Origin of the sequence: Leptospira selangorensis (assembly GCF_004769405.1) — a bacterium.
GTDB classification, from domain to species: domain Bacteria; phylum Spirochaetota; class Leptospiria; order Leptospirales; family Leptospiraceae; genus Leptospira_B; species Leptospira_B selangorensis.
Map to the genome: position 1 here is coordinate 461,372 of NZ_RQES01000018.1, position 57,671 is coordinate 519,042.

At 40.6% G+C, this 57,671-nt stretch carries 57 protein-coding genes and 2 tRNA genes (1 of these 59 cut by a window edge); 32 read left to right on the forward strand and 27 right to left on the reverse strand.

The genetic code is table 11. The annotated features are described in order from the left end of the window. The first annotated feature begins 91 nt into the window (after positions 1–91). Positions 92–2,095 (forward strand): helicase, encoded by a 2,004-nt coding sequence (locus tag EHO58_RS14600; protein WP_135626178.1) that lies wholly within the window; start codon positions 92–94, stop codon positions 2,093–2,095. Between the two features lie 145 nt (positions 2,096–2,240). Here the strand turns inward: EHO58_RS14600 and EHO58_RS14605 are convergent, their stop codons facing one another. After that, positions 2,241–2,513, reverse strand: a complete 273-nt coding sequence (locus EHO58_RS14605) for a hypothetical protein (protein ID WP_010515454.1) — start codon at positions 2,511–2,513, stop codon at positions 2,241–2,243. A gap of 84 nt (positions 2,514–2,597) precedes the next feature. After that, complete coding sequence (locus EHO58_RS14610; protein WP_135680398.1) at positions 2,598–5,144, reverse strand: methyl-accepting chemotaxis protein; 2,547 nt, start codon at positions 5,142–5,144, stop codon at positions 2,598–2,600. A gap of 98 nt (positions 5,145–5,242) precedes the next feature. Between EHO58_RS14610 and EHO58_RS14615 the strand changes: the two genes are divergently transcribed. Further along, positions 5,243–6,202 carry a metallophosphoesterase gene (locus tag EHO58_RS14615; protein WP_135680399.1) on the forward strand — a complete coding sequence of 320 codons (960 nt, stop codon included), beginning with the start codon at positions 5,243–5,245 and terminating at the stop codon, positions 6,200–6,202. Position 6,203: 1 nt separating this feature from the next. Here EHO58_RS14615 and EHO58_RS14620 read toward each other — a convergent pair whose 3' ends face one another. After that, positions 6,204–7,322, reverse strand: a complete 1,119-nt coding sequence (locus EHO58_RS14620; protein WP_135626183.1) for a tetratricopeptide repeat protein — start codon at positions 7,320–7,322, stop codon at positions 6,204–6,206. Positions 7,323–7,571: 249 nt separating this feature from the next. Between EHO58_RS14620 and ilvB the strand changes: the two genes are divergently transcribed. Next, positions 7,572–9,281, forward strand: coding sequence for a biosynthetic-type acetolactate synthase large subunit (gene ilvB, locus EHO58_RS14625; protein ID WP_208728815.1), 1,710 nt, complete (start codon positions 7,572–7,574; stop codon positions 9,279–9,281). Beyond that, the gene (gene ilvN, locus EHO58_RS14630) at positions 9,278–9,757 is read left to right on the forward strand and encodes an acetolactate synthase small subunit (RefSeq protein WP_135626185.1); all 480 of its coding nucleotides are present in this window, start codon (positions 9,278–9,280) and stop codon (positions 9,755–9,757) included. The genes ilvB and ilvN overlap by 4 nt, the downstream gene beginning before the upstream one ends. A 63-nt stretch (positions 9,758–9,820) precedes the next feature. On the opposite strand, the gene EHO58_RS19800 is transcribed toward ilvN, so the two are convergent. Next, positions 9,821–9,952 carry a hypothetical protein gene (locus EHO58_RS19800; protein ID WP_280101466.1) on the reverse strand — a complete coding sequence of 44 codons (132 nt, stop codon included), beginning with the start codon at positions 9,950–9,952 and terminating at the stop codon, positions 9,821–9,823. 31 nt (positions 9,953–9,983) lie between these two features. Here EHO58_RS19800 and EHO58_RS14635 point away from each other — a divergent pair, with 31 nt between their 5' ends. Together EHO58_RS14635 and EHO58_RS14640 are read left to right on the forward strand one after the other, a co-directional pair. After that, entirely contained in the window at positions 9,984–12,059 is a 2,076-nt protein-coding gene (locus EHO58_RS14635; protein ID WP_135680401.1) for a methyl-accepting chemotaxis protein, read from the forward strand. A 50-nt stretch (positions 12,060–12,109) separates the two neighbouring features. Next, the gene (locus EHO58_RS14640) at positions 12,110–14,185 is read left to right on the forward strand and encodes a methyl-accepting chemotaxis protein (RefSeq protein WP_135680402.1); all 2,076 of its coding nucleotides are present in this window, start codon (positions 12,110–12,112) and stop codon (positions 14,183–14,185) included. A gap of 1 nt (position 14,186) precedes the next feature. Here EHO58_RS14640 and hemW read toward each other — a convergent pair whose 3' ends face one another. Next, positions 14,187–15,353 carry a radical SAM family heme chaperone HemW gene (gene hemW / locus EHO58_RS14645; RefSeq protein ID WP_135680403.1) on the reverse strand — a complete coding sequence of 389 codons (1,167 nt, stop codon included), beginning with the start codon at positions 15,351–15,353 and terminating at the stop codon, positions 14,187–14,189. A gap of 1 nt (position 15,354) precedes the next feature. Then, positions 15,355–17,139 (reverse strand): glycoside hydrolase family 3 protein, encoded by a 1,785-nt coding sequence (locus EHO58_RS14650; protein WP_135680404.1) that lies wholly within the window; start codon positions 17,137–17,139, stop codon positions 15,355–15,357. A gap of 107 nt (positions 17,140–17,246) precedes the next feature. Between EHO58_RS14650 and EHO58_RS14655 the strand changes: the two genes are divergently transcribed. Beyond that, positions 17,247–17,927, forward strand: coding sequence for an arylesterase (locus EHO58_RS14655; protein ID WP_135680405.1), 681 nt, complete (start codon positions 17,247–17,249; stop codon positions 17,925–17,927). Between the two features lie 139 nt (positions 17,928–18,066). Continuing rightward, entirely contained in the window at positions 18,067–20,181 is a 2,115-nt protein-coding gene (locus tag EHO58_RS14660) for a molybdopterin oxidoreductase family protein (protein ID WP_425269458.1), read from the forward strand. 43 nt (positions 20,182–20,224) lie between these two features. On the opposite strand, the gene EHO58_RS14665 is transcribed toward EHO58_RS14660, so the two are convergent. The 4 genes from EHO58_RS14665 to EHO58_RS14680 are packed head-to-tail and all read right to left on the reverse strand — an operon-like array spanning position 20,225 to position 21,968. Continuing rightward, on the reverse strand, positions 20,225–20,677 hold the full coding sequence (locus EHO58_RS14665) for a VOC family protein (protein WP_135680407.1): 453 nt from the start codon (positions 20,675–20,677) through the stop codon (positions 20,225–20,227). Positions 20,678–20,681: 4 nt separating this feature from the next. Next, the gene (locus tag EHO58_RS14670; protein ID WP_135680408.1) at positions 20,682–21,077 is read right to left on the reverse strand and encodes a hypothetical protein; all 396 of its coding nucleotides are present in this window, start codon (positions 21,075–21,077) and stop codon (positions 20,682–20,684) included. A gap of 2 nt (positions 21,078–21,079) precedes the next feature. Next, positions 21,080–21,586 carry an SRPBCC family protein gene (locus EHO58_RS14675; RefSeq protein WP_135626193.1) on the reverse strand — a complete coding sequence of 169 codons (507 nt, stop codon included), beginning with the start codon at positions 21,584–21,586 and terminating at the stop codon, positions 21,080–21,082. A 1-nt stretch (position 21,587) separates the two neighbouring features. Then, positions 21,588–21,968, reverse strand: a complete 381-nt coding sequence (locus tag EHO58_RS14680; protein WP_135680409.1) for an ArsR/SmtB family transcription factor — start codon at positions 21,966–21,968, stop codon at positions 21,588–21,590. Between the two features lie 101 nt (positions 21,969–22,069). On the opposite strand from EHO58_RS14680, the gene EHO58_RS14685 reads away from it, so the two are divergent. Continuing rightward, a complete protein-coding gene (locus tag EHO58_RS14685; protein WP_135680410.1) occupies positions 22,070–22,660 on the forward strand; it encodes a DJ-1/PfpI family protein in 591 nt (196 codons plus the stop codon). 10 nt (positions 22,661–22,670) lie between these two features. Further along, on the forward strand, positions 22,671–23,117 hold the full coding sequence (locus EHO58_RS14690) for a hypothetical protein (protein WP_135680411.1): 447 nt from the start codon (positions 22,671–22,673) through the stop codon (positions 23,115–23,117). Positions 23,118–23,256: 139 nt separating this feature from the next. Here the strand turns inward: EHO58_RS14690 and EHO58_RS14695 are convergent, their stop codons facing one another. Further along, the gene (locus EHO58_RS14695; protein ID WP_135680412.1) at positions 23,257–24,303 is read right to left on the reverse strand and encodes a HesA/MoeB/ThiF family protein; all 1,047 of its coding nucleotides are present in this window, start codon (positions 24,301–24,303) and stop codon (positions 23,257–23,259) included. 79 nt (positions 24,304–24,382) lie between these two features. Here EHO58_RS14695 and EHO58_RS14700 point away from each other — a divergent pair, with 79 nt between their 5' ends. From EHO58_RS14700 to clpX, 8 genes are all read left to right on the forward strand, one after another. Next, on the forward strand, positions 24,383–25,327 hold the full coding sequence (locus EHO58_RS14700; RefSeq protein ID WP_135680491.1) for a radical SAM protein: 945 nt from the start codon (positions 24,383–24,385) through the stop codon (positions 25,325–25,327). Then, complete coding sequence (locus EHO58_RS14705; RefSeq protein WP_135680413.1) at positions 25,328–25,570, forward strand: MoaD/ThiS family protein; 243 nt, start codon at positions 25,328–25,330, stop codon at positions 25,568–25,570. It abuts the gene before it with no gap. 1 nt (position 25,571) lies between these two features. Continuing rightward, the gene (locus EHO58_RS14710) at positions 25,572–26,009 is read left to right on the forward strand and encodes a molybdenum cofactor biosynthesis protein MoaE (protein WP_135680414.1); all 438 of its coding nucleotides are present in this window, start codon (positions 25,572–25,574) and stop codon (positions 26,007–26,009) included. Continuing rightward, entirely contained in the window at positions 25,996–26,607 is a 612-nt protein-coding gene (locus EHO58_RS14715; protein WP_135680415.1) for a molybdenum cofactor guanylyltransferase, read from the forward strand. The genes EHO58_RS14710 and EHO58_RS14715 overlap by 14 nt, the downstream gene beginning before the upstream one ends. A gap of 114 nt (positions 26,608–26,721) precedes the next feature. After that, positions 26,722–26,793: transfer RNA gene (locus tag EHO58_RS14720), tRNA-Gly, on the forward strand. A 37-nt stretch (positions 26,794–26,830) separates the two neighbouring features. Next, on the forward strand, positions 26,831–28,219 hold the full coding sequence (gene tig, locus EHO58_RS14725) for a trigger factor (RefSeq protein ID WP_135680416.1): 1,389 nt from the start codon (positions 26,831–26,833) through the stop codon (positions 28,217–28,219). Continuing rightward, the gene (gene clpP, locus EHO58_RS14730; protein ID WP_008592146.1) at positions 28,210–28,803 is read left to right on the forward strand and encodes an ATP-dependent Clp endopeptidase proteolytic subunit ClpP; all 594 of its coding nucleotides are present in this window, start codon (positions 28,210–28,212) and stop codon (positions 28,801–28,803) included. Before tig ends, clpP begins: the two co-directional genes overlap by 10 nt. A gap of 12 nt (positions 28,804–28,815) precedes the next feature. Further along, the gene (clpX, locus tag EHO58_RS14735; RefSeq protein ID WP_135626202.1) at positions 28,816–30,087 is read left to right on the forward strand and encodes an ATP-dependent Clp protease ATP-binding subunit ClpX; all 1,272 of its coding nucleotides are present in this window, start codon (positions 28,816–28,818) and stop codon (positions 30,085–30,087) included. Between the two features lie 104 nt (positions 30,088–30,191). Here the strand turns inward: clpX and EHO58_RS14740 are convergent, their stop codons facing one another. From EHO58_RS14740 to EHO58_RS14755, 4 genes are all read right to left on the reverse strand, one after another. Further along, positions 30,192–31,238 (reverse strand): NAD(P)-dependent alcohol dehydrogenase, encoded by a 1,047-nt coding sequence (locus tag EHO58_RS14740; RefSeq protein ID WP_135680417.1) that lies wholly within the window; start codon positions 31,236–31,238, stop codon positions 30,192–30,194. 139 nt (positions 31,239–31,377) lie between these two features. Then, positions 31,378–32,478, reverse strand: a complete 1,101-nt coding sequence (rktP, locus tag EHO58_RS14745; protein WP_135626204.1) for an Arg-Lys translocation region protein phosphatase RktP — start codon at positions 32,476–32,478, stop codon at positions 31,378–31,380. A gap of 1 nt (position 32,479) precedes the next feature. Continuing rightward, complete coding sequence (gene tatC / locus EHO58_RS14750; protein ID WP_135626205.1) at positions 32,480–33,277, reverse strand: twin-arginine translocase subunit TatC; 798 nt, start codon at positions 33,275–33,277, stop codon at positions 32,480–32,482. Between the two features lie 56 nt (positions 33,278–33,333). After that, positions 33,334–33,579, reverse strand: coding sequence for a twin-arginine translocase TatA/TatE family subunit (locus EHO58_RS14755; RefSeq protein ID WP_135626206.1), 246 nt, complete (start codon positions 33,577–33,579; stop codon positions 33,334–33,336). Positions 33,580–33,696: 117 nt separating this feature from the next. Here EHO58_RS14755 and EHO58_RS19570 point away from each other — a divergent pair, with 117 nt between their 5' ends. The 7 genes from EHO58_RS19570 (at position 33,697) to EHO58_RS14785 (ending at position 40,400) form a co-directional block, all read left to right on the forward strand. Then, positions 33,697–33,864 (forward strand): hypothetical protein, encoded by a 168-nt coding sequence (locus tag EHO58_RS19570; RefSeq protein ID WP_165780493.1) that lies wholly within the window; start codon positions 33,697–33,699, stop codon positions 33,862–33,864. 5 nt (positions 33,865–33,869) lie between these two features. Then, the gene (locus EHO58_RS14760) at positions 33,870–34,679 is read left to right on the forward strand and encodes a hypothetical protein (RefSeq protein ID WP_135626207.1); all 810 of its coding nucleotides are present in this window, start codon (positions 33,870–33,872) and stop codon (positions 34,677–34,679) included. Positions 34,680–34,732: 53 nt separating this feature from the next. Then, positions 34,733–35,047, forward strand: coding sequence for a thioredoxin (gene trxA, locus EHO58_RS14765; RefSeq protein ID WP_086446488.1), 315 nt, complete (start codon positions 34,733–34,735; stop codon positions 35,045–35,047). Positions 35,048–35,079: 32 nt separating this feature from the next. After that, positions 35,080–37,230 carry a cAMP/cGMP-dependent 3',5'-cyclic-AMP/GMP phosphodiesterase gene (locus EHO58_RS14770; protein WP_135680418.1) on the forward strand — a complete coding sequence of 717 codons (2,151 nt, stop codon included), beginning with the start codon at positions 35,080–35,082 and terminating at the stop codon, positions 37,228–37,230. A 14-nt stretch (positions 37,231–37,244) separates the two neighbouring features. Further along, positions 37,245–38,375, forward strand: a complete 1,131-nt coding sequence (locus tag EHO58_RS14775; RefSeq protein ID WP_135626209.1) for an acyl-CoA dehydrogenase family protein — start codon at positions 37,245–37,247, stop codon at positions 38,373–38,375. 34 nt (positions 38,376–38,409) lie between these two features. After that, positions 38,410–39,624, forward strand: a complete 1,215-nt coding sequence (locus EHO58_RS14780) for an Lsa36 family surface (lipo)protein (RefSeq protein WP_135680419.1) — start codon at positions 38,410–38,412, stop codon at positions 39,622–39,624. Positions 39,625–39,791: 167 nt separating this feature from the next. Next, entirely contained in the window at positions 39,792–40,400 is a 609-nt protein-coding gene (locus EHO58_RS14785; protein WP_135626211.1) for a hypothetical protein, read from the forward strand. Between the two features lie 31 nt (positions 40,401–40,431). On the opposite strand, the gene EHO58_RS14790 is transcribed toward EHO58_RS14785, so the two are convergent. From EHO58_RS14790 to EHO58_RS14810, 5 genes are all read right to left on the reverse strand, one after another. Then, on the reverse strand, positions 40,432–41,748 hold the full coding sequence (locus EHO58_RS14790; protein ID WP_135626346.1) for an MFS transporter: 1,317 nt from the start codon (positions 41,746–41,748) through the stop codon (positions 40,432–40,434). Positions 41,749–41,845: 97 nt separating this feature from the next. Beyond that, entirely contained in the window at positions 41,846–42,199 is a 354-nt protein-coding gene (locus EHO58_RS14795; protein ID WP_135626212.1) for a phasin-related domain-containing protein, read from the reverse strand. Positions 42,200–42,296: 97 nt separating this feature from the next. Beyond that, positions 42,297–42,872 (reverse strand): bifunctional nuclease domain-containing protein, encoded by a 576-nt coding sequence (locus EHO58_RS14800; RefSeq protein ID WP_008592198.1) that lies wholly within the window; start codon positions 42,870–42,872, stop codon positions 42,297–42,299. A gap of 60 nt (positions 42,873–42,932) precedes the next feature. Further along, on the reverse strand, positions 42,933–44,810 hold the full coding sequence (locus EHO58_RS14805; RefSeq protein WP_135626213.1) for an alpha/beta fold hydrolase: 1,878 nt from the start codon (positions 44,808–44,810) through the stop codon (positions 42,933–42,935). A gap of 89 nt (positions 44,811–44,899) precedes the next feature. After that, a complete protein-coding gene (locus EHO58_RS14810; RefSeq protein ID WP_135680420.1) occupies positions 44,900–46,783 on the reverse strand; it encodes a PAS domain S-box protein in 1,884 nt (627 codons plus the stop codon). A 256-nt stretch (positions 46,784–47,039) separates the two neighbouring features. Between EHO58_RS14810 and EHO58_RS14815 the strand changes: the two genes are divergently transcribed. The 3 genes from EHO58_RS14815 to vapC all read left to right on the forward strand — a co-directional run bounded on the left by EHO58_RS14815 (position 47,040) and on the right by vapC (position 48,171). Then, the gene (locus EHO58_RS14815; RefSeq protein ID WP_135680421.1) at positions 47,040–47,369 is read left to right on the forward strand and encodes a hypothetical protein; all 330 of its coding nucleotides are present in this window, start codon (positions 47,040–47,042) and stop codon (positions 47,367–47,369) included. A 172-nt stretch (positions 47,370–47,541) separates the two neighbouring features. After that, positions 47,542–47,772 (forward strand): type II toxin-antitoxin system antitoxin VapB, encoded by a 231-nt coding sequence (gene vapB / locus EHO58_RS14820; protein ID WP_135626216.1) that lies wholly within the window; start codon positions 47,542–47,544, stop codon positions 47,770–47,772. Further along, positions 47,773–48,171 carry a type II toxin-antitoxin system tRNA(fMet)-specific endonuclease VapC gene (vapC, locus tag EHO58_RS14825; RefSeq protein WP_135680422.1) on the forward strand — a complete coding sequence of 133 codons (399 nt, stop codon included), beginning with the start codon at positions 47,773–47,775 and terminating at the stop codon, positions 48,169–48,171. Between the two features lie 237 nt (positions 48,172–48,408). Here vapC and EHO58_RS14830 read toward each other — a convergent pair. From EHO58_RS14830 to EHO58_RS19575, 7 genes are all read right to left on the reverse strand, one after another. Continuing rightward, positions 48,409–48,482 (reverse strand) — tRNA-Ile (locus EHO58_RS14830). Between the two features lie 44 nt (positions 48,483–48,526). Further along, a complete protein-coding gene (locus EHO58_RS14835; RefSeq protein WP_135680423.1) occupies positions 48,527–49,027 on the reverse strand; it encodes a hypothetical protein in 501 nt (166 codons plus the stop codon). Continuing rightward, positions 49,024–49,515, reverse strand: a complete 492-nt coding sequence (locus tag EHO58_RS14840; protein ID WP_135626219.1) for an LIC_11959 family protein — start codon at positions 49,513–49,515, stop codon at positions 49,024–49,026. The genes EHO58_RS14835 and EHO58_RS14840 overlap by 4 nt, the downstream gene beginning before the upstream one ends. Continuing rightward, a complete protein-coding gene (locus EHO58_RS14845; protein ID WP_135680424.1) occupies positions 49,515–50,894 on the reverse strand; it encodes a HEAT repeat domain-containing protein in 1,380 nt (459 codons plus the stop codon). The genes EHO58_RS14840 and EHO58_RS14845 overlap by 1 nt, the downstream gene beginning before the upstream one ends. Next, positions 50,827–51,318, reverse strand: a complete 492-nt coding sequence (locus EHO58_RS14850) for a response regulator (protein ID WP_135626220.1) — start codon at positions 51,316–51,318, stop codon at positions 50,827–50,829. Before EHO58_RS14850 ends, EHO58_RS14845 begins: the two co-directional genes overlap by 68 nt. Before the next feature lie 108 nt (positions 51,319–51,426). Further along, complete coding sequence (locus EHO58_RS14855; protein WP_135680425.1) at positions 51,427–52,758, reverse strand: 6-hydroxymethylpterin diphosphokinase MptE-like protein; 1,332 nt, start codon at positions 52,756–52,758, stop codon at positions 51,427–51,429. Positions 52,759–52,800: 42 nt separating this feature from the next. Next, entirely contained in the window at positions 52,801–53,343 is a 543-nt protein-coding gene (locus EHO58_RS19575; RefSeq protein ID WP_135664598.1) for a DNA primase, read from the reverse strand. 86 nt (positions 53,344–53,429) lie between these two features. On the opposite strand from EHO58_RS19575, the gene EHO58_RS14865 reads away from it, so the two are divergent. The 4 genes from EHO58_RS14865 to EHO58_RS14880 form a co-directional block, all read left to right on the forward strand. After that, complete coding sequence (locus EHO58_RS14865) at positions 53,430–54,059, forward strand: TlpA family protein disulfide reductase (protein ID WP_135680426.1); 630 nt, start codon at positions 53,430–53,432, stop codon at positions 54,057–54,059. Then, the gene (locus EHO58_RS14870) at positions 54,056–54,751 is read left to right on the forward strand and encodes a type 1 glutamine amidotransferase (protein ID WP_135680427.1); all 696 of its coding nucleotides are present in this window, start codon (positions 54,056–54,058) and stop codon (positions 54,749–54,751) included. The genes EHO58_RS14865 and EHO58_RS14870 overlap by 4 nt, the downstream gene beginning before the upstream one ends. A 67-nt stretch (positions 54,752–54,818) precedes the next feature. Then, the gene (gene secA, locus EHO58_RS14875; RefSeq protein ID WP_135680428.1) at positions 54,819–57,539 is read left to right on the forward strand and encodes a preprotein translocase subunit SecA; all 2,721 of its coding nucleotides are present in this window, start codon (positions 54,819–54,821) and stop codon (positions 57,537–57,539) included. Continuing rightward, positions 57,536–57,671: the 5' end (the start) of a hypothetical protein gene (locus EHO58_RS14880; RefSeq protein WP_135680429.1), read on the forward strand. The gene runs 353 nt beyond the window's last position; only the first 136 of its 489 coding nucleotides appear in the window; it begins with the start codon at positions 57,536–57,538; its stop codon lies off the right edge, out of view. The genes secA and EHO58_RS14880 overlap by 4 nt, the downstream gene beginning before the upstream one ends.

Consider the following 57,671-nt stretch of genomic DNA (forward strand, 5'->3'; position numbering starts at 1 on the left):
TTTGTATGTTCGGCCGAGAAAACCGTATTTTGGTTTACGGGAGCGGCGAGAATTAGAGTATGGCTCTCGAACGAGAATTTCGGTCAGTGGTATGAGCGGCGAATCGGTTTTATTGCAAGAATTAGAAAAACTCGAACTGAACGACCTAAAGAAGACAGCTGCTCTTTGGAACATTCCCAAGCTACCGTTCAAAGAAAAGAATAAGAACGTTAAGTTCCTTTTCGACAGTTTTCTGGATGAGTTTTACCTCAAAGGTGTACTGGAAAAACTCACCGTACTCCAAGTTAATATCTATACTTCTATCTTAAAAAATAAGAATGTTCTTACTTTGGGGGAGATCTCTCGTAAAGTAAATATTCCACCAATAAACGTGGAGATGGAACTTAACCTTCTCCGCAAATACCAACTCGTATACCAAAGAAAAAACAGAGAAAGACTTACCAATAACCTGGATAAGTATCATGCCTTTGACGAGCTGGCTGCATTAGTTTCTTTAGACCAAAATCTGAAAGGGGACAAATACAAGGTCTCCGTCGAAAAACTTCTAGATCGTAAGAAGCTGACTGATATTTCCAATGAATGGAAAAAAGCAGTCAAGGCTCCTGCAAAGATCGACAGTATCCGCAAGTTTATCACTCACGCGACTTCTGACGAGGCGTATGAGGCGGCTATTCTCTCCTTATCCGAATTGGAAAGGGATACAGTAGTCAGGATCTATCTAAGCGGTGGTGCTGCTGACGCAGACGATATCAGAAGTTTTATCGTAATGAGCAGAGGCAAATACGAGACGATCATTCCTGCATTAGTTGAAAAAGGAATGATTGCGGACGTTTGTTTCGTAGAGGAGAAGTTCGTAAGAATTTTTGCTCTACCGGAAGAACTTTTAAAATATATCCAAAATAATCCGATCCTTCCTTCCGTTAAAAAAGGAACTCGTCAAAGACAGGAAAAACTCGCAACCAACGAGTTGGACTTCTTCTTAAATACCAAAAAACTTCTTTCTTATATTAGTAGAAAGGGCTTGGTTTTGGCGAAATCCGGCAAGGTAAAACAGGCGGATCATAAAAGAACAGAGCAGGAATTATTAAATCCGGATATCAGCATTTTCCCTGAAAAAAGCCAGATCTATCAGATGGAACTTATCCTTCCTATACTGAAACTTCTGAACCTGGCAGATATCAAAGGGGAGAATATTATTCTGAGAGGTGACCTGGACGGTTTTCTTGCAAAGGATATATTCGAGATCATGAAACTCGTCATCCATGAGGTGAACGAGGCTAGAATGAAGAGGGTAAATCCTCCAGAGGTTTTCCAACCTACGGAAATGCCTTTTTACGATAAGATGATCTTGGACAAATGTGTGAACTTGATCATCAAGTCCAAACGTATCCATCTTTCCGTTATTTTCTCTAATATTATCAGAGAACATCTGATCTTCAGCCCAGGTTTCCGTACTAAAAATTTCCAAACCGATTTGGCGGATCTTCGTAAGGAGATCATGAGTGCGATCTTCTATCTGCATTTATTCGGATTATTAGAAGTAGAATACCCGAACCGATTCCTGACTCTTTCCAAGCTGGGAGAATATTTCTTCCAAACGGGAGAGCTTGCTGGGGTTACAGAGAAGGGTGGAATCACGATCAACCCGGACTTCTCCGTGATCGCGTTCCCGGAAAAAGTTTCTATTTACGGAATTCATCTTTTAAAAGCGTTCACAGAACTCAAAGACTACGACAGAGTTTATACTTTCGTTTTAACCAAAGAAGCATACCAATTGGGAATACTCTTAGGGTACAAAACGAACGAGTTCGTAGACTTCTTGAAAGCGTCTAGCAGAGCGGAGCTTGCCCAAAACCTTCTATTCTTATTAGAAGATTGGGGTGGCAACCTTCCTGTGGTTGAAGTCGCAGAAGATTGTGTACTTGTTCGCACCAAAGACCAGAACGTGATGGAACTTCTACTTGGTCAGATCAAAGGGAAGAAGATCGTTCTGGACGAGATTGGACCAACCGCAGTGCTTGTGGATAAAACTCGAGTCCAAGACGTGATCACAGTTGCTGAAAAACTGAACCTGATAATTAACCTGACTAGATAAGAAATAGCAAGCTCTTCTCACGCGAAGCCGCGAAGAATAAAAGATTCCTTTTTAATTGTTATAAATATATAGAGGCCCGCGATCTCGAGCTTTACCTTCTTTTCTTTGCGTCTTGGCGTGAACGAGGTATTGGAGGGTTTTTATTTCAGTCCGGAGTGACTTTGATTTTGGTTTTGAATTCCCATTTGCGGAATGGAGCCAGGGCTTGGAGCCTTTCTTCGCTCACGAAAAAAAGACCTTCCCCGAATTTGACTAATCCGCCCTTATAATGGGCGTATTTGGTTTTGTGATCGATCAGACCTATTTCCTTTACCTTATTCCAGTCATCGCAGGTTTTCAGGGTGGGAACTCTCCTGAGATACAATTCCTTGATTGAACCGTCCCGTACAGAGTCCCTTAAGATCTTTTCCCATTCCATATAAGCGCAAATTAGAATAAATTCTCTAAAATGCAACTAAGTTTCGAAATCTTCTTTTTCTCCCGAAATTTCGGGAGAGCAGTTTCAAAAATGAAAGTACTCCGCTTGGTTTTTCAGATCCTCGGACAGATGGGCGAGCCCCACAGAACCTGAACTCAATTCTTCAGTGGAGGATGCGTTAGATTGGGTCAGGTCGTTGATACTCGAAATTGTTTTCGAAATTTCTTCGACAGCCAGTTTTTGCTCCTGGATCGCAGTTTGGATACCTTCCGATCTTTCCTTCACTTCCTGGCCTTTTTTGTTCACTACCTTATTTCGGACCAGTTGTTCTCCCATCACGGAAGATACCTCGTTCATCCGGATATAGATAGTTTCTATCCTCTGGATAATTCCTCCGATCACATTTACTGTGTCTCGGATATTGCTGACTCCTATCCCGATCTCGGTTTCGTTAGCTTGGATAATATTTTCTATCTCCTTCATGCTATTAGAAGTTTTGTCAGCAAGTTTGGAAATTTCATCCGCGACTACCGCAAATCCTTTTCCTGCGGCACCTGCTCTTGCGGCCTCGATAGCTGCGTTCAACGCAAGAAGATGGATCTGTTCGGAAATTGTCGTGATAATTTCGATCACACCTGTGATCTGGTCGGAACTCTGGGAAATTTTACGGATACTTTGGTCAGTCAGTTCCAAAGATTTTCCGCCTCTTCTTGCCTCGTCCGTAATCTCTTTAACATGAGAAAGAGTGTTTTCCAGATTCTCGGAAGTGTTTTTGATGGAAGAAGAAAATTCTACCATCTCAGAGTCCAAAGAATTCAAAAGAGTGACCTGCTCCTTTGTTCTATAAGAGATTGCATCCATTCCAGCTGAAATTTCTTCTATTGAAGCTGAAATTTCCTCTGATGCTGCCGCTTGGTCTTGTGCATTATCAGAAATAGTCTTTAAAGTACTAGACATTTCGTCGGAAGAATTCGCAAGACTATGAGAGGCATCGAAAATTTTGTGAAGGACCGCTTTTACCTTACGATTGAATTCATTGATACTGATCGCCATTTCTCCGATCTCATCTCTGGAAAGAACCGTGAGTTTATGGGTAAGATCTCCTTCCGACATTTTTTCGATCAGGTTTTGGCTATCTCTTAAAGGTTTCAAACTTTTAGATAGAATGAAATAGATGATAAACCCGATTACAAACAATCCGCTAAATGAGATCGCTAACATATAGAAGATAGTAGAGATCGCTTCTTTGGAAACTTCTTCGTTTACTATAGTCACGAAAGATCTAAATCCGTACTTTTTGTTGGTATGAACTACCATAGATTTATAAGCACCGTCCATCACGTACTTAATCGGGACTCGGTCCGGTGCGTTTACGAATGATTTTGCAAATGGAAGATCTTCCATCTTTTTCAATCTCATATTTTCGCTGACATGATTTAAGAAGGTCATTTTAGGAGTGAGAAGTCCTGGATAACCTGTTTTTCCGATCTTGATCGATTGTACGATATTATTGGTTAGATCACCGATGCGGACCGAGAATACCAAAAACGCCTTGGAGCCGTCGTTTAATTCAAATTCTCTAATATATAAAATAACGGGAGATCCGTTCTGGGTAGAATTAGAAGGTTCACTAAAAAAGAATGCCTTCTCTTTATTTGTATTTCTGATCTCATCCGCTCCAGGAAGTTGAAATGCGGAAGTTAAAGGAACAATTTGGCTACTTGCCAAGGTCCCGGTTCCGACAGAATGAGAGAACCAATCTCCTGCTTCTTTCCAAACCGCTATCCCTTCGAATCTTTGGCTGGATCCTAAAAAATTATTTAGAAAATTTTCAGCTTCCTTCCAATTTTTCTGAGATACCAAAAATCCTAAGGTTTTGTTCCGGATGATGAGTTCGGCTTCTTCTTCCGTGTCCTCATAAATTCCTTGGGTGAGAAGGTCCAAGGTTTGAGAAACATTCAACATTTGGTTGGTATAAGCATTCTTTAAAGATTCATAATTGAGTTTGTAAACCACTAGAGAAACACCTATCGCCAAAACTAGAACGATGGAAAAAAAGATCAATGCTAGGGTTTTAGTCAGATTCAGTTTGACCAAGGACTCTAAAGAAATGGAGCCGAATAGGTCGGTTCTAGTTAGATTGTCCTTTAGCCAATCCGTGATCAGATAAAAATAAACGGCACTCCAAAGACCCCCGAATACGATCAGCCCCAATAGAATAGAATAATCCGTTTTGCTGATAGGCAGAAAGATCCCTAAAGATACTACGAAGATCCCGCCTCCTATCCAGATCCTTACCAGTATGTCTGCCGCATGTAAAACAGGAAGTCGGAAGACTGCTTTTTGGGCTCCAATGACTGTTTCTCTAGTTACTGCGCCTTCTGCAAATTGTTTGGAATATTTTCGTAACGGTTTTAATTTATAAAAAGAGGAAAGTGAACTGGTTACGAGTCCTAGGACAAAGATCACTCCCATGACGAACCAAAGAGAGTCCGCTCCTGTCAGATCCAAGTCCATAAAATGGATCAGAAATACGATCGCAAATGGGGTTCCGATCAGATAACCTAATCCTTCCGTTAGGAATAGAAATCTTGCGGAGAATACGGAAATTTCTTTGTTTATGTTTTTCATGCGCGATCCTGGTTGATTTTTTTTTCGACCTAGTATGATCTAAAAAAGTTTCTTTTTAAACGCCAAGAGAACGAAACCTAAAATTTAGGAACACAAAATTGATATTTGATTCTTCTGATAAGCGGATCGCTGTAGTAGGTGATATACACGGATTCTGGACCTGGGTCGACACCGAATACTTTTCTAAAAGTAATTATGATTCTGTGATATTTACCGGCGATCTCGGAAACAATCGACCGGGGAATACAAACAAGATCGCCCAATTGATCTCTAAAGTTCGGAAACCAAAGTATATCATTTTAGGAAATCATGATACTACTTCTATCCCTCAATTACTAATGGAGATTGCGAACGCTTCACCTAACATTGGTTACTTAAGTCATACATTTCATCTTCTTAGATACAAAAAGTTACTTAAAGACCTGGGCGATTCTCATATTTGCCAGTATAATCTTTCTCAGGTCGGGCCAAGGATTTCACTGTTAGGGGCTAGAACTCTTTCTATGGGAGCCAGATTTAATTTTCAGTTATTTATTAAATCAGTGTTTGGAATTTCTTCTTACGAAGAATCGGAGAAAAAATTCCATGAATTGATCCAGAACATTGACTTCCAAAAACAAGATCTCATTATTCTTGCTCATAACGGTCCTTCCGGTCTAGGAGACAAGGCTCATGATATTTGGGGTTGCGATTTCAAGAGTGAAGAAGGGGACTTCGGAGATAAGGATCTAGGCAATTTTATCCGAACGATCGCTAACCATGGCAAAAAGCCCAAGGTAGTGATTGCAGGGCATATGCACCATTCTTCCAGAAAATTAAGAGTAAAGACTAGGATTTGGAAAAAGAAAGAAGAAGGTACACTGTATCTAAATCCTGCCAGAGTCCCTCGTATCTTCTCGGACAAGCAAGGAAATATCTGGCACCATCATGTGGAACTGATTAGAAAGAATGGAGATTGGACTGCTGAGGCGAAATATTTGAAGAATGGAGTGGAGGAAATTTTTCCCCTCCCTGAGTTTATAGAGAGGGAGAAAAATCGAATCGAAATGAAAGACTGAATTATTCCGAGAAAGAATCCAGCTTTTGTTTTACTTCCTCGTTTAAAGGCTGCTTTCTGTGGAAGTCGTTCAATAACTTGAGAGCCTCGTCTCTTTTTCCCATATCGGAATAGAGTTCCGAAAGTTCTACCACAGGACGAGGGTCCATCGGGAACTTTTTGTGTAGATCCACATAAATTTCCTCTGCCTTGTCTCTTGCACCTTTCATCTTCAATGAAGAAGCTTTTCCAAGAAGTGCGAAATAATCCTCACCTTCTGAAAGAATTCTATTAAAACATTCTAATGCTTTATCGAATTCTCCCATACCTCTTAAACTATCCGCATATCTGTTGATGATAAGTTTATTGTCAGGATCGAATTCCAAAATTCTTTCCCAGAATTCATTTGCTTTGCGGAAATCTTTTTTACCACGATAAGATTCTGCCAATCCGTATAATGCGAAGAAGTTCCTTGGGTCTAGATCCGCAGCTCTGCGATAATAACGAATTGCTTCATCAAAGTCTTTGATCTTACGATAGCTGTTTCCTATCTCGGTAAGGATCTTGATATTATCCGGTTGGATAACTAACAGTTTTTCCCACCAGCTGATCGCATCCTTATATCTTTGGCAGGCAAAGAATAAATGCCCCAAACCTACGATCACATACTGATCCTTAGGATTGATCTGCAATGCCTGCATATAATATACTTCTGACTCTTTGAAGTTTTTGAGTTTTCTATGAGCGTCCGCAACTCTACTTAAAATAGATGCGTCGGTGATAGTAATATGCCTGTATTCTTCCGCTACTTCGATGACCCGATTGAGTAGGTTCATTTCTCGATAGCAGTTCATAAGTCCCATCAGGGAAAACTTATTGGATGAATCTTCTTTGATACATCTGTTATAAAAATCCAGAGCCTGTCTGAATTCCTTTCGTTTAAAATGAAGGTCTCCCATCCCGACTAAACCGTAGGTATTACTCGGTTCTTTAGCCAGAAGTTCCTTCAATTTAGATTCGGCCTTGTCCCATTGTCTGCTATCCAGAAAACGGTAGGCTTCTTTTGCTAAACTTTTGATTTGAGCAAAATGTGAATCTTCTTCTTCCTTTCCTGCTTGGGGTTTTTCAATAGGCTCGTTCATAGGACCGAAGTTCCTTTTTAAATTTAGAAAGAAGATCTGGGAGATTCTTCATTCAATTTTTTATTTAATATTACTTTGACGGATGAGTAAAGGTTTTCCTTGGTACTAAATCCGTAAAGAAAATTTGAAATTGGAAAAAAAGAGAGAAATGGCGGTTTGCAGTGCATAAAATAATACGAAAGTTATAGTCCATTCTTCCTTCTTGACAGGGCCCTTACTTCGCATGGAATGGATTCTAACGAGGGAAAGATGCCGAAAACCGAAGCAAAAATCTCCGGTGCCCGCTTGATGGTCGAACTCCTGGAAGAATACGGAGTGGATATCGTCTTCGGATATCCTGGCGGAGCAATTCTGCCATTTTACGACGAATTATATAAAAGTACTAAAATTAAACATATCCTAGTCCGCCACGAACAAGGTGCTATCCATATGGCAGAAGGGTATGCTCGTTCTACAGGTAAGCTTGGGGTATGTATCGCTACTTCCGGTCCTGGAGCTACGAACCTTGTGACCGGACTTACAGATGCAAAACTAGACTCGGTTCCTATTCTTGCAATCACCGGACAGGTCGCAACCAACGCAATCGGGACGGATGCTTTCCAAGAAGCTGATATTTATGGGATCACTATCCCGATTACAAAATACAATGCACTTATAAAGTCGGCAGATGATATCGCTAGACATTTTCAAGAGGCGACCTTAGTCGCTTTAGGCGGAAGACCTGGTCCAGTTCTTTTGGATTTTCCGAAGGATGTTCAGACTGAACTCACTTCCGTTCGTAAAGTAGATAAACTTAAAATAGATTCTAGGCATTATCAAAAACCACCGATCGGTGGAGATCTAGATTCTTTCGCGGCTGCATTGAATAAGGCAAAACGTCCTCTTCTCTATGTGGGAGGAGGAGCGATCAATGCAAATGCTTCCAAGGAGATCCGAGAGCTTGCGGAGAAGGGGAATATTCCTGTTACCACAACTCTTATGGGGATAGGAGCATTTCCCGGAACTCACCAACTTTCGGTCGGGATGCTCGGGATGCACGGAACAGCTTACGCAAACAAGGCTGTATTAGAATGTGATTATATTCTAAACTTGGGAGCTAGGTTTGACGACCGTGTCGCTAAGCCGGGTGAATTTGCGGAGAATGCTATACGCGCTCATATCGATATAGACACTGCGGAATTTAATAAAAGGGTCTCCGTAGATTATCTTTTACACGGAGATCTGAAAGAAGTCCTAAAGGCGCTTATTCCAAAAGTAAATAAGGTAGATCGCCCGGAATGGGTCGGATTCTTAGATACATTAAAGAAAAACCATCCATTAGAATTTGATGATTCGACAGATACCATCAAACCTCAGGGGTTCTTGCAGAAATTATACGAAAAGAGTAAGGGGAAGGCAATTGTTTCCACAGATGTGGGACAACACCAGATGTGGGCCGCTCAGTATTATCTTTTTGAAGAGGCGAATCGTTGGCTTACTTCCGGTGGGCTCGGAACCATGGGATACGGATTACCTGCAGCCATCGGAGCTAAATTCGGAAATCCTAAAAACACCGTAATCTGTGTTTCAGGTGATGGTTCCATCCAAATGAATATCCAGGAATTGGCAACCATCGCGATGTACAAGAAAGGGGTCAAGATCCTGATCTTTAATAATAACTTCTTAGGAATGGTCCGTCAATGGCAGGAACTATTCTATGAGGAAAGATTTTCCGAGTCTGAGTGGAATTATAATCCTGATTTCGTAAAATTGGGAGAGGCTTATTCCATAAAAGGATTAAGAATTTCTAATAAATCCGAAATAGATAAGGCGTTGGAATTTTTCTTAGAAGATGATGATGCAAGGATCCTAGAAGTAATGATCCCAGCAGAAGAAAAAGTATTCCCTATGATCCCTGCGGGCAAATCCCAGAAAGACATGATCGAATTTTCCGACACAGTTCGGGCCGGTAAAAAATGAAACATATACTGAAAATTTTGGTAAACAATCATCCGGGTGTGATGAGCCATGTGTCCGGTCTATTTACCAGAAGAAGTTATAATATAGATTCCATAGCGGTAGGGGTTACCCAGGATTCCGAAATTTCGAATATGGTAATCGTAGTTAAGGGAGATGATTCGGTAGTAGAGCAGGTAAAACGCCAACTTCTGAAACTTCCTGATGTGATCGAGGTAGAGGATCTTGCTTATCATGATTGTATAAGCAGAGAACTAGTACTTGTTGTGGTTAAGGTAGAAGATTCAAATCGTACCGAGATCATTTCTATCTGTGAAGTATTCCAGGCAAAGATCGCGGATCTGACTAAGACTACAATGACCATTGAGTTTTCCGGAAATACCAGACAGGTGGAACATTTCCTAGAAATGATGCAGAAGTATGGGATCCAAGAAATCGCTCGTACTGGCCAGATTGCTTTAAAATATAGATCTACCTAATTCTGCTTGGATTTGGCAAATTTTCATAATTAAATCTATTGTTACAAAATTATTACAATTTAATTACAGATAAAATGGACCTTGGAAATTAATTTCCAAGGAAAAACTAACGATCATTCGAAATAAAGTGATCTTATCCGCAGATCGTTTTTCTTTTTTACAATTTCGTATCGGAAAGAATTTTTTTTGTTCCATATTTACGGTTTCCCTATTCTAATTCCCTCCTATGAGTATCAGGGCCCGAATTTCATTATATCTCTCCTTAGTTTTATTTTTAGGTTTCGCAGTGCTCACTGCGATCAATTCGGTGATCTCTTATCGCAGTTTGCATACAGAAATCGAGTCTGGCTCTGCATTAAGCGCAGAAAGATACACTTTTGAAGTGAAAGATTATCTGGATAACGCGATGGGGATGGCCAGAGGTTTCAGAATGCTTCTTATTTTCTCCAATCCTAAGAGAGAAGAAGTAACCAATACAATGTTGGAGATCCTACATCGAAATCCTAAATGGTTCGGAATGTGGGCAGTGTATGAGCCGAACGCGTTTGACGGTTTGGATACTCAATTCAAAAATAAGAGGGGCCATGATTCTACGGGAAGATTTATCAGTTATGTTCATTCTGTGAAATCAGTCACGGATGCTGTGATAGAACCTTCTATCAATTATGAAGCTACGGATGGCACTGGAGATTTTTATCAGATCCCTAAAAAGACAATGGAACCATTCGTAACGGATCCTTATACTTATACTGCCGGCGGAAAACAAGTGCAGATGATCTCTCTTTGTGTTCCTGTAAGTAATGCAGGAAAATTCTGGGGTGTACTTGGAATGGACATCACGACTGCTCAACTGCAAGAGGCAATGGGAAGTATAAAACCGTTTCGTGGTTTAGGATATCTTGCTCTTATATCTCCTAAAGGGATTTATGCTGCGAATGGTGGTGATCCTAGTTTAGTAGGAAAAGTTATTCCTGATGCAGAAGAATTAAAATTAGTCCAGACTAAATCCGAAGAGCATGAACGTTTTACTTATGAATCTGACGGAAATACCCATCACTTCTTTCCATTCAAGATAGGTAAAGGACAGAAACAATGGGTGATGCAGATCAGCATCCCTAATTCCATTTTTGCAAAAGAACTATTTAGCGTACTTCTACAAAATGCTGTTTCTTCTTTGCTCATCGTAAGTATGATAGTAGTCGTTCTTCATTTTATATTCCAAAAATTAATTTCCGCAGGATTATTAAAGGCGATCGGATTTTCGGAAGAGATCGCAAAAGGAAATTTACTCGCTTCCTCGGATTATCACCGTCAGGACGAGATAGGTGCATTATTAGCTGCGATGAATACGATGAGAGAACATCTATTCGGTGTAGTAAAAGAGATCGGATCTTCTACAAATAAGTTAGCCGGAACGGCGGAGAAGATGGCTGTTTCTTCTAGGAATTTCTCGGACGTAGCACAAACCCAAGCTTCTGCAGCGGAAGAATGTTCGGCTGCAGTTGAGGAATTAGCTGCTTCTGCCCAAAACGTTGGTAAGTCCATGCAAAGGGCTGTCTCTAGTATGAGGGAAATTGACGGGAACGTGATTTTACTAAAAGAGCAGATTGCAAGTATCAACGCGGAAATGCAAGGCTTGGTAAGCTTGGCTGCTTCTTCTAAAGACGAGGCCGTTACTGGGGAATCTGCGATGAGTACTTCAAACCGTGCCATGGGTGCGATCGGAGATAGCGCTTCCCGGATTAATGAAATACTTTCTTTGATCACTGAGATTTCCGAAAAAACGAACCTTCTCGCATTAAACGCAGCGATAGAAGCAGCCAGGGCGGGAGAAGCAGGAAAAGGATTTGCGGTAGTCGCAGAAGAGATCGGTAAACTTGCCTCCCAAACTTCCAGTTCTGTACAAGAAATCGGCGGACTTGTAAATTCCACAAATACTGCAGTTTTAGACGGAAACAAAAAAATGGGAGAAGCGTCCCAGATACTACAAAGGATCAAGGAAAGGGTGGATGAATTCGACAAATCCGCTAAGGCTGTTTTGAGTTCCGTTAAAACCCAAGAATCGAATACTAAAGAGATCGCAGAAAGTGCGAATTCTTTGATGACTTTTAGCCTTCAGATTGAAGAGGCAGTGAGTGAGCAAAGAAGAGCAACGGAGGAAATCACCAAAACTATCGTAAATATCTCCGAAGGGACACAGGATATTGCGACAGGTGCGGATGATCTTACTACATTCTCCGGAGATATGCATGGCCAGTCGGAACAATTGTCCAATCTGATCGGAAAATTCAAAGTTAGTTAGAAAGAAAAAAGCGTTCCAAAATTTCTTTCCAATTTCAGAATGGAGCCCTTATGAGTATTCGGCTCCGAATTTCTTTATATATTTCCATCGTTCTATTCACCGCATTCTCTCTGCTTGCGGCTTATAATTCCTATTCTTCTTACCAGAACCTGAGAGAGGAAGTGGAGCAGAGTTCCGATGTCACCGCGGAAAGATGGACCTACGAAATTATGGAAGAGTTGAATACTCTTATGGGTCTGATCCGCGGTTTTCGTTTTCCTTTGATCTATGCTTCTCCTCAGAGAGAGCAGGTGATCCAAACCTTGCAGGAAATTATGAAACGTAACCAAGATTATTTTGGTATGTGGCTTTGTTATGAACCAAACGCGTATGATGGAAAGGATGTATTATACAAGAATAGACCGGGTCACGATGGATCCGGTCGTTTTATTCCTTATTTAAACAGAGCTCGCGCTAAGGATATCGTAGATCTAGAAGCTTTAAGAGATTATAATAATACGGATGGTACAGGGGATTTTTATCAGGTCACTAAGAAGACGGATAAACCTACAGTAGTCGGACCTTATCATTATACGGTTAGTGGTAAAAGTATTCTGATGATCTCTCTTGTTGTCCCGATCAGCGTGCCCGGTCATTTTTATGGCGCGGCAGGTATGGATATAGAGCTGAAAAATTTACAAGAAAGGATCGGGAATAAAAAACCTTTTCGTGGAAAAGGACATATCGCTCTTATCTCTCCTACAGGTTTATATGCGATCAACGGAGAGAATCCTGAATTATTAGGTAAGAAGATCCCGGATGAGAACGAATTAAAACAATACCTGGAAAATGCAAAAGAGGGAAAAAGATTCGTGTATGAGTCGGGTGGAGACACCTCTTATTATTTTCCGTTCCATATAGGAAAGGATCCTAAATTTTGGACCTTGATGGTAAGTATTCCAAATTCAGTATATTATGAAAGTATTGGAGATATTATTCTAAAAGCCGTTCTTTCATCTTTTTTGATCTTAGTCGTTGTATTACTTTCTTTAAATTTAATTTTCGATCGTTTAGTGAGCTCCGGACTTCTGAAAGCGATCGGTTTCTCGGATGAGATCGCTAAGGGAAATTTAACGGTTAAGAATGATTACCCGGTAAAAGATGAGATCGGTACTTTATTCATCTCAATGGACCAGATGAGGGAGAATCTTTTGAATGTAGTCAAAGAGATGAGATCCTCTTCTGAAAAACTGGGAGCTAAATCGGAAGAGATGGCTGTTTCTTCTAGGAACTTTGCGGATATTGCACAGACCCAAGCTTCCGCTGCAGAAGAATCTTCCGCTGCGGTAGAGGAACTTGCTGCTTCTGCGCAAAACGTTGGTAAGTCCATGGAAAAAGCAGTGGAGAATACTAAAGAGATAGACGGAAACTCAATGCGATTGAAAGAACAGATCGTAAGTATTAACCAAGAGATGCAAGGTCTTGTTAATCTCGCAGTAGAATCTAAAAGGCAGGCTGTGACAGGTGAGAACGCGATGTTTGCCTCCACGAATGCAATGGGTGAGATAGGGGAAAGCGCCTCTAGAATTACTGAAATTTTATCAATCATCACTGAAATTTCCGAAAAAACGAACCTTCTCGCATTAAACGCAGCGATTGAAGCAGCTAGGGCCGGAGAAGCAGGAAAAGGATTTGCAGTAGTCGCCGAAGAGATAGGTAAGTTAGCCTCCCAAACTTCCAGTTCCGTACAGGAGATAGGTGAACTTGTAGAATCTACAAATGACGCCGTGATGAACGGTAACTCCAAAGTAGAAGAAGCTTCTCAAATATTAAAAAAATTGAAACAAAGTGTGAATGAGTTCGAAATTTCTGCGAATAAGGTTTTAGTCTCCGTAAAAGATCAGGAGGCCAATACTGGTAGGATCCAATCTAGCTCCAATACCTTAACTTCTTTCAGTATGCAGATAGAAGAGGCAGTTATCGAACAGAAAAATGCTACAAATGAGATCACTAAAACGATTATCAGTATTTCGGAAGGAACCCAGGAGATTGCGGGTGGCGCGGATGATCTTACTACATTCTCGGGTGAAACCCAAATGTTGGCAGAACAACTTTCCAAATTGATAGAAAAGTTTAAAGTGGACTAAGTTATTTATCTGCCAGATCTAAAATTTCAGAATCTAAAAATAGTACCGAGCGGGGATTCCATTGGAAAATGGTTCCATCAAGTGTACATTTTCCTTCTGAGGCTTTTTGTTTTAGTTTAGAAAGGACACTTTCTTTTTTATCGGGAAAATAATCCAAAAAGTATTTTAGATCTATCGGAAGGAATATTCTGAAAAGGGATATTAGAATTTCTTCAAATGGATCTGAAGTTTCATAAGAAGCCGGATCCTTTCCTGTCCCGTTGATATAAGCAGAAGTATTTCTTGGGTTGGAATACCTACCTGAAGGTAAAAATCCATGTGCTCCAGGTCCGATCCCTAAATAATATTCGTAAGTCCAATACTTCATATTATGGCGGGAAAAAAGTCCAGGTTTGGAATAATTGGAGACCTCATACTGTTCAAATCCCTTGGATCTCAAAAAATCCGGCAGATCTTCTAGGATTTTTTCCTGCATATCTTCGGAAGGTGGAAGGGCATTTCCCGCAGAAACTTTTCTGCTATATTCAGTTCCTTTTTCTACAGTGAGTGCGTAAATACTGATATGAGAAACTCCTGAGGCTAAAACAGAATTTGCATCTTCATAAAATTCTTTTTCCGTTTGTCCTGGAACTCCGAACATCAGATCCGCACCATAATTTTTTATTTTAGAAGTTTGTAATGCTTCTAAGGTTCTGGTATAAGTTTCCGGGTCGAAATATCTATCTAGAAATTTTAGATTTTTTGGAAGAAAGGACTGAATGCCTACATGAACTCTATTTATTCCCGCTTCATATAATCCCTGTAAATATTCCGGGGTTACATCTTCCGGGTTACATTCTAATGTGATCTCTGAATTCGGAGAAAGATCTAAATTATCTTTTAGAAATTTTATAAAATCCGCATATCGTGAATAGGATGCTTTAGAAGGAGTTCCTCCGCCGAAAAACAGACTATCAAAAACAAGGTCGCGATAGTTGGAAAAATTTTTGAGTCTGAGTAAAGCTTCTTCTTTATATTTGGAGAATAAACTTTCTTCCAAAGGAGAAGGTTCTAGTCCTATCCCTTCCGAATAAAAATCACAATAGCTACATTTGTGAACGCAGAATGGATAATGTACATAAATTCCCGGTCTGTTTGTTTTTTGTATGACCGGGAGTTTTGTTTCCAAATTATTTTGTATTTTTAGTTACCGAATCTTCTTCCGTTTCTGTGGACGCAGAAGATTTTTTGGGATTCGGTTTTAAGATCAGATCTACGAGTGGGATTTCGTTCTTTCTGTCCAATACTGAATACAATAATGCCTTTTTGGATTCCGGGGTAGGGGAAAAAGAAAATAATATTTTCAGATTCGATGCATCCGGTAGATCCAAGAATGGAGTTCCATAATGAAGGCAAACGATCTCTGCTTCCGGGAATTTTTGAGCAAGAGACGCCGCTAAATCCAATTCAGTTTGGGTGAATGAATTCAAAACTGCTCGTTTTACTTCTTTCTTTTCTAATTTTTTGCGAAGGTTAGCAAGATCCGAATTTGGAATATCGCGGGATCTTAGATCGGAAAGAAATTCCTCTCCCTTTAAATAGAAAACTGTATTTTCGATAGATACATATTCAGGAAGGAATGTTTTAGGAAAGGAAACAATCGCCTTTCTGCTAACATCTCTGTTTAGAGTTTCTTGGTAATATTGGGAGAATAAATTTTCCCTATTTTTATCTTGTTCTGCAAAATGATTTTTTAATACTTCAGGAAGTTCTTTCGGAAATATAGAACTCGCTCTTCCGTTTTTAGGACCATCTGCAAACTCGGTAATAATTCCGTATTTTAGTTTATAATAAATTTGTCTTTTGACTGCTTCTTTTAGAAGATCTTTTCCTTCTCTTACTAAGGTTCCTTTTTTATAAGCCTTCAAGATCTGGTCTCTCATGGATTGAGTAGTTGGACCCCAGCTAGTCATTAATATAATATCTGCACCAGCAATTAATGCCAAAACACCCGGATCTTCTTTTTGGTAATGTTCATCTATCGCGTCCATTTCCATTGCGTCTGTGATGATAAGTCCTTGGTATTGGAATTCTTTGCGAAGTAAATCTCCCAAAATTTTAGAAGAAAGTGTAGCGGGGAAGTTCGGATCAATCTTTGGATACACTATATGCGCGCTCATGATTGCATCCGCTCCGTTTTGGATAGCAGTTTGGAATGGAATCAGTTCGAAACTTTTCAGTTCTTCCAATGTTTTTTCTATTTTAGGAAGTCCTAAATGGCTATCCACATTGGTGTCCCCATGTCCCGGGAAATGTTTGATTACAGGAATAGAACCGCCTAGTCTTGCTCCTTCTTCATAAGAAACTCCTGCGTTTAATACGGTTTCTAAATTACTTCCTAATGATCTTGTATTGATGACCGGGTTGAATGGATTATTATTGATATCCATATCAGGAGCGAATAAAAAGTTCAGTCCCAGTTTTCTCAATTGGTAAGAAGTGACAAAGCCTACTTTTTTGGCCATGTCCTTGTCTTTGGTTTGGCCAAGTGCCATTGCTCCAGGAAATTGGGTCACTCCGTCTTTCACTCGGATCACTCTTCCGCCTTCTTGGTCTACGGAGATGAGTAATGGTAATCCAGTATTTTCTAATGCACTTGTTTGTAGATCCTTGTTCAAAGATTTGATCTCTGATTTGGAACCTAAGTTTCTTCCGAATAGGATGACTCCACCAGGTTTGATGGTCTCGATTTCTTTTTTAGCGATCGGATCCAGAACGGTTCCAGGGATCGCAACATGGATTACCTGTCCTACTAATTCTTCCGGGCTAAGTTTGGAAGTAATCTCCTCAGCTTGACGAAGCATTCCTTCTTGGATTTCCTGGGCTTGGAGTTCACTTCTGAATTGGCCCAACCAAAAGAATAAGAAGAGTAAGAACGCGGCAGTAATGCCAACAACTAGTAACCGTTTGAACATACTTACTAGATCCCAATCGGTTGCGTATTCGTAAAGCAGAACTTGAAGCGCCCAGTTTTTGGGACCTTGGTTGGATGAAATGGGTCAGATTGTAGATAGGAGAAAAAATGAGCCGTTTATCATATTATGGATTTTTCAGTATTTTAGTAATCTTTTCTTTCGTTGTTTCTTGCAATAAAGAAGGGACCGAACAAGAACCAAAGGTCTCTCCTAAGATGGAAACAAAAACGAACGGCAAAAAAATCCTATTCTTCGGAGACAGTTTGACTGCAGGTTACGGCTTGGATGGACCGGAAGAATCTTTTGTTCACTTAGCTTATTTGGAGCTCCAGAAAAAGTATCCGGATCTGGAATATGTAAATGCAGGCGTGAGCGGGGACACAACTTCCGGAGGACTTGCAAGATTAGATTGGGTTTTAAACACAAAATATGATGTGTTCGTTTTGGAACTCGGGGCAAACGATTCTTTAAGAGGACTTCCTACAAAGATGACGGAGGAGAATCTTACTCGGATTATTCGGGAGGCCAGGATCAAATATCCTTCTATTAAAATTCTGTTAATCGGCATGAGAACACTTCCGAATATGGGGCCTCAATACGCAAAAGAATTTGCGGCTCTATTTCCTAAGGTTGCGAAAAAGGAAAAAACAGAGTTTATGCCATTCTTACTGGAAGGAGTTGCCGGAGACAGAAGGTTAAACCAAAACGATGGGATCCATCCCACAGCAGAAGGCCATAAGATACTCTCCAAACATCTGGTTCCTTATTTGAACAAACTATTGAAATAGTTCGACCTTCCAATCATATAAACTGCTTCTAATATCGTAAATGCTTGCTTTCTGATTTCGGATAGGAGATAACTCCTTCCTGGGACAGGGGCAGGAAATGGTACGCCAACATTATAGATCATGTACTTTATGCGAAGCTATGTGCGGACTCAGACTAGAGATAGAGGACGATATAGTAGTCGCAGTTAGAGGTGACAAAGAAGATAAGTTTAGCAGAGGTCATCTCTGCGCCAAAGGACCTGAACTTAAAAATTTATATGAGGATCCTGATAGACTTAAATTTCCTTTAAAACGTACAGAGAAAGGATGGGAGAAGGTAGACTGGGTCACGGCCCTCACTGATATCGCTACAAAACTTGTAGAGATCCAAAATAAGTACGGAAACGATTCAATCGCAGTATATAGCGGAAACCCAAGTGTTCATAATTATGGTTCCATGTTATTCGGCCAAAGGTTTATAGGACGTTTAAGAACTAAAAATAATTATTCTGCAACTTCTGTAGATCAACTTCCTCACCAATTACTTTCTTATTGGATGTTCGGTCACCAATTACTTGTCCCAATCCCTGATATAGATAGAACCAATTTCTTTTTAATCTTAGGCGGAAATCCATTTGCATCCAACGGAAGTTTAATGACTGTTCCGGACGTAAAAAAGAGATTAAAAGAGATCCAGGAAAGAGGTGGGAAATACGTAGTTATAGACCCGAGAAAAACCGAAACAGCAGTTCATGCAGACGAACATCATTTTATTCTGCCAGGAACGGACGCATTCTTCCTTCTTTCCATTATAGATGTATTATTTACGAAAAACTTAACTAAGAAAAATTCTCTGATCAAAGAAGAAGATTTACTAAAATTAAGATCTATTGCCTCACAGTATCCTGCTTCTGAAACGGAAAAACTGACCGGGATCTCCGCAGAAACTGTGGAAAGGATCGCATTAGAATTTTCGAAAGCTTCCGGTGCGGTATGTTATGGTCGCGTAGGAGTTTCTACACAGGCATTTGGTGCGCTTTGCCAATGGCTTATCAATTCTATCAACTGTATCACAGGAAATATGGACTCGGTAGGAGGTGCAATGTTTACACTTCCTGCGGTGGACATGATAGATCCAAAAGGAGTGATGAAAAGTTCGCCTGGAAGTTTTCATACGTACGGTTCAAGAGTCAGGGATTTACCTGAATTTAATGAAGAATTACCGGTCGCAGCACTTGCTGAAGAAATTTTGACTCCTGGACAGGGGCAGGTCAAGGCGCTTGTCACTTCTGCAGGAAATCCTGTTTTATCTACACCAAACGGTTCTCAATTGGAGAAAGCAGTCTCTAATCTGGAATTTATGGTAAGTGTGGATTTTTATTTAAATGAGACCACTAAACATGCTCATTATATTCTTCCACCAAGTTCTGCCTTGGAACATGATCATTACGATTTAGTATTTAATGTTTTTGCGGTACGAAATACTGTCAGATACAACCAATCTGCATTTGAACCCGAAGCGGGGATGTTGCACGATTGGGAAATTTTTTCGGATCTGACCAAAAGAATAGAACTTTTGAAATCTGAAAAACCTCTTCCTAAAGAACTGATCAAAACTAAGATCACTCCTTCTGCGATCATTGATCATGCTTTGAAGTCAGGACCTTATGGAGAAAAATCAGGATCTTCCGTTGGAATGAGTTTGGAACTTCTGAAAAACAGTCCTCATGGGGTAGATCTTGGTGCGTTGAAGTCATGTTTTCCAGAAAGGCTTTGGACGGAAGATAAGATGATCCGACTTGTTCCTAAGGAAGTAGTTTCCGATTTAGATCGATTGGCCAAATACGGACAAAAACTTCTTTCCGACAAAAAAGAGAATGGTCCGTTCTTATTGATAGGAAGAAGACATTTAAGAAATAATAATTCATGGATGCATAATCTTCCAAAACTAATGACTGGAAAAGATAGATGTACACTCATGATCCATCCGGAGGATGCGAACTTACTCGGTATTAAAGAAGAGGAGGAAGTTCTCGTAGAATCTAGAGTAGGTGGAATACGGCTACCTGCCGAGATCACGGATGAAATGATGAGAGGAGTGGTGAGTATTCCTCATGGATTCGGACATGCAAAAGAGGGAGTTTCTCTTCAAGTTGCCTCCAAATTTGCCGGTTCGAGTATCAATGATCTAACCGACGATCAGGTTCTGGATGAACTTTCCGGAAATGCAGCGTTTAGCGGTATTCCGGTTTCTTTAAGTAAAAGGTCCGCTTAAGTTCGAAACAAATCCGCCTGGGGATCCTAGGCGGGTTTAAAATTTAATTTTTGTCGTAAGCTTCTTGTAGTTTAGATATTTCTATCTTATACATTTGTAACATTGCTTGAGTAACTCTCTGTGCCTTCTCTTGGTTTTTATCATATAAATATTTTTCCAAGATAGGCGGGATAATCTGCCAGGACAGACCGAACTTATCTTTTACCCAACCACAAGGTTGTTTGGCTCCGCCTACAGAAAGTTTTTCATATAGATCATCTATTTCTGCCTGGGTTTCTGCACTGATATAGATGGAGAATGCTTCTGTAAATTTGAAATGAGGACCTCCGGTAAAAGCCAAAAATTTTTGACCTTCTATCTCGAATTTGGCGGAAGCCATTTCCCCGCCTAATTTAGTAAGATTTTCTATTTTCATATTTTTGAATATGCCTGAATAGAATTGGAGTGCTTCTTCTAAACCTTTATCGAACATTAAAAACGGAATTGCCTTTTGCATATTTTTATCCTTTACGTTTTAGGAATATAAACCCACCCAACCAGGAGAGAGGGATAGAAATTACGATTAGTCCGATAGAATACCAAGCAGGTCCTTGGTCTCCCATTTGGATATGACCCAAGGTGCTCGCTATCGTACCGATTACACCTAATGTAATCACGTGTCCGATCGGACTATGAGGAGCAAGTTTTGCTGTAAAATATCCTCCTAAAATCGCAAGAGCCAAACGGTAAGAGCTTGCGAGAAGGAATAAACTATCCGACATTCTTTCTCCCATTGGAGGATAACAATTTGTGATATGTAGTACCGCGTCGATAGCTATAGCCGGTATTACATTGATCAGGATACCGGTAAAAACGGCTCCTATACTTTTTAAGATAGAAATTGTTTTTAGGCTCATGATTATTTTTTTCCTTCCAGAATTAGAGTATCCAGTAAAGTTTCCAGGCGATTATAACTTTGAGAAGCTCCGCCTTCCATTGGAGATTTGACTACTGTATCTCTTCCTTCTTTGGTTTCGTATTGAATGTTGATCGTAACAAATGTTTTGCCGGATTTTTCGACAAACGTAGTCGTGAGCAAAGCTTCTCCAGGATACCATGCCTCATCAAAAGATTCAGTTTGAACGAGTCTGTCCGGTCCTGAAATTTCCTTATAAGTTCCTCCTGCTCCCATTGTAGATCCGTCTTTTAGATATTTCCAAACATATCTATATTTTCCGCCAACTTTCAGATCTACTGTGCATACATCCAAACTCCAACCGTCCGGACCGTATAACCAACGTTTGATTAATTCAGGTTTTGTAAAACAGTCGAATACCAGATCTTTATCCGCATTAAACTCGCGGGTCATTACGATTTCCCTGTCTCCTTTAGCCTCTACCTTTAAGGTTCCAACAAAGCTGCTCATTCTATTCTCCTTTTTTATTCTTACGTTTTGGGGAAGGTCGTTTAGAAAGTTTTAATTCTTCTATAAGTGAATCCAATTGATTGAATCTTCCTTCCCAGAATTTCCTATAATTTTCCAACCATTCGGTAGCTTCTTCCAATGGTTTAGCTTCTAATTTGCGTAATCTTTTTTGGGCATCCTTGATCCCCGAGATGAGTCCTGCTTTTTCCAAAACCTTTAAATGTTTAGAAATTGCGGGTTGGCTCATGGAAAATGGTTTTGCCAAATCCATTACGGAAACCTCTCCATTCGCTAAACGTGATAGGATTGCCCTTCTTGTAGGGTCTGAGAGGGCTGCAAATGTAGCATCCAATCTGGCCGACTGATTAAGTGCATGATTCATATTTTATATAACCATATGGTTATATATTTAAAATAAGCAAGTACTTTTTAGGAAATTATTTTCGAATTCGTTTGTAGTTAAGAATGTGACAAAGAGGGATTATGGGGCAGATTTCAGTTCATATTTTGGCATTTAACGAAGTAGAAGTTTTGGATCTTTCCGGTCCCTACGAAGTGTTTTCCATCACCGAGAATGAAAATAAGGAAAAATTATTCAAAGTTTCTATAGTTGCGGAGAAGAAGGAGCTACTACATGCAAGGAATCGCTTTCCGGTTTTTCCTCATCTTACGATCGAAGAATCAGGCGTTCCGGATATTTTAATTATCCCGGGTGGATACGGAGCAGAAGAAATTGAGATCCATAATAAGAAGTTACTAAGCTGGATCAAAGAAATGGAACCTAAAGTAAAGATCTTAGCTTCTATATGCACTGGTGCGTTTTTACTCGCAGAGGCGGGAATTTTAGATGGAATGGAAGTTACCACTCATTGGATGGACCAAGAGACTTTGCGCAAGAATTACCCCAAGATCAAAAAAGTAGTCCATGAAAAATTTATAGATCATGGACATATTCTGACTTCAGGAGGAGTTTCCAGAGGAATTTTGATGTCACTACATATAGTGGAGAGGTTAGTAGGCAAGAAGATCGCAGAGTTTACTGCGAGAAGAATGGAATTTGATCCTTATCTTTAATTAGCGGAAAATGGGAAAATACAAAAGTTACAAATTTAGATCCCAATCCTTTTTTGTAGATTCGCTCATGGTAATCTTGAAAGTGATTGTTTTATTAGTTTTTATAAGCTATTTTTCCGAGGCAGGTGCAGTTACTTTTGCAATTTTTCTACTAATCTCCTTCGCTTCCATACGAGCTATTGTTTGGTTTTTTAGTCCGAATTTAGAGATCATGATTACTGATGAAAATCTCCTATATAAGCTGTATTCAAAAAATCGAATTTTATCTTCAGGAAGTATTAGTAAAGATGAAATCAAATCCATGTATTTTCAATATTATCAATTAATAAGTACAATAGCGTTTGAAACTACCTCAGGAAAAGTAATTTGGTTTGAATGTTACGGGTGGGATAAGTATGCCTTAGAGGAAATTAAGGAAAAATTAAATGGTAAGAGAAACAGTTTCTTGCCACGTTGAGTCGGATTGTCTTTCTTTCGTCTTTTGTTCCAATCCGGAACGGTTTATATAATAGCAGGTGTATTTGCTTATTCTGTAATGTAAATATAATGGGAAAACCTATATCTTTCGAGAGAAATTATCGTATTTAAAAAATCTCTTATAGGGCCAATATTTTTCTTCCACCTTGTAGTGAATAAGCAGTAAGTCCTGCTTCTTTTAGAATTTTAGCCGCTTTTTTAGATCGAATTCCTGATTCACAAATCGTAATATAGATTTTTTCTTTCGAAAAACTTAATGCTGTGTTTATGGAGAGTTCGGAAAGGGGGGAAAATATTGAATTTCCAATAGGAGTTTCTTTTCTTTCTTCTGATTCTCGTACATCGAGTAGAATGTATTTTGGGTCCTTCTTCCATTCTTTCCAATCTTTTAGATCGATCTCATCTCTGAATGTTTCTTCTCTTTTGCCGGAACCGCATTCAGAACAATTCGGATCCGCTTCTAAAAAAGTTTCATATAGAAGGGGAGACTCCCATTCCAATTGGAATGCGGAATGAGTCGGAGATTTTTCAGGAAAAAGCAGATATTGGATCGCAAAAGAAGCTTGGTATAGACCTGCAATCGCAGTTTGTACACCTAACACTCCTCCATCTTCGCAGGAAAGAAGTTCGGATCCTTCTAAATTCGGATACAAACATTTATAACAAGGTTTTCCATGAGGAGAGAAGATCGCTACTTGTGCGCTTGTCCTAAAAACGGAAGCTGCTACGAGAGGTTTAAAATTTTGGATACAAAATCGGTTGATTGTATATTTGGCTTGGATCTGGTCCGTACAATCCAAAACTATATCCCAATTTTTGAATATACTTGGATCTATTCTTTCGGAAAAAATTTCAGTGAATGTTTCTATTTGAATACCGGGGACCCTTGCTTGTATATATTCCTTGGTAGTATCCGTTTTTTTTCTGCCAATATCGGAAAGAGTGAATGCCGTTTGCCTGTGAAGGTTGCTTAATTCTACGGTATCAAAATCCCAAAGTCCGATCCTTCCCACTCCTGCAGTTGCTAGATGTAAGGAAGCAGGGGAGCCCAAGCCCCCAAGTCCGATCACCAATGCTGATTTTTGGAGAAGTCCATTTTGACCGGATTCTCCTAAAAACGGCAGTTTAGTTTGTCTGGAAAAATACTTTTTCTGTTCCGGACTCATCTAAAGAAAGGATCTTATATTTTCGCATCCCCGACAAGACTTTTTAATTGGCTTTCATAAGCGTCCGGGTATGGTAAGCTTGGACATCGTGGATGCTTACGGTCGAAAATTCGAAGTGCTTAGGGTGAGTGTTACATCCTCTTGCGGCTTCGGCTGTGTGTATTGTGCTCCCGGCACTGCGTTAAATGGAGAAGGTGCAAACGGTTCTTTTTTAAGCGCTGAACTTCTTCATAAAAATATCCTTCTTCTTTCCCGTAAAATTTTTATCAAAGAGATTCATTTAACAGGTGGAGAGCCAACTCTTCATAAGGATCTTCCTAATCTTGTTAAGGTGGCTAAAGAGGAGAAGATCCCAAATATCGCACTTACCTCTAACGGATTTTTCAGAGATGGTCTTATCCGAGATCTGAAACTTGCGGGTCTTGATAGAATGAACTTCTCCTTGGATTCACTTTCTCAGGAATCTTTTTCTCTCATCTCCGGCAAAAATCTTCCTGTAATTCGTTTATTAAATAGGATAGAAGAAGCCATCCAAGAAGGACTCGAAGTTAAACTCAATTGTACCGTATTAAAAGGTTATAATGAAGAGCAGATCCGCCCGATTCTTCGTTGGGCGGGAGAAAGAAATCTTCCGATCCGTTATTTGGAATTAATGAAGATGGGACCTCTTAGGACAAAACATTCCGAATTATTCTTTTCCGCTGCAAAGATGAAAGAAGAGTTGGGTTTAGAATTTAATTTTGAACCTGAGATCACGCCGATCGAGTCCACCGCAAAATATTATCGCACTTCTGAAAATTATAGATTCGGGATCATTGCAAATCATACGGAACCTTTCTGCGACGGTTGTAACCGTCTTAGGATGGATCATCTGGGAAAAATTTACGGATGTTTAAGCGATTTTCGTTCATTCCCAGTTTCGGAAGATGAGTCTGAGTTGGAGAATTCTTTAGATCTTGCAATGAAGACCAAAAAAAACGAGTTTACCGGAAGTGAACTTTCTATGAAATATATAGGCGGATAGATGGATATTCAACTTTTGTTTTTTGCCGCAGTGAAAGATCATTTTCCCGATCTCAAAAAAATAGAAGTCTCAGAAGGAGATTCTATTGTCCATCTTCGTAAAATTCTTACTAATACAAATCCGGATTCGGAATCTATTTTAAAAGTGAGTAGATTTGCAGTAAACCAATCCATCGTAGGCGATGATTTTGTCTTAAGGGAAGGTTCAGTGGTAGCAGTACTTCCTCCTTCCAGCGGTGGTTGATATGTCCGTTTTAGAAACTTATTCTCATATATCTTCTTCTCCCATTTTTGTTTCTTCAGAGTTACCTGATATTCCTGAGATGGGCGGTTTTGTGGTGTTTTCAGGGATTGTTCGAAATCTAAACGAAGGGAAGAAGGTGACTCATCTGGAATACGAAGCCTACGCTCCTATGGCAAACGAGATGATCTCGAATATTCTTGCAGATGCTTGCAAAAAATGGGACCTTCTTCATGCAAACTGTATACATAGAGTCGGAAAATTAGGAATTTCAGAGATCGCAGTGATCGTGGAAACAGGATCGGTACATAGAGCAGAAGCATACGAATCCAATCGTTATATCATAGACCGGGTAAAACACGAGGTCCCGATTTGGAAAAAGGAATTTTATTTTGACGGTTCTTCCCAATGGTCGAAGGGCTGTGTACATGAGAGCCACTGATTCCGTTGGGATCGTACTTGCAGGTGGAAAAAGTTCTAGAATGGGAAGGGATAAATCCTTCTTATCCTTAAATAGCCGAAAATTCTTTCTTATAGAATCTTATAAAAAGCTAAAATTCCTATGTAAGAATGTATTAGTTTCCATTCGAGAAGAACAAAGAGAAGAATATTCCAAACATATTCCTAACGAATTTCTGGTTTCCGATTCTATTCCAAATATAGAAGGCCCGTTACAAGGTATTTTCAGTTCTTTCCTTCTTTTCCAAAACGATCCTAATATAAAGAATTTTTTAGTCTTAGCGGTTGATCTTCCTTATATGAGGACCAAAACTTTAGCCAGATTATATTCTAAAAAGGAAATGGTCGGTTCGGGAGTTTTTTACCAAACGGAAGAAGGAGTCGAACCGTTATGCGGTCTTTATTCTTCCGAGTATCTACGTTTTTTATTCCAAGAATTCGAAAAAGGAGTCTTAAACTCCGTTTCTCCCAAAATTTTAGTCCAACGAGGAAATCCTAGTCTTTTGGATATTCCGGAAATGGAAAAATCCTCCTTTATTAACCTAAATTCTCCCGAGGATCTAAACCTTCCAAAGTCCTAAGAGCCTGTCCCAAAAGGTCCAGGCTCTTGAAGCCCGCATGGGCGGACTATAAGTTTCCGATCAAAAACCGATTTACATGGGGTTCCGGAGAGAAAACATGGTTCTACCAACCATGCGGGAATAGCTCAGTGGTAGAGCACCTCCTTGCCAAGGAGGGGGTCGCGGGTTCGAATCCCGTTTCCCGCTTACAGAAGTCGTCCTCCGCCTTCTGTCTTCTGAGACCATGGAATTCAAGACTAAGAAAAATCAAAACGCATCCGTAGACCTTAAGTTAACCTTTGATAAGAACGATCTAGAAAAGGCGTTCGAAAAGACTTATAAAGAAAAACAAAAGGATCTCAAGATCCCGGGCTTCCGCCCTGGAAAAGCACCGATCGAAATGGTAAAACGCCATTTGGGAGACTCGGTAGCAAACGACGCAATCAATCTTCTATTATTAGAAACTGTAAGTGAACTTTCCGGAAAACTGGAACACAAGATTGTACGTTTCCCTAAATTTACCGTCGAGGACTATGTTCCCGAAAAAAGTTTAGTGGCAACCGCGGTCTATGATACCGATCCCGAAGTTTCCTTAGGAAAATATAAAAAGATCAAGATCAAACTTCCTGAAGTACAGGTTACCGATGAGGATATCACCGAGGAACTTCAGTTCGTTCGTAAACAACTTGCTCGAAAACTTCTGAGAGAGCCAAGCGAAGGAGCCGAGAACGGCGATATCGTGGATATGGAATTCGAAGTGAAGGAAGAAGGGCAGGAGCCTAAGAACGCTAAAAACGGTTCAAGCGATTATAAATTAGGAGAAGCTAATAATCTTCCTGGTTTCGATGATAACCTGTACGGCATCAAAACCGGCGAGACCAAAAACTTCTTCTATACCTACCCAAGTGATTATCCAAGAGAAGATCTGGCCGGCAAGAAGATGGAATTCGCCATGACCTTAAAGGCGATCTATAAAGAAGTCCTTCCTGAACTGGATGACGATCTTGCGAGCGAATATGATGGATCTTCTTCTTTGCAAGTTTTGAAAGATAAGGTCAAAACCGATTTACAGAAGAATTATACGGAAGCAGTAAAAAACAAGAAGATGGAAGAGATCTACAAGGAACTTGTAGCGGATTCCAAATTTGTATTCCCTGAGTCATATCTTACCGAAGAATCGGAACATGTGTATCAGAATATGATGCAGGATGTTTTAGGAAGAGGCCAGGCCAGAATTCCTAAGGAACAGATCCCAAGTATCGAAAAATACGCTGAAATGGTAGGAAAACCTTTAGAAGAAGTAAGGGATTCTTTCAAAACCATTGCAGAAAACAGACTAAAGGGATACTTCTCCAGACAGAAGCTGGCTTCTACCGAAAATATCGTTTTGACGGAAGAGGATTTCGACCGTGAAATCTCTACTCTTGCCTCAAGATATGGTATGCCTGACGCCGATTTTAAAAAAGAATTGGAAAAAGGTAAACTTCTGGAAACTTACCGGGACAATTTTTTAGCAAAAAAGATAGACGATACCCTCTTCCAGCTTGTAGAAAAGAAATACAACGAGAAGATGAGTATCCGTCAGCTAAAGGAATTCCTTTCTAATAAGGAAACTGGAGAAGTATGGCAATAATTCCTACAGTTATAGAGCAAACCGGTCGCGGAGAAATGCGGTATGACGTATTTTCCCGCCTCTTAAAAGACAGAATTATCTTTCTAGGTGACGCAATTTCCGACGATTACGCGAACGTGATCATCGCTCAACTACTGTTCCTGGACGCGGAAAATCCGGACAGGGACATCTACTTATACCTGAATTCCCCAGGCGGATATGTATCTTCCGGGCTTGCCATTTACGACACTATGCAGTATATTAAGGCAGACGTTCGTACACTTTGTATCGGTCAGGCTTCTTCTATGGCAGCACTTCTTCTGGCAGGCGGGGCAAAGGGCAAAAGATCCGCTCTTCCTCATTCCAGAATTATGATGCACCAGCCAACCGGAGGAGCTACCGGTCAGGCTTCCGATATCGCCATCCAAGCGAAGGAAGTTCTGAAATTAAAGCAGGTGTTAAACGGTTTGTACGCTAAACATACGGGCAAGTCTGTGGAAGAAGTGCAAAAGGATACCGAGAGGGACCTTTACATGACTCCAGAAGAAGCTCAAAAATACGGGATCATTGATTCCGTAATTTCCATAGAGCGTCAAAAGAACTGATAGGGGGATCCCGTGGCAAAAAAACCGACCGGAACCAATAATAAGCAAAAATTATTTTGTTCGTTCTGCGGAAAAGAACAAGACTCCGTAAAACGACTGGTTGCCGGTCCAGGTGTTTATATTTGCGACGAATGTATCTCTCTTTGTAATGAGATCATTGCAGAAGAACCCGAGCAGGAAAAAGAACGCACAGAACTTTTGGGAGAAGTCCCTAATCCTGCAGCTATTAAAGCGATCCTAGACCAATACGTAATCGGACAAGACCATGCTAAAAAAGCTTTGTCCGTTGCGGTTTATAATCACTATAAACGAATTTATCTCAAAGACAAAAAAGCGGATATCGAATTAGAAAAATCGAATATTCTTCTAATCGGCCCTACCGGTTCCGGAAAAACCTTGCTCGCTCAAACTCTTGCAAAGATCATCAAGGTTCCCTTTGCGATCGTAGATGCTACCGCACTCACCGAAGCTGGATACGTAGGAGAGGATGTGGAAAATATCATCCTCAAACTGATCCAAAACGCGGACAACGATATCAAAAAAGCAGAGATCGGAATTATCTATATAGACGAAGTAGATAAGATCGCTCGTAAGTCTGATAGCGCCTCCATCACAAGAGACGTGAGCGGAGAAGGTGTTCAACAAGCACTTTTAAAAATTATAGAAGGAACAGTTGCAAACGTTCCTCCTCAGGGTGGAAGAAAACATCCTCACCAAGAATATCTGCAAGTAGATACTAAAAATATCCTATTCATTCTTGGTGGAGCATTCGTCGACCTGGATAATATCATCAAAACTAGGACCGGAGTAAAAACGATCGGATTCGGTAGTGATGAAAAAGACGGCAAAATTTTAAGAGACGAGAGCAAAGGTGAAATTTTAGCTCGAGTGATCCCTGAAGACTTAATGAAATTCGGACTGATCCCTGAATTTATCGGCCGTATGCCGGTGATCGCTACTCTGCAAGACTTAAGTGTGGAAATGCTCAAACGTATTTTCAGAGAGCCTAAAAACGCAATCTTACGCCAGTACACTAAGATCCTAGAAATGGAAAACGTAAAACTTTCCTTCGAAGAAGCTGCTATCGACAAAATCGCTCAGCTTGCGATCGAAAGAGCATCCGGAGCTAGGGGACTGCGCGCTATCGTAGAAAATCTGATGTTAGATCTGATGTATGAAATTCCTTCTCGCAAAGATGTAGAAGAAGTGATCATCACTGAGGATGCAGTAGCCGGAACCAAACCTCCGAAACTAATTCTGAAAAAAGAACCAAAAATCGCTTAATAGGATTAGGTTTTCACGCGAAGCCGCAAAGAACGCAAAGGTTTTCTTTTAGCAATTAAAAGATCTTCTTACCTTAGCGCCTTTGCGTGAGAAATAATCTCTTCTTAATTTAGGGAAGCAATATCTATCACAAATCTATAACGTACATCACTTTTAACGACTCTTTCGTAAGCTTCGTTTACTTTCTGGATTGAGATCAGTTCAATATCACTGGTGATATTGTGCTTTCCGCAGAAATCCAACATCTCTTGTGTTTCGGCAATCCCGCCAATTAGAGAGCCTGCTAGGCTTTTGCGACCGCCGATTAAAGAGAATGCTCCGATAGGAACTTGTTCTTCTGGAACGCCAACCACTACCATAGAACCATCCACTCTCAATAGGCTAAGATAAGCATTCCAATCCAGAGGCATAGAAACAGTATTGATGATCAGATCAAAACTTCCTCTTAACTTACTGAATGTGCTTTTTTCAGAAGTGGCATAAAAATGATCCGCGCCTAGACGTTTTGCATCCGCTTCCTTTTTATTGGATTGGCTTAGTACTGTTACTTCTGCGCCGAGTGCATGAGCGATTTTCACTCCCATATGACCAAGTCCGCCGAGACCGATGATCGCTACTTTTTTACCCGGACCGGCTTTCCAATGAGCAAGAGGAGAATACAGAGTGATTCCCGCGCAAAGTAGGGGAGCCGCAGCATCCAAAGGAAGATTATCAGGAATTCTTAATACATAACTCTGATCTACTACGATCTTATTGGAATATCCACCGTAAGTCGGGGTTTTTCTATCTTGCTCTCTTCCATTATAAGTGGCACTCATTCCGGTTTCACAGAATTGTTCCAAGCCTGCTTTGCAATGTTCACATTCCCTGCAGGAGTCTACAAAACATCCGACTCCTACCTTATCTCCTACTTTAAATTTTGAAACCTTGGATCCTACCTTGGAAACAATTCCTGTGATCTCATGGCCTGGGACCATCGGGAAGATGGAACCTCCCCATTCGTCTCTTGCTTGGTGTATATCCGAATGACAGATACCGCAGTAATGAATATCGATGACTACATCTTCATCTTTTGCATCTCTTCTATCGAATTGAAAAGGTGCCAAAGGAGCTTTTGCAATAGCGGCAGCATAACCTTTTGCTGGGATCATTTTATTCCTCGTTTTGGATTTGATATTGGGTGACTCAAGTTCAAGTGGTGAGAGATTAGAAATTTTAAGTCTGAAAATTTCCCTAGTTAGACAAGAAAGTGTAAACTTTGTTTTTTAATTTTAGATCTATTCTGAAAAATTAATCCCGCACTCGACCAACAGTCAGGATCGCAGCTTTGGAAAGTCCTTTTTTGCCTGATTCCATTTCTAAAAACCTTCCGAAGTCCAGTGTAAGTTCCCTAGAATTCTTATAATCTCTGCCGGAACTCCAATTTTGGAGTTGGATAAGAAGTGGGGCAACACCGGTAGAGCTAGTAAGTTCAGCCAATCTATCGCTTAAGAAAACCAAATATTCTCCAGGTCTGATCTGGATCTTTTTTACATCTCTTGTTGAACTTCTGAAATCGTAGAATACTTGTTTAGAGATCGGTAATATATTCGTTTTTCCACTTTTATGAACAAGTGCAGGCAATTTTTGGAACTGAAGTATACCAGCTTCTCCATTTCTTGTTTCTAAATAAAATAATGTAAGATTCAAATAAGAGATAGGTGTGGATCTGAGCGCTCTATCTATTTTATAAAGTAGATCTTCTCCTCTTAAACCTGTGGTTTCCTGAGCGAGTGAGATCATACCTTCTATCCTTGCCTTGAGAGAAGATTCAATTGCTCCGTGATTTGGAAAACCTGCTAATACTCCAAAACAACCGTCAGCGGTCGGAATAATATTTGCGTAATCCGATTCTCCGGTATCGGAGGAACGAGGAAAAACAGTGATGTCCAGGTTTTTGATCTTATGAAGTCTGATCTTATGGAAAAATTTTTGGATCTTGTCAGAAAGTTCTCTTTCCTTTTTGTTTAAGGATTCTTGGGAAACGGTTTCCTCTTTCGTTTTTTTCTGGTAAAGAGCGATGCGGAAATGTCTAGCAAGTTCTCCTAATTCGTCATCCCTTTCAGATTCTCCGGAATCTTCATAAACATCTTGGGACCAGTTTTGTAAAAGTTGGGAGATAGATTTAAGGGATTTAAAACTTAAATTTAAAAGAAAGTAAGTGAGGATCCCAAGAACGATGGAAAAGAAAAGCCCGACTCCGAGCCGGACCCAAACGAATGCTCTTAATTCCTTTCTGATCTCTTCCCCGAATAGAAAATCATCTAAAAGTAGATAAGATAAAAATAATACGAATGAAGCAGTAAAAGAGGCGAATGCTAATTTATGCTTGGACTGAAGATTCGGAAACAACTCATTTCCTCTCTATAATTGCGATTAGTACCAATGAGATCCCGAATAGGACCAATAATGGAACGAATAACATTAACATGGAAATCACATCAGGTCCAGGAGATAAAACTGCGGCTGCAAATGCTATCCCTATGAATGCTTCTCTCCAATGTTTAAGTAAGAAGGAAAGTTTTAATATTCCGACTGCAGCTAATAATACCATGATCACCGGAAGTTGAAAGGACAATCCGAAGATCAAATGCATATTGAAGAATACGTCGTAGTATTCATCTATAGGAAGTCTGGTTTCAATATCCAGAGGTCGGACCGTTACTAAAAATATTTTTAGAAAACTTTCGAATGCTTGGGCCCAGCATAACCAAACCCCTAACCAAAATAGAACAGTAGAAAATGCGATAAGCGCTTTTCCGAGTCTTGCTGTTCTTGGCTCTAAGGCAGGAGAAACAAATCCCCATAAAAAAGCTAAAGCGAAAGGGAAGGTGATCAAAATAGAAACCATAAACCCTGTTCTCAGATAAACCATGAATGGGGCCATGAGTTTGATTTGGTAGAATGTAGCGGATTCTCCCAAAATATTCTTGTACGGTTTGATCACTATCTTATGAAGCTCTTCTCCGAAATACAAAGCTACCACGAAGAAAACCGTAAATACAAGAATGGAACGGATCAGAACGGAACGTAATTCTTCTAAATGTTCTCCCAGGGTCATAAACTTTTCCCTATCATGAGGAAGACTTTCCTCTGGGGCGGAGATTACAGGTTGAGGGGTACTAGCGAGGTTCTTTTTTTTAGAAGGCATATCGAAAGGTTGGAATTCCTTCCCTGTTATAAAAGGGCCCGAAGGCCCTTATCATATTAAGCGGATTTTTTGGATTTTTTAGGAGAAGAAGCAGGAGCCGCCGGTTTTGTTTCCGGTTCCTGGATTTTAGCGGATTCAGATTCTGCATCTCCGGATAGAGATTTGCGGAATTGGCGGATTCCGTCTCCTAAATCCTTTGCTAAAGAGGGAAGTCGCTTGCCCCCGAAAAGCAGGAGAGCTAAACCTAGTATGAAAAAGATTTCCCAAGGGCCTAAATTTAAAAATGCGAGTGGTGCGTACATATACTATCTCCTTAGTTAGGATTTTGCCTCTGTAATATATGTCAAATAGTTAGTAGGAACAAGCCGATAATTCTATTGGGACTTCGGTTCAGATAGAAAGGCAAAACGGACGAGTTTATGAGAATAGAATCCAGCCCCTTAGATTCAATCTCCGTTCCTCTTCCCGTTCGAGAACCGGGCGGAGAGGAAGAAAAAGAAGAAGATCGGAAAAAGGCAGAGAATGCTCCGAATTCCGATTATATGTACGCTCTTTCTGTCGGAAGTCTGATAAATGTGCAGGTGTAATTAGAATGGCTCTTACTAAGGAACAGAAGCAGGAATTCCAGGAGAAACTGGCGGATTTTCGTGCATTTTTGGAGGATTTGAAGAAGGAAGGAAATCTTCTCAAGGCCCAATCCAGAAAAGATCCTAAAATGGAAGGTTACTTCAATGTGGCTCTTTCCTTAAATTCTATAAAAAATATAAATACCTGTCTTCTAATCAATGAGATCTCTGTAGCGATCTTGGATCTGAAATCGGATACCTACCTAAACCAGGGGAGGAAAGAAATTTATAGTGCAATCTCATTTATGGAGAAAGTTGTCGGAACCGACTTTGAGTCTGGTCTGGGGGAAAATAAGGATCTTCTCGCCAAAATCCTGGAATTTAATCCTCTCCAAAGACTGAATTACGTAAAGGGACTCAGGACCTGTACTACAAACACGATCGAGGCATTCGGTTCCAACTCCAAATGGAAATGGAGTTTTCCGGAGATACATTTCAAAATCGCCATACTTAGTAAGAATCTTTTTGACTTCCGGGCTTTTGAGAAGGAAAGAGACTTGGAGAATCCGTTTTACTATCCTAGACAGGAACATTATAACTTAATTCTGGAACTTTGTAACTTTGCCGCTCAGGAATACCGTGCTAAATTCGACTTGTCCACCCAGGACGCCGGGGATCTGAAAAAATCCATATCCCTTTTGGAGGTAAACCGCAAAATCCTTCAAACCACGGGCGAAACGGAGGACCTCGGGAAGACAAAAACCCTGATAGAATCCCTAAAAGAAAAGGTAGAGTCGATAGAAGCTGAGAAGGAAAAGAAGAAAAAGAAGAAATAGACCCGTCCAATTTGTTATAAAGAGTGGGAAAAAAATAGGAGAAAATCTAACTCATGGCATTGACCGAAATAAACGATTCAACTTTCAGTTCCGAGATCAATAAGGGCATGGTTCTAGTAGATTGCTGGGCTGAATGGTGTGGTCCTTGTAGAATGGTTTCCCCGGTTCTGGAAGAGCTTTCGTCCGAGATGAATGATATCTTAAAAATTAAAAAATTAAACGTAGACGACAACCAGGACACGGCGCAAAAATTAAATATCCAATCCTTGCCGACCCTTCTACTTTTCAAAGACGGACAATTGGTGGATAAGATCATAGGAGCTCTTCCTAAGGCGCAAATCAAAAGTTTCATCGAAAGACATAAATAAAAAATTCGATCTCGACTGCGGCGGAATTTTCCATGCTAAAAGAACAAACCAGGGGATACATAGAGCTTCCTAGAGGGGGCTATTTAGTCGAAACAAGTGAGGGCTTCTTTCAGATCGGTTCTCCTCCCGAGACCATCAAAGACACGATGGCCGAAAAGAAGACTCCCCTGGTATTTATACTTCCTAACAAATTTTTCCACGTAGAAAAGGGGATCAGTACCGCAGAGCTTGAATTCCCGATTTACTTTAACTTCTTCTTAAGACAAAAAAAGACCACGATCATTTGTACTGCCGAGCAAAAAGATCAGCTTATCACAGTACTTAAAGAATCCTTAATGGGTCCTGAAGAGATCAATTTAGAATCCGAATACTTGGATGGCGCGGAATCTTTCGGCTTTCCTGATATGAAAGCTGAGATGGCTTACTTCAGAGGATATAAGGGACTCGACGATGTAGTGGATTTCCAAGTATTCGATAAAGATAATATGGTCAACCTAGGAAAGGTTTTGATACGTAAACTTCCTTCAGGTGATTTTAGGATTACTGATGGAACCAAAGAGACCGAGATCCCTGGCGAAGTTGGATTTAATATTAAATACGAGATCGGTCATAGACTAAAGGAACCTTTTCAAGCTCCTTTACTTGGGATTACCTGTCTTGGACCTTCTCATGGGTTCGATCCTGAGGATAACACTTCCGGTTTTATTATCTGGTTGAACCACCAAGGCATCATGGTGGATCCACCTGTGAACTCCACTGAGTGGCTCAGGATGTCTAACGTAAATCCTAAACTGATTAACCATGTTATTCTTACTCACTGTCATGCGGATCATGACGCAGGTACATTCCAGAAAATTATGGAAGAAACCAAGATCACTATTCATGCAACTGCAACAGTGATGGAAAGTTTTATCCGCAAGTATTCGGCTCTTACTAAGATCCCTCGTAAAGAATTACTAGAACTTTTTAATTTCCAACAAATCATCATAGGAAGACCTGCGATGATCAATGGTGGAGAATTCAATTTTCATTATGCATTACATTCTATTCCTTCCGTAGGATTCGAGTTCTTCTTCCAAGATCAATCTTTTGTATACACTTCCGATCATTTGAATGAGCCGGAAGTGCATGATAAGATGTATGAGAAAGGGGTTCTTCCTGAATCTCGTTGGAAATTTTTGAAAGAATTTCCTTGGGACAGAAGGATTATCTATCATGAGGCAGGAATTCCTCCTCTTCATACTAGAGTTAGCTATTTAGCAAGTTTACCTCCTGAGATCCAGGAAAAGATCACAGTATATCATATCGCAAGAACGGATATGCCTCCGGATACCAAACTAAAACTGGCTCGTTTTGGAATAGAGAACACTGTTTACCCGGAGATTACTCCGCCGAAACATATGGAGGCTTATAACCTTCTAGATATCTTAAGCCAAATCGATATTTTTAGCGGTTTCCCAATAGAGAAGGCGAAGGAATTCCTACTAATCGTCCGCGAAGAAAAATATAAACGTGGCGATCAGATCATTAAGAAGGGAACTCCTGGTGATAAATTTTATATCATTGCTTCCGGGAACGTAAAATTCGAAGGACTTCTTGGAGATTCGGATATAGCGCCGATTAAACGATACGGGCAGTATGAATATTTCGGAGAAGCTTCTCTTGTCCTAGACCTTCCTAGAGCTGCGGATGTTTTCGCAGAAACAGATGTAGTAGCCCTTACAATAGAGAAGAATAAATTCTTACAGTTCATTAGAAATACGGATCTAAGACAAAACTTAATTCGACTGAACAGCATTCGTGATAGTAACTCTTGGAAAACACTGTTAGATTCACGCCATTTTAAAGGACTTACAAGCCACCAAGTCACTCAATTAGAGATGATCATGAGACTTTCTAAGGTGAACAAAGGTTCAGTGCTTATCACGGAAAAAGCGTTTTACCACGAGGCATATATTATTCGTCATGGAAAAGTAAGCGTATACCAACACGGCAAAAAATTAGCCGAGTTGACCGACGGAGATTTCGTGGGAGAGATTTACTCTATATCCAAAAAGCTGGTGTCAAATTACACGTTCCAAGCAGAATCAGAAACGGAATTGTTTTCTATTTCTCAGAACGAACTCATCCAGTACATTAAACGGAATCCCGGCGTTTACATGAGAATGAATACCGTCTACTGACACGGGGGATATAAATGGAAAGAGTCCTACAATTTACCGAAGAGCATGAAGCTTTTCGTGATATGGCGCGTAAGTTTTTCGAAACTGAAGTAACTCCTCATCATCATGAATGGGAAAAAGTCGGAATGGTTCCGAAAGAGCTTTGGAAAAAAGCGGGAGCAAGCGGATTGCTTTGCCCTGATGTTCCGGAGGAATACGGCGGATCAGGTGCGGACTTTCTATATAACGTTGTTGTAATAGAAGAATCTTCCAGATCCGGAAATAGCGGATTTTTTGTGTCACTTCATAATGACGTAATTGCACCTTATATCAGTGCTTACGCAAACGAAGAACAAAAGAAAAGATGGTTACCCGGTTGTTGCAGTGGAGACAGCATTTTAGCGGTCGCTATGACGGAACCTGGAGCAGGTTCTGATCTAAAAAGCCTGAGAACTTCTGCCGTGGATAAGGGAGACCATTATGTGGTCAACGGTCAAAAAACATTTATTTCCAACGGGCAGCTTGCAAATTTAGTAATTACTGCCGTGAAACATGAAAACGGCACGATTTCGCTTGTTATGATAGAAGAGGGGATGAAAGGTTTCGAAAGAGGCCGTAATCTCGAGAAGATCGGGTTAAAAGCTCAGGACACCTCGGAATTATACTTCAACGACGTAGTAGTTCCTAAAGAGAATGTAATCGGAAAAGACGGACAAGGTTTCCGTTATTTGATGATGAAACTCGCACAAGAGCGTCTTGTATTAGCGATTGCAGCGGTGGAAGCCACTGCGCTTGTGCAAAGAATGACTCTAAAATATATTAAAGAGAGGATGGCTTTCGGGAAAAAGATCGGAAGTTTTCAACACATCAAATTTCAAATGGCGGAGATGGCTACGGAACTGGAAATGTGCCGTACCTTCGTCGACAAAGTGGTTTCGGAGCATATCGCCGGAAAAAAATTAACTGTAGAGGCTTCTATGGCTAAGTATTATTCCACCGAGATGCAAAAACGTCATACTGACCTTTGTCTCCAGTTCTTCGGAGGATACGGTTATATGATGGAATACCCGATCGCAAGAGCGTATTTGGATGCAAGGATCCAAACGATCTACGCTGGGACCACCGAAATCATGAAAGAAATTATTGGTGGAAGTTTAGGACTCTGAAATAATCTCGAAATAGCTATCGTCCAAGGGTAAAATGGATCGAATGGCTCCTTCAAAGAGTATAGTTAGGCGGTGTGTTCGATATGCCGCCTTCCTTATTTTAGCTTCTTCCTTATATTTCATCCCAGTTTCTTCTGCAGAGGCTCAGGTTTCCTGTCTTCCTCCTGCATCCGGAAACAATGTCTGTAGTTTAATTCCCGCCTCCACAGTGGCCCAGTTCAACGGTTTGGAAGAAACCATCCGTAAAGAATATCTGAACGAACTGACCAAGTCTATGGCGGATGCTTCCGTTCTCGCAAATATCAACTCTTCTATGATGGGACCAGGAACAGTGAACCGTTTCCAAGTAGGAGCAGGCCTCGGAGTTGCGGGAGTCAAAAAAGACGATATCAATATACAATACGGTGATATTTCCATCCCTAAGTTCCCGAATGTAGGAGCTTCGATCAATCCTGGAGTAATGGTAGGTGTGAATCTAGGCTGGTTACTCGGCCAGGGACCTTCTCACCAACCGACTGACGACGAAAAGGATTCGAACAGGTCTTTCCTGCATAGGATCAATATCTACGCGCACGGTTTCCAAGGTAATATCTCGAATGGAGATATTAAATCACTCAGTGATTCCACTTCTAAGGACTTATCTATGTCCGGAAATATAAACAGTTTCGGAGTGACTGTTCGATTCCAGATCGCCAAAGAAAGATACACCAAGCTAGACTTCTTTGGGTTTACAGGATTGAGTTTAGGGGTCGGCTTCCACAGAAAATGGGAAGAGATCAATATGAATTATCATCCGAGTGGAACGGATGCCGTTAAAGTTGCATTCGGTCCTGCCACAGGTAGATGGGATGCGGATGTTAACTTCGCTTATCAATCTAAGGTACAATCTGTTCCAATCGATATTAGAACCGGAGTTCGACTCTTCTATATCTTAACCTTATTTGCGGGTGCAGGTATCTCAAATAATACAGGATATACCAAATTGAATTTGGGAGTGAGCGGACCTTTATATTTAGCTCTAGATCCTAATGCTTCCGGTCTTCCTCCTCAGGTAATCCAACAGATGAACGGTAATGCGGGTGGAACTCTATCCTTAAGAACTAGTGGATCTGCCGAAGTTAGAACTCAGATGAACTATTTCGTAGGTGGTTTTGAATTGAACATATTAATGTTCAAGGTATTGGCGGAAGCTATGGCCACAGACGATAAGATCTATTCTGCGAACCTAGGTGTTAAGTTCGCCCTTTAAATATAGGGACTAAGCCCGGGTGACCGGGCTGTAAAATTTCTTTTATTTTTATTTTAAGCTTATACAAAAAAGGCACGCCTTTTGCAGTATTGTTAATAGAATGCAAAAGTCTGGAATCTATTGGATTTAATGTTCAGGAATTCAGCATTTAGCGTCAAAGGTATCCGATGATCACTACTCCAGGAAAACCTCTACATCTTTCTTGTATCCCAAGGGGCGAAGCTTATGCCCTAAAAGTTAATATTTCCAAAAACGAGATAGGGATTATTTATAGAGTAACAGCAGTTCTATATGTTCATGGATGGAATATAGAAGAGGCCATCGCCGAAACCTCCATGGACGGTTATATCCAGGACATCTTTATCGTGAAACGTATAGATGGTGCCCCTATGACGGATGAACATCTGAATGCTATCCATGCGGATCTTCATGAGTTGTTCTATGGTGGAATGTCCGTGATGAATTATTTGGCAAACCATCCGGAAAAAATGGAAAGTTTAAGAGCCAAGGTGGAAACCGCTCCTGAAATTTTCCTGTTCAATTCCGAGATCAGCGATTCTACAGTGATGGATCTAAGAATGGAAGATAGACCCGGTATCTTATTCGAGATCTCCCAGATCTTATTTTTATTCGGAGTAGATATTCTTTCCTTTAAAGCGGTAACAGATTCAGGTCAGGTAAGAGATACATTCCTACTTAGATTGGAAAATGGATCCAAGCTAAATGAAAATCTACATTTCCACAGACTAAAAGAGGCGTTAAACGCGGTTCTTTAACGCCGTCGTCACGATAAGTGTAACTTCTTCTTTAATTCTTAGAAGCCGGCTGTTTTACGAACAGGAACAAACCTAAAAAAACAAAACTTAAGATACCGGATACCAAGAAGGATATTTGAGGTCCTTTTTGAGAATATATTACGCTGAATATGATCGGAGAGATCCCTCTTCCGAAAGATCCTAAACTTCTTAATATCCCCAGATTTTTTCCCTGCTCGCTTGGAGAAGAGAATAAAGATACGATAGAAGATACGGTTGGATTTAAGAATGCACTTCCCATTGCTAAGAAAGTTAAGGCCACGAATAAAAGAAATGTGGATTGTTCTGAAGCAATCACTGATGCACTTGAAAAATATAAGAAAGAAAATCCGAGTATTAGAAATACGGAGGCGAGAAGTCCCACTTTTTTTTCAGGAACTTTTCCGCTGATCCTGCGAATGATTCCACCTTGTACGAATACAATCACCAATCCTATATAAACGAAAGTATATCCTATACTTACAGGTTTATATCCTAAGAATTGATCCAAATAAAAATTCAAAGAAAATTCGAATCCTGAGAAGAACAATAAGAAGTATAAATTCAAGAATCCCAAATACATGATCTCTTTGGAACCTAGATCAAAAACTCCTAAAGCAGGATGTAATCTTCCTTCCGGTTTTTTACGCAGGTTATGCGGAAGAGTTTCTCTGAATCTAAAAAGTATTAAGAGTAAATTTACAAAGGATGCAGCAGTTGCCATCAGGGCTACCGAAGGGAAGATAGTCATCTTGTCCAAAGGTAAAAAAGGAAGAAGATAAGAAGGATCCGTATGAGCTAAAATTCCACCGATAGAAGGACCTGCAATAAATCCAAGACCGATCCCGGCTCCGATCATTCCCATTCCTTTCGTTCTATCTTGTTCAGAAGTGGAATCCGCCATCGCAGCAGTTGCCACAGAAACATTTCCTCCCATAAGACCGGTGATCAGTCTAGAAAGAACGAATAATGAAAAACTTCCGGAGAATAACCAAACTAGGTATCCTAAAAAACTACCAGTGCAGGTAAAAACTAAAACAGGTCTGCGACCGGTGCTATCCGAAAGTTTTCCCCAGATAGGCGAGAACAAAAATTGAAGTATTGAATATAAACTAGCTACGATCCCACCGAAGAGTGCCACGAAAAGTTTCCAGTCGCTTGTTCTTCCATCCAAAATTCGGGAAGTCCAACCGGCCAAAAGATCCAGGACTGGATCTCCTGCCTGAGCAAGGAAATGATTTAATGTTTCCGGAAAGATAGGGAAGATGAGGGAAAATCCCATCATGTCAATGAAGACTGTAAGTATTAATATGAAGGATTGTTTCCTCATCATGGGTGGCCTGAATAAGATGAGGCCTAGTATCCGGGACCCGGTTTGTTTGTCCCGAATTTTTCTAAGGGATAACTTTTATCAATATTTCCGAATTTTACTTTTTAGTAAGCTTTTTCAGCTCTTCTAAAGCGGACTTAGCCTTTGTTTTAAATTCTTCCGGAAGAGCTTCGTCAATTTGTACGGAAATTTTTTCGAAATTCTCTTTTAGCTGACTGATCACGGCCTTAGAACTTTCGTTTGCGTTCAGCAGTTTGTCCTGAGCATCTCCTACTGTTTTCTGGATCAGATCCCTAAGTCTATTTGCTTGTTCCGATTGATTCTGCGCTCCCTTGTTTTTAAGGTCCTGGTAGGCATGGTCCAGGTCGGTAAGGCTTTGTTTTAGTTTATCTTCTCCGGATTGAAATAATGCGATTCCGGCGTTTAGGATGTCCATTAGAGATTTTTCCATGATTGTTGCTCCAAGGGAACCAAGGATACAAAAGGAAAGGACTTAGGTCCAGTATGTTCGGGGGAAAAATCCGATTTTTTACCGTTTTGAAAAGAAATTAAGAGGGGTTTTCCAGAAGTTTCCGGATCTGGTCCCTGATCTTTGCCGCGGTCTCATAATCCTCAGCTTTTAGAGCATTGTCTAAAGAATCCTGTAGGATCTCCAACTGAGACTTAGGCAGCTGGGAAATTTTTTCTTTTCCGATGGTCTCGCCCGGGATCTCGTCGTCTTTCATTACGATCCCTGCTTCTTCGATGACTTTTTTTGCCAGATAGATGGGAGCATTAGCGCGAAGAGCGAGTGCGATTGAATCACTCGGTCTTGCATCTAGAACGATCAGTTCCTCGTCTTTACGTAGAGTGATCTTTGCGTAAAAAGTATTATCGATGATTTCTTCGATTGCGATTTTTACGATCTGCACTCCCAGAGTGGTGAGTAGAATTGTCATCAGATCGTGTGTCATTGGTCTAGGAGGTTTTGTACCTTCTAAAACTGAAGTGATGGAATGTGTTTCTAGAGGACCGATAAAAATCGGAACAACCCTCTGATCCGAATCGTCTTTTGCCTTCAAAAATACGGCAAAGCCCACATTCGTGAGAGAGATATTATATATGGTCGCTTCCAAAAGATCCATTTCCTAGTATTTGAACCTATCTTTCGTTTCCCGAAATGTCAAGCGTTCTAAACCTGGGGATCAAGTCGAGTCCAATCCTTTGATCCAGGAGTCAATTTCCGAGCACATTTCTTTCACCACCGGCATGTGGAAAACGATACCTAAGTGACCCTGTTCGTACGAAAGAATCTTATTTTTTTTGTGAGGAAGTGCAGCAAGATCGTTCTCGATTGTTTCACTCGGAACCACTTTATCCACGGAACCCAGAACTGAAAAAAGTGGGATCTTCAGATTTTTTTGGAGCGCGGTATAATCCAAAGTTCCGTCGTAGGAAAGAAAAGATCTGTCTTGGCTCAATTGAGATCTCAAAAATTGAAGAACTACTTTTGTGGATTCTTCGCAGAAAATATCTTCGATCAAAAAATACCATTCAGGAGGAGAGATCTGTTTGTACCCCACGAAGTCTCTTAGGTTTACAACTTTTGCATGAAGATCGAAAGAAACTGCTCTCAGAGAAGAATGTAATCCCAAAAGAAATTTAAAAAATTTATTCAGGTCCACAGTTGGAAGAGTAGTTTGCAAAGAAAAAGAAGTAAGATCGAAAAGAAAATCGGATATCGTTTTAGAAGGAACTAATTTTAGTCCCATTTTTAGAATATCTAGACCCGGGATCTGCGCCTGTAATCTAACAAAATTGGGAGAAGTAATCGAAACAATCCCCGAGATCAGTTCTTCCGGACGAGGAAGCGGAACAGAAGAGCCTTTTTTTCTTTTTACGATCTCTTCATACGCAGAACAATAGAACCGAGGGATCATTCCCCCCATACTATGACCGACTACGACTAATTCTTCGTTTGGAAAATTCTCTTTGATCCATGCAAGAACCGCCGGAAAATCTTCTTGGATAAAATCATCCACAGTCCAGCCTTCTCGAATCCCAAAAAGTGGCAGGGTTCTTCTGGATCTTCCCCTCATGTCCATGGAGAAAACTCTATAACCATGGCGGAGTGATAACTCTCTGGCTACTTTGTCCATTACGGACCTTCTGCAAAAGAAACCAGGGATAAGAAGAAGGTTCTTACCGGTATCATTCCTTTCCTTAGGTTCGAAACGTTTTAAACTGACGGAGTAGCCATCTCCCGAGGGAATTAGAAAGCTCGCGTCTAGACGATAAGATCTTTGGTAGGTATGAGAATCGAATACAATGGTGGTAACAGGTTCATCCTGGCCAAAACCTCTGGTATAGAATAGATGTTTTGCTCTGGAATGAAGATCCGATTTTTCGATATTCTTACGCGCGTAATACGGATCTCCCTTTAGGTCCATCTCCTTGGAGATCACAAAGTCCACTACATCATAAAGACTGTATAATTGTTGGCGAACTTCTTCTTCCTGTTCGGGACTCATATTGTCCCTGCGGATCCCCCATAACATACCGATCGGAAAACCCTTCACGAATAATGGAATTCCTGCAGCATAGTTCATAGTTTTGGTAAGAAGCTGCTTTAAGTTGGGATGAACTCTTTCATCGTCCAAACTATGGAAATAAACTTCCGGTCTTGCTTTCTTTTCTACAGAGAGGATTGCTTCTCTCAAATATCTGGCGGAAAGATTTCCCGGATCTTGGATAGAGATTGGAATAGTATTGCGGATAAAGTCATCGATACTTTGGAGACCGATCCTATCAGTCACCTGTTTCATTCTGAAATGAGTGGCAGATGCTACTATCTTCAGATTTTTATCTTGGATCGCCTCGAAAATTGCATATTGGAATACAGGTTTTCCATTCGGAAGGGTCATTGAGACCATTTTGTTTACGAATGCAGTCCAAACTTTTTGCAGAAATAGATTCGTACTTTCTGAGAGTGGGAAGATATAAATATCTTCCGCTCCTACCGCATAAGCGCCCCCTTTCCTGCGGGGCTTGGGGTTGACCTTTCGGGCTAGGGTCTGGTCCATAGTTTAAGTTTCCATTTCACCCTGTACCCTGGCAATCTGGAATTCTGACTAATTTGAACCCGAAATTTAGAAAAATCAGGAAGAAATTTTTAGGATTTTATGAAGGTAAATTGATCCGAATGTTCTTCTCTATTGCAGAAACGGATAGAGACTTCTTTCTCTCCATACAATTTCCATTCGATCTTTCCTTTTAACTGATCGACTAACATATTCACAAGTTGAAGTCCTAGTCCAGGGGAATAATCCGTGCGGAAATCTTTTGGAAAAGGAACTCCATTATCAGAGACTACTAGGTTTACCCAAGATTCTTCTTTGAAAAGTCGGATGGAAATTTTGCCTTCCTGTTTTTTAGGAAATGCGTATTTGAAAATATTCGTTACTAGTTCATTCAAGATAAGCCCTAGAGGGATTGCACTTTTTACGTCTATCTCCAGGTCGTTTAGATCAAGCTGCAAAGAGATCTCTTTCGTTTTTTCCTTAAATGCATTCAGTAGATTTTCAGTGATCTTTTGGATATAACGATCCAAACGAACAGAATGAGAATTGTTTGAAGTAGATAACATCTCATACAAATTCCCTACAGAGTGGATCCGATTTACTAAATTTTCCAAAGTATTTTCCAGCTTAGCATCTGAAGACCTGGATGCTTCTATCTCTACGATAGAGCTGATCATACTCATACTATTTTTTACCCTATGTTGGAGTTCCGTATATAGATATTCCCTTTCATGAAGGTCTTTCGCTAAGGTTTCTAATGCTTCTTTTGCTTCCGTGATATCCACGCAGGAACCGATAAAACCCGTAAAAATCCCTGATGCGTTGGTGATAGGAAGGCCATTGTCTTGGATCCATCTCCAGTCACCGTTTTTGTTTTTTAAACGATAGGTCATGCTAAACGCTTCTCTTTGGTCGAAATGACTGGAATAGATCTGGATACATTCTTCTAGATCCTTCGGATGAACACCTTCTGCCCAGCCGTCCCCAAATTCTTGCTCCATCGTTCTTCCCGTAAAATTCAGCCAGGTTTGGTTGAACCAATTACATTTTTTATCCAACCCGGAAACCCAGATCATCACAGGAGCAGCGTTTGCTACGGTTTTGAATCTAGTTTCACTTTCTTTAATATTCTCCAACAAACTATATTCTTTGGAAATATCCCGAAAGACTAAAACGGAACCGATAGTATAACCTTTTTCAGATCTGATAGGAGCGGAACTTTCTGCAACCCTATGTTCGGAACCTGATTTAGAAAGAAGTAATGCTTGGTTGTCCAAGCCCATATTCTTTTCTTTGGGGATTAGCACATCTACGGAGTTTCTCATCCTCCTTTTAGTCTTAGCGTTTACTATTTTAAAAACTCTTTCTATAGGTTCACCGATCGCATCTGTCCTGGACCAGCCGGTTAAAGTTTCCGCAACATAATTCATATCCGTAATATTGCCGAGTTCATCGGTAGAGATAACTCCGTCTCCTATGGATCTTAATGTTGCTTTTAGTAGTTCCTGGTTTTCTTTTAGGGATTCTTCACTTCTTTTTAAACGAAGATGAGACTCATAAAGTTTGAAAGCCATTTTGATAGAAGCGATTAGAACGGTTTCTCCTGAATCTTTAACAACGTAACCGTAAGAAGTAATCTTCTCCGTTTTTTCAACGATCTCCGGCTCAATATGGCTGGAGAGAAAAACGATCGGGATGTCCCTTGTTTTTAGAATACGAACTGCTGCGTCGGTGCCATCTTCCTCTCTTCCAAGATCAATATCCATGAGAACCAAGTCGATGGTGTAGTCGTTAGTCGCTATTTGGACAGCTTCCTCTGCGGTGTAAGCGGAGATAACTCTGAACCCATTCTTTTTCAATCTCTGAGTTTCGGAGAGGGCAATGATCGCTTCATCTTCCACGAGAAGAATGGTTTTCTTTCTTTCTTCCGGGATGGGGAAGTATTCTCTAAAAATTTTTTCAACAGTCTGGATCATCCCGACTCTCCTAACGTAAACTGTGTCAAAGTTTTGACTAATTTGCGCATTCTGACACAATTTAAGACATCCCAAATGGGAGAGCAAGCAAAACTGAAAAATTTAGACTGGCCTCTAATAACTCCAGTTTTCCGAAAAACTAATGCAAAAGACATAATATTAAGATTTCTTTACCTTATTCTGTCTCATTAAATAGTTTATGTCTTGTTTCAACTAGGTTCGTCGAAGATCCTACACACGAAATTTCAGAGCAAACATGAACACATTCCAAAAACGAATTTTACCAACTGCGATCTATCTGGGACTTATCTCGATCTTCCTCTCCGTATATTTTTTCTATGAAAGATCTCTGATCGGTTTTCCTGACGGACATCTTACTGCTTTGGATCGCGCATTTCTCTGGCTCTATCTAGTCGTTGGTATTCAACATATTTTGAATGTGTTCGTGTTCATCTACTTTGGCTTAGGTTACGGATCCAAATGGAAATGGGTCTTTTTCCTTCTGTTCTATTCGGGAAGTATATTTTTATATTTTGGAGTGGATTGGTTTTTGAGAACGAATTTGGATCACGGGGTAGGCGGGTAAGGTTTGTTGGCGGCGTGTCGGAACTCCTACAAAAAATTTTGGGCGGATCCACGCATTCGCGCTCATCCGGGCTATTGGCCCGGACTGGCGCCCTTCGTATCCCTTCCACGGGGTTAAATAGGAATTGACTTGTGATATATCATGGTATATATCTACGTAAAGGTTATAACCAATGCAAACTGCAAAATTATTTATAAATGGAAGAAGCCAAGCAGTTAGATTGCCTAAGGAATTTCAATTCAAGGGTGATGATGTTTTTATTCAAAAAGTAGGAGAGGCAGTTATACTAGTTCCTAAGAATAAAGCATGGAATGTGTTTCTTGATGGCTTGAACGGTTTTAGTGATGATTTTTTGAAAGAGGGGCGGGGAAAACTTTCTGAATCGGAACGAGAAAGTTTTTAAATGTACCTTCTTGATACTAATATTTGCATTTTTCTTATCAAAAAGAAAAATCAAAGGATATTAGATAAACTAAAGAAAAATATGAATAAGGGTTTATTCATATCTTCTTTGACACTTGCTGAATTGGAATTTGGCATAGAGAATAGCGAATATAAAGAGAAAAATAGAATTTCTTTAATAGAATTTCTAACCATATTCGAGATCCTTCCTTTCGAACAATCCGATGCACAATCGTTTGGGATCATTAAAGCCGATCTAAGAAAATCTGGTACTTTGATTGGATCCATAGATACACTCTTAGCTGCCCAAGCTTTATCTCGTAGTCTTATATTTGTTACGAACAACACGAAAGAATTCAAGAGGGTGAAGAATTTGAAAATAGAAGATTGGTCGGTGTAATAGGAAGGACTTGCAACCCGGAGATTTTGAATCTGTAGTATGATGAAATAAGGTTGGACTTGCCGTTACGCAGTTTGCCTTCCTGGCAAACTTAGCTCCACGGCGTCTTTTGCACTCGCTTCGCCATCCTTGGCTCGCGGCGCATTTGCGACGCTCTCTACGGATCGCTGCAAATGCTTTCGTGCAAAAGCTTCAAGTCCTTCTGGAACTTTATATTGATTGTAGGGAATTATTTCTTGGGCCCAGAAGGACTTGAACCTTCGACCCGCAGATTATGAGTCTGCTGCTCTAACCAACTGAGCTATAGGCCCGAAGGCTCCATTTTTTGAGGACCGCGCCTCCTAGCAAGTCGATTTTACTGGGGGTTTAGGTATCGGTTCGGATTGGAAAACCATTCTTTCAGGTCTTGGCGTTCCTTGTAAAAAGCGATATAGAATGTATAGGCTTTGTTTTCTTTTCGGAGTAGGAAGAAATAGAGCTGGAGTGGGTTTCCTCCGGAATTATCCTCTTTAGACCAGCGTAGTATCTCCGTCCTGGATATGCTGAATTTTTCGGGTGTTGTGTCCGGAAATATTGCTTCTAATACCTTTGTTCCGAGGGTTTCTTCTCCTACTCGGTCCAATTTGCGCCAGATTATTAGCCAGGGTCTGTCTTTGAGTGGAACCGCCCGCCAACGTTTTCTAGATTCGGTCCGGACCAAAGCTTTTTCAGGGAAATCTATCTTAATAAAATCCTCTGTGAATGTTTCTCCTGGCTGGTAGACTTTTTGGTCCGGATCTAAAGGAACGGAATCTAAGGATAAACTTGTGAGTAGGACTAAGAACGGAAAAATTTTGGAGAAGGGAAGTCGGATCAAAAGATGATTTCCTCCAAGATCAATTCTCTATATTTGACTAGCTGGAATACCGGGATGGATTGTTTTTCTTTTCTATCTGCAAGTGTATCTTCTCCCTTTTTTTTAAATCTTCGAATGGTTTTGTTTTCGAATACGAATACTCCCTGGTATTCTCCTGTGACCTCATAAGGTGCGCCAGCTGCTAGCTTAGATACATATTTTCTTAATCTTCTATCGAATTTATTATCTCTATATTTATAATATAATGTATGCCCGTTCCAATCATAGAATACTACGTAGTTCTCTTTTAAACCTTGGTAATATAGTTTGATTGTTTCCGGATAATTAGGAGAAGAATCCGTTAAGGATTCTTTTATATCGAGGGCTCTTGGCTCTTTTAGAGTGATTGTTCCGCGGTAAGTGTTTCCAGCGGGTTCCGCATCCAATCTTCTCCCATCCGATGTAGGTATCAAACAAAGGACTGCGGATAGGAGAAGGAATTGTTTCATTAATCGTTTTCCAGATCCTCAGATTCTCCGCCGCCAGGTTTTCCTCCTCCGGAAGAACCGCCACCTGAACCGGATCCACCACCACTTCCTCCGGAAGAAGATCCGCTTCCTTCTCCGCTTAATGGAACAGGATTGGAACCTTCTCCGCCTCCGCTGCTTGGTCTGGATCTTTTGGAAGAAGAACTTGAACCTCCAGCTTTTCGGGTGCTTGTATCTTTTACAGGTTTAGTGTCCGAGCTTGTAGGAACAAAATTCGGATCTAGTTTTTTGCGAAGTGTGTCTAATGCGTTTTGGGCCGCACGTTTTACTTTTTCGCTAGGGTCTCTTTGTGCCTTATATTCTAAAATTTCGATGACTGCAGGGTCTTCGGTTTCTGCCAAATGTTTGATGGCTCGAAGTCGAACCATCGCATCATCGTCTCTTGCGAATGAATATAATTCTTCTATAATTTCCTTATCTCCTAAGGAAACAAGAGCTGTGATTGTGTGTATCTTGAGCGCTTGGTAATCTTGGATATCGTTCTTGGATTTTAAGGCACGGATCTTTTCTAGAAGTTCTCTAAGAGGAGTGATGGCAGCCTCTGATTTGATCTTTCCGAGTGCGTTTACTGAATAAGCTCGAAGTGTGATCGGTTCTTTTTCGTCTTTTACCGTTGCGATCAGAACATTCTCAATTGAGGACTTTTTTACTTTTCCGAAATAGAGAGCGATCTGAGCTCTTATTTCCGGGTCATTAAACTTCTCTTGGAATCTTGCTTCTAAGACCGAGAATGGCTCACTTGCCTGAGGAAATTCTCCCAAGGTTTCAATGAGAGCGATCAGAAAATTCGAATTTTTAGTGAAGTCTTGGGCCTTAAGCAATTCGGTTAAGACCGGAATTCCGGAATCGAATTTGAGCTTTTTGACTACATAGACTGCTTCTTTCTGCACATCTTGTTGGTCATATTTTAATAATGCGATGATCTTATCTTCGAATTGTGTGAGTTTCAGGATCCCTGAAATTCTTAGTGCATAGATCTTCATGGACCAATCCGGATCCTTGGAAAGGATCACTCCGACTTGATCGTATAATTCTCCTGCGTCTTCTTTTGGAAAATCTTCTAGTTCTCTGAGAGCACTTGCTCTTTCTTTTGTGGTCCCGTATTTTAGGATCTGGTAGAGAACTTCTTTCTTTTTGCGGATCTGTTCTTCCGTGTATTTTGGTTTAGGCGGAGCTTCTTTGGCGGCTAAGGAGCCGAAAGAAAACAAACAAAGTACCAGGGAGAGCGCATAGACGCATCCAATGGAAATTTTACTGACAAACTTCAGCTGGTTATTCACCTGTTTGCTGCAGTTTGCGGTTTTCTTCTTCGAGGTCCTTAATTCTTCTGTTAAGCTCATTGACTAAATGTTGATTCTCCAGGTTCTGCCGGAACTTTTCTATCAAAGATCGGATGTCTCTGGTTAGATCCTCTATGTTCCAGGGTTTTTCCACGTATCTGCTCAATCCCCCGAAATTTATCGCGTGGATTGCGGAATCCAAACCGGCCTGACCGGTGAGCAGAATTTTGATCGAATCAGGAGACCGTTTATGGACCGATTCCAAAAAATCGGCTCCTTTCATACCGGGCATCACCTGGTCCGTAATGATAACTTCGATCACATAACCGGAAGCTTGGATCTCATCCAATAAGGCAAGTGCCTCCTCGGCGCTTCTCGCGGTTTCGATCTCATGAGTTTTTCCGAATTCGTTATGAAGCTGTTCCTGGAGAGTTTCCAGTACCGACACTTCATCATCGACACAAATAATATAACCTTTATTCATAATCCCTGACCGAAAGGCTGCCGGTTTCCCGGAACTAGAGAGTTTTGGAGAATTCTCCCGGAATGTCAAGTAGTAGAATCTTTCACTTGTAGGTTCTTCGACTCAAAATTAGGTTCTTGGATCTAAAAGTTTAGTTTCTCTGGGAAGAAGGTTCTGGATCTCGCTTGGAAATTCCGAAATTCCTGAACAAAGTTTTCTCCAATTCTGTCCAGAGCCAGGAAAGGAAGAAGGGTAGCTCTCCAAAGAATTTTTCCAATCGGAGAATGCCTCGATCTTAGAGTCGATTTCGGAAAGAATTGGGATAGGACTCCATTTTTGTAATATTTCTAGGACGCTCGTTCTTGTTTTCCATCTAGATTCAGGTGTATATCTCGAATTGTATAAACTTCTTTTTCTATCGATGAAGAACCTGTCGTATCTTTCGTAACCGGTGGATCTACAGTGAGTTTTTCCTCCTTCTCTTTCGAAACCGAATCCTTTTAATAGAACGGACTCTGCTCCTAAGGATTGGAGTAAAGAAACTGCAAGACCTGCCACATTTAGGGTTGGGTTTTCTAAGATCGGTGCTTTCGGATAAAATTTTGCTCCCAGGATCTGGTCCAGTGGATGAGTCGAAAGATAAATGATCTTTGGATTTTTGAGGTCGAAGATCCGACAAGCTCCTCCAAACCAGGTGAAGATCGGAATATTCTCAGGAATACTCTCCGGGAAATGGTAGAATGTTCCAAGTCCGCTATCTATTGAGAGAACCGCATGAGGTTGAATATCATTTTCTAATAAATATCCAAGTGCGGTGTCTGAACTAAGTAAGAATAATTTTTCTTTATTTTGCCGGATCCAATCGATCTCAGATTCTAAATTTGGCGAAGCTCCTACAAAACATCCGACTCTACCTGTCTTAGGCGAAAGGGTTTTTCCTAAAATACGATACGAGTTTGGACTTTCTGAGGAAATTTTCAGATGTTTAAAGAAGTTTCTGACCCAGAGTCTTCCGAATTCCTGCTTCGCAAGTTTGTTTTGAGAAATAGGCTCCTTCTTTTGGAAGAAGGAAGAAATCCTCTGGCTTAGATCAGGATAACGTCTAGAATAATTCGGATGAATGAAAATTCGCAGATTCTTGGTTCCGGAAGGCATCCAGTCGGATTTGTCTAAGTTTGAAAACTTCTCCCAACCGAAATAGATCGGAACCGGACCTAATTTTTCCTTAAGTTCTGGACCAACCAAGGATTCAAGTTCAGAGAATGGTTCAAGTAGAAGGATTTTTGTAGGTTCTTCGACGGATTTCAAATAAGAAATCGCATGATACCCACAACCAATCCCGATTAGGATCAGAAGTTCGTCTTTTTGGATTGGATTTGGAATAGAAAGGGAGATTCTCTCTCCCTCTTTGATTGGATTTTGTGTGGAATGTAGATGGAAGGAGGAATTTTCCTCCTTCAAATTCAGAGAACCGTCAGATTGCCGGACAAGCTGGAAGATGGATTAATCCTCGTCTTCTTCTTCCTTGTCGTCATCATCGTCGTCAGAATCATCATCATCTTCTTCGTCTTCATCCTCGTCGTCATCGGAATCATCTTCCTCTTCGTCGTAGGATTCTCCCTCTTCACCATCTTCCATGTCCATAAGAGGTTTTGCAGCTTCTTCCGGAATGAAATCTTCTTCCATATCTTCTTCTGCGATAGGGGCCTGAGGAGCTTCGAATAGTCCGTTGAATTGGGAGTAAGTAGCTCCGTTTCCTTGAGCTTCCGCTTCGGTTATAGCTCTTTCTTCTTTAGTTACGTATTTATACTGAACTTCGTCGTTTGCGAGTGCAAACATCGCTTGGACGGCAAGTTTGCGTCCTTTGATCTTTTTAGGTAATTCGAGTCTGTCGATTCTATCCAGGATTTGGAAGCCGGCTACGGCTCTTTCATACTTGTTTTTTTTGGCCAGTTCAATCAAAGTTACAATATCGAATTCTGAATTCTGGTTCTGGGTCATTTTGTATTCCTGAGAGGGGATAGAGGCCTTTGAAACTACCATCATTCTCAATTTCTCTTCTCTGTCAATCCCTTATATCTTTCGTTTATTCCTTGAATTCTGGGGAGAATCTTCGATTTTGGTAAACGCCCATGGATTCTCAGGCCAACTCCGATTCCAGGCTTAGTTTTCCCTATTCCAAGGGGATTTTCTTCCGCCTAATCCTTTTATTAATTTCGAGCCTTCTCACTGTTTGTGCTCCATCAGAACAATCCAATCTAGGTGTCCAAGATTTTGAAGGCATCAGTTTGGAAGGAGAGAATATCCGTATATCGGATATTGCAGCTGATCGTATTGCACTGAATGTGTACGGACCGAATTGTCTTCCTTGTATTAAGGAAATCCCGGTTTTAAATTATCTGAATGCAGAACTGAAAAAAACTCCACAAATCAAGTTATACATGATCGTGGACCCGGATATATTTTTTGATAATCCGGAAGCTCTTTCTACGGAACAAAAAATGAAAGAAGCTGCAGTTCTAATGAAAGAAGAAGTTAAAAAATTCGGAATACAACTTCCGGTCATTATTATGAAACCTCCTTTCAAAGTGGATCGTACTGAAGGACTCGTGACTGGAACTCCGGAAACACTTCTATTCAAAACAAAACCTCTGATCTTATATTATAATTTTATTGGGCCGATCAGCGAAGAATCTGATCCGAATAAAATCCCTAAAAATATGAAAGTGATCTTCTTCAAAAGAATGGCCGGCCAATCATGAGATGTCTCATCGTTCGGTTCAAGGATTGCGAAGGTCCCGGAACTCTATTAGATTCTTTGCAAGCTAGGAATTATAGGATTACTTATCATAACGCGTACGACGAACGAGTGCATATCGTTCCGGCAGCTCATCAAATGTTTGATCTGGTAGTATTTTTAGGCGGACCTCAAACGGTTCATGATCCGAATCAGCATAAATTTTTCAAACCTTGGCTGGAGCTTGCATCTCACTTAGTATCTATGAAAGATAAGAAGGTGATCGGGATCTGTTTGGGTTCTCAAATCTTAGCAACAGTTTTAGGAGCTAAGGTATACGAAGGGGAGAAGGGACCGGAAGTAGGATTCTCCGATGTAAAATTGGTAAATCCTTCGAACCCCGTATTTTCTAAATTGAGCGGGATGACTACTTTTCCTGCATTTCATCTACATGAGGATGTATTCGAGATCCCGAAGGGTGCAGATCATCTGTTACAAGGAAGTTTTTATTCTAACCAGATGTTTGGATATGAGAATCGGGTATTCGGTATCCAATGTCATCTGGAAGTAACAGAGAATATGTTAGGCGTTTGGAAGAATGTACATTCTGAGTTTATCAAAAAAGCAGGATGGATTCCCGGACCCGAAACGGAAGATCTTAGGTCTCAGATGGAAAGAGCAGGTAGAGCGCTCTTTGAAGGAATTTTGGATTTATAATATTCTATCCAATGTCCCGAATTCCGGGACTATTATCTATTGAATTGAAACGGTTGATGGTGCATACATGATTCAGAAATTACTCAGGGTTCTATTCGGAAGTAAATACGAAAGAGATCTTAAAAGACTCACTCCGATTGTAGTCCAAATCAATTCTTTGGAAGAGTCCATGCGCTCTCTAAGCGATTCTGAACTTTCTTCCCAAACTAGAAAGTTTAAAGAGAGACTCTCTACGGGAGAAACTTTGGATGATATCCTTCCGGAAGCATTCGCTACGGTAAGAGAGGCGGCCTTAAGAAAATTAGGGATGCGCCATTTTGATGTGCAGATGATGGGCGGTATCTCTCTTCATTGGGGAAATATCTCCGAGATGAAAACTGGAGAAGGTAAAACTCTTACTTCTACACTTGCAGTCTATCTGAATGCGCTCGCAGGTAAAGGGGTTCATGTTGTTACAGTGAACGATTATCTGGCTAGAAGGGACGCTTTGTGGATGAAACCGATCTATGATTTCCTGGATTTATCCGTGGGAATTATCCAACATGATATGGAGCATGATGATCGTAAGAAGGCTTATTCTTCCGATATTACTTACGGAACCAATAACGAGTATGGTTTTGATTATCTGAGAGACAATATGGTTTCTCATATTGATCATAAAGTGCAAAGAACACATTACTTTGCGATTGTGGACGAGGTGGACTCGATTTTGATCGACGAGGCAAGAACCCCGCTCATCATCTCAGGTCCTTCCGACGAATCCACAGACAAATATACTCGTATCGATAAGATCATTCCTAGACTCATCGAAGGTGAGGATTACGAGAAGGATGAGAAGGCCAAAAACACTCTCATGACTGAAAAGGGTGTGGCTCATGTCGAAGAGATCCTAGGAATTGAGAACTTATACGCACCTCAGAACGTGGATCTAGTCCATCATGTTCACCAAGCATTAAAAGCTCATAAAATATTCCAAAGAGATGTGGACTATGTGGTCCAAAACGGAGAAGTGATCATCGTAGATGAATTCACCGGCCGTTTGATGTCGGGCAGAAGATATTCCGATGGACTCCACCAAGCTTTGGAAGCAAAGGAAGGAGTTCCGATTGCAAGAGAATCCCAAACTCTTGCGAGTATCACTTTCCAAAATTATTTCAGATTATATGAAAAACTTTCCGGTATGACTGGAACTGCCGACACAGAAGCGGAAGAATTCCATAAGATCTATAATCTGGATGTGATCGTAATTCCTCCTAACGTTCCTGTACAAAGAAAGGACGCAGCGGATAGAGTATATAGAACTGAAAAAGAAAAGTTCACCGCTATCTTAAACGAGATCAAGGATTGCAGAGATAAAAAACAACCTGTTCTCGTCGGAACGATCTCTATCGAAAAATCGGAAGTTCTGGCAAGACTTTTAGGCCAAGCTGGGATCCAGCATAATGTTTTGAATGCTAAGTTTCACGAAAAAGAAGCCGAGATCATCGCGAATGCAGGAAAACCTGCAGCGGTTACCATCGCTACGAATATGGCGGGACGGGGAACTGATATCGTTCTAGGCGGTGCTCAATTATTTAAAGAAAGTCTGGAGTCTTGGAAAGAATCAGATCCTGTGATCAGCGAATTTAAAGAAGCGGTAGTCCGTGCGGATTTTGAAAGAGCAGAATCCGTTTCCCAAAGATTGGATTCTCAGGCTAAAAAATCCAAGGCAAACGATATCCTGACCAGCGCTAAGATCTGGAGAAAGAACCACGAAGAGGTTCTGGAAGCGGGTGGTCTTCATATTTTAGGAACGGAAAGACATGAGGCGAGAAGGATAGATAACCAGCTCAGAGGTCGTTCCGGTCGCCAAGGAGATCCAGGTTCTAGTAGATTTTATCTTTCTCTACAAGACGATCTAATGAGGATTTTCGGATCTGATCGTATTGCAGGTATCATGGAAAGACTTAAGATGCCGGAAGGACAAGAGATCGAACACCCAATGGTATCTAACGCAATTGCTAGAGCCCAAAAAAGGGTAGAAGGTCATAACTTCGATATTCGTAAACATCTTTTGGAATACGACGATGTGATGAATCGTCAGCGTATTGTGATCTACAAGATGAGAAACGAGGTCCTAGAAGGCGGGGATGTAACCGGTCAGGCAAAAAGTTTCTTAGAAGAAATGATCGAAGCACAAGTAGTCGCCACCTGTGAAGGAGGAAATCCTAACGGTTGGGAATGGGATGCTTTAAAGGAATGGTTCGAAGGCCTAGGACTTCCTTGGAAAGTGGACCAAGACGCTATTAAAAAATCCAAAAATCCTCAATTAGCTATTTTTGATTCTTTGAATAATGCCGCTCAAACTTTCTACCAAGAAAAAGCCGATCGTATCGGCGGAGATGTTTGGAAACTTTTGGAAAGAAATATTTTCCTAGATATTCTGGATCATCGTTGGAAAGAACATCTATATTCCATGGACCATTTGAGAGAAGGTATCTGGACCGTAGGTTATGGAGAAAAAAATCCTCTCGTAGAATATAAACTACAAGGTTTTAGATTATTCGACCAAGCAATAGAGAACATGAAATATGAGATCGTTAGCTTCCTGGTTCGTGTAGAAGTTACCGAAAAAACTCAGTTGCCTGAAGAGAAAAAAGAGTATAAAAAGGTAGGTCAGGAATTGACTGGAGGCTTCCAAGAATTGCAGGGAGCTAAACCTAAAAATCCTGCGGCTGAAGCGATGCCAGTTACTTCAGGAGGCGGAGGTTCTTCTGAAAGGAAAACCAGCCGCAGAAAAAGAAAATGAAGAGTAAGCTCCTAATTCCACTTTGTATATTGACTTTTTCTCAATGTGCTTATCTTTCCGGAGAGACTACAGGCGCAAGAGAAGGTAAAAGTCCTGCGCAATTATATTCCGAATGTATGAGTACATTCTCGG

Bases quoted from the DNA above. Each gene is read 5' to 3' on its own strand.
- EHO58_RS14600 (WP_135626178.1), top strand. From the start codon at position 92: ATGAGCGGCGAATCGGTTTTATTGCAAGAATTAGAAAAACTCGAACTG.
- EHO58_RS14605 (WP_010515454.1), bottom strand. From the start codon at position 2,513: ATGGAATGGGAAAAGATCTTAAGGGACTCTGTACGGGACGGTTCAATC.
- EHO58_RS14610 (WP_135680398.1), bottom strand. From the start codon at position 5,144: ATGAAAAACATAAACAAAGAAATTTCCGTATTCTCCGCAAGATTTCTA.
- EHO58_RS14620 (WP_135626183.1), bottom strand. From the start codon at position 7,322: ATGAACGAGCCTATTGAAAAACCCCAAGCAGGAAAGGAAGAAGAAGAT.
- ilvB (WP_208728815.1), top strand. From the start codon at position 7,572: ATGCCGAAAACCGAAGCAAAAATCTCCGGTGCCCGCTTGATGGTCGAA.
- ilvN (WP_135626185.1), top strand. From the start codon at position 9,278: ATGAAACATATACTGAAAATTTTGGTAAACAATCATCCGGGTGTGATG.
- EHO58_RS19800 (WP_280101466.1), bottom strand. From the start codon at position 9,952: ATGGAACAAAAAAAATTCTTTCCGATACGAAATTGTAAAAAAGAAAAA.
- EHO58_RS14635 (WP_135680401.1), top strand. From the start codon at position 9,984: ATGAGTATCAGGGCCCGAATTTCATTATATCTCTCCTTAGTTTTATTT.
- EHO58_RS14640 (WP_135680402.1), top strand. From the start codon at position 12,110: ATGAGTATTCGGCTCCGAATTTCTTTATATATTTCCATCGTTCTATTC.
- EHO58_RS14650 (WP_135680404.1), bottom strand. From the start codon at position 17,139: ATGTTCAAACGGTTACTAGTTGTTGGCATTACTGCCGCGTTCTTACTC.
- EHO58_RS14655 (WP_135680405.1), top strand. From the start codon at position 17,247: ATGAGCCGTTTATCATATTATGGATTTTTCAGTATTTTAGTAATCTTT.
- EHO58_RS14660 (WP_425269458.1), top strand. From the start codon at position 18,067: ATGTGCGGACTCAGACTAGAGATAGAGGACGATATAGTAGTCGCAGTT.
- EHO58_RS14665 (WP_135680407.1), bottom strand. From the start codon at position 20,677: ATGCAAAAGGCAATTCCGTTTTTAATGTTCGATAAAGGTTTAGAAGAA.
- EHO58_RS14670 (WP_135680408.1), bottom strand. From the start codon at position 21,077: ATGAGCCTAAAAACAATTTCTATCTTAAAAAGTATAGGAGCCGTTTTT.
- EHO58_RS14675 (WP_135626193.1), bottom strand. From the start codon at position 21,586: ATGAGCAGCTTTGTTGGAACCTTAAAGGTAGAGGCTAAAGGAGACAGG.
- EHO58_RS14680 (WP_135680409.1), bottom strand. From the start codon at position 21,968: ATGAATCATGCACTTAATCAGTCGGCCAGATTGGATGCTACATTTGCA.
- EHO58_RS14685 (WP_135680410.1), top strand. From the start codon at position 22,070: ATGGGGCAGATTTCAGTTCATATTTTGGCATTTAACGAAGTAGAAGTT.
- EHO58_RS14690 (WP_135680411.1), top strand. From the start codon at position 22,671: ATGGGAAAATACAAAAGTTACAAATTTAGATCCCAATCCTTTTTTGTA.
- EHO58_RS14695 (WP_135680412.1), bottom strand. From the start codon at position 24,303: ATGAGTCCGGAACAGAAAAAGTATTTTTCCAGACAAACTAAACTGCCG.
- EHO58_RS14705 (WP_135680413.1), top strand. From the start codon at position 25,328: ATGGATATTCAACTTTTGTTTTTTGCCGCAGTGAAAGATCATTTTCCC.
- EHO58_RS14710 (WP_135680414.1), top strand. From the start codon at position 25,572: ATGTCCGTTTTAGAAACTTATTCTCATATATCTTCTTCTCCCATTTTT.
- EHO58_RS14715 (WP_135680415.1), top strand. From the start codon at position 25,996: ATGAGAGCCACTGATTCCGTTGGGATCGTACTTGCAGGTGGAAAAAGT.
- tig (WP_135680416.1), top strand. From the start codon at position 26,831: ATGGAATTCAAGACTAAGAAAAATCAAAACGCATCCGTAGACCTTAAG.
- clpP (WP_008592146.1), top strand. From the start codon at position 28,210: ATGGCAATAATTCCTACAGTTATAGAGCAAACCGGTCGCGGAGAAATG.
- EHO58_RS14740 (WP_135680417.1), bottom strand. From the start codon at position 31,238: ATGATCCCAGCAAAAGGTTATGCTGCCGCTATTGCAAAAGCTCCTTTG.
- tatC (WP_135626205.1), bottom strand. From the start codon at position 33,277: ATGCCTTCTAAAAAAAAGAACCTCGCTAGTACCCCTCAACCTGTAATC.
- EHO58_RS14755 (WP_135626206.1), bottom strand. From the start codon at position 33,579: ATGTACGCACCACTCGCATTTTTAAATTTAGGCCCTTGGGAAATCTTT.
- EHO58_RS19570 (WP_165780493.1), top strand. From the start codon at position 33,697: ATGAGAATAGAATCCAGCCCCTTAGATTCAATCTCCGTTCCTCTTCCC.
- EHO58_RS14760 (WP_135626207.1), top strand. From the start codon at position 33,870: ATGGCTCTTACTAAGGAACAGAAGCAGGAATTCCAGGAGAAACTGGCG.
- trxA (WP_086446488.1), top strand. From the start codon at position 34,733: ATGGCATTGACCGAAATAAACGATTCAACTTTCAGTTCCGAGATCAAT.
- EHO58_RS14770 (WP_135680418.1), top strand. From the start codon at position 35,080: ATGCTAAAAGAACAAACCAGGGGATACATAGAGCTTCCTAGAGGGGGC.
- EHO58_RS14775 (WP_135626209.1), top strand. From the start codon at position 37,245: ATGGAAAGAGTCCTACAATTTACCGAAGAGCATGAAGCTTTTCGTGAT.
- EHO58_RS14780 (WP_135680419.1), top strand. From the start codon at position 38,410: ATGGATCGAATGGCTCCTTCAAAGAGTATAGTTAGGCGGTGTGTTCGA.
- EHO58_RS14785 (WP_135626211.1), top strand. From the start codon at position 39,792: ATGATCACTACTCCAGGAAAACCTCTACATCTTTCTTGTATCCCAAGG.
- EHO58_RS14790 (WP_135626346.1), bottom strand. From the start codon at position 41,748: ATGAGGAAACAATCCTTCATATTAATACTTACAGTCTTCATTGACATG.
- EHO58_RS14795 (WP_135626212.1), bottom strand. From the start codon at position 42,199: ATGGAAAAATCTCTAATGGACATCCTAAACGCCGGAATCGCATTATTT.
- EHO58_RS14800 (WP_008592198.1), bottom strand. From the start codon at position 42,872: ATGGATCTTTTGGAAGCGACCATATATAATATCTCTCTCACGAATGTG.
- EHO58_RS14805 (WP_135626213.1), bottom strand. From the start codon at position 44,810: ATGGACCAGACCCTAGCCCGAAAGGTCAACCCCAAGCCCCGCAGGAAA.
- EHO58_RS14810 (WP_135680420.1), bottom strand. From the start codon at position 46,783: ATGATCCAGACTGTTGAAAAAATTTTTAGAGAATACTTCCCCATCCCG.
- EHO58_RS14815 (WP_135680421.1), top strand. From the start codon at position 47,040: ATGAACACATTCCAAAAACGAATTTTACCAACTGCGATCTATCTGGGA.
- vapB (WP_135626216.1), top strand. From the start codon at position 47,542: ATGCAAACTGCAAAATTATTTATAAATGGAAGAAGCCAAGCAGTTAGA.
- vapC (WP_135680422.1), top strand. From the start codon at position 47,773: ATGTACCTTCTTGATACTAATATTTGCATTTTTCTTATCAAAAAGAAA.
- EHO58_RS14840 (WP_135626219.1), bottom strand. From the start codon at position 49,515: ATGAAACAATTCCTTCTCCTATCCGCAGTCCTTTGTTTGATACCTACA.
- EHO58_RS14845 (WP_135680424.1), bottom strand. From the start codon at position 50,894: ATGAGCTTAACAGAAGAATTAAGGACCTCGAAGAAGAAAACCGCAAAC.
- EHO58_RS14850 (WP_135626220.1), bottom strand. From the start codon at position 51,318: ATGAATAAAGGTTATATTATTTGTGTCGATGATGAAGTGTCGGTACTG.
- EHO58_RS19575 (WP_135664598.1), bottom strand. From the start codon at position 53,343: ATGATGGTAGTTTCAAAGGCCTCTATCCCCTCTCAGGAATACAAAATG.
- EHO58_RS14865 (WP_135680426.1), top strand. From the start codon at position 53,430: ATGGATTCTCAGGCCAACTCCGATTCCAGGCTTAGTTTTCCCTATTCC.
- EHO58_RS14870 (WP_135680427.1), top strand. From the start codon at position 54,056: ATGAGATGTCTCATCGTTCGGTTCAAGGATTGCGAAGGTCCCGGAACT.
- secA (WP_135680428.1), top strand. From the start codon at position 54,819: ATGATTCAGAAATTACTCAGGGTTCTATTCGGAAGTAAATACGAAAGA.